This is a genomic window from Kitasatospora sp. NPDC059722, assembly GCF_042733235.1.
In the GTDB taxonomy this organism is placed as follows: domain Bacteria; phylum Actinomycetota; class Actinomycetes; order Streptomycetales; family Streptomycetaceae; genus Kitasatospora.
This window is the reverse complement of sequence record NZ_JBHWGD010000006.1, coordinates 156259-197362: the sequence shown is the minus strand read 5'-3', so window position 1 is coordinate 197362 and position 41104 is coordinate 156259. Positions and strand designations below refer to the sequence as shown.

The window sequence follows — 41104 nt, the reverse complement described above, 5'->3', positions numbered from 1 at the left end:
GTGGCGTTGGGTGGTCTTTCCCCCACCTGTTTTCCCATTCCTTTTGGGTTCTTTGTTGGTGTTCTTCGTGGGTGCCCGCGACGCGTTGTGGTGTCCCCCCAGCCCCGGACAGGTCGAGGTTGATCAGGCCTTCGGGCTGTGATCCTTGGGGACGTGCACGATCAGGGCGTCGCCCTGGCCGCCGCCGCCGCACAGGGCGGCCGCGCCGACGCCGCCGCCGCGCCGCTGGAGCTCCAGGGCCAGGTGCAGCACCACCCGGGCGCCGGACATGCCGATCGGGTGGCCGAGGGCGATCGCGCCGCCGTTGACGTTGACGATGTCCGCGGAGACGCCGAGGTCCTTCATCGACTGGTGGGCGACGGCCGCGAAGGCCTCGTTGATCTCGATCAGGTCGAGGTCGGCGACGGTCAGGCCGTCCTTGGCCAGCGCGTGCTTGATCGCGTTGGACGGCTGGGACTGCAGCGAGTTGTCCGGGCCGGCCACGTTGCCGTGGGCGCCGATCTCGGCGATCCAGGTCAGGCCCAGCTCCTCGGCCTTGGCCTTGCTCATCACGACCACGGCGGCGGCGCCGTCGGAGATCTGCGAGGCGGAGCCGGCGGTGATCGTGCCGTCCTTGGCGAAGGCCGGGCGCAGCTTGCCGAGGCCCTCGGCGGTGGTGTCCGCGCGGATGCCCTCGTCCTGGCCGAACAGGACCGGCTCGCCCTTGCGCTGCGGGATCGGCACCGGGACGATCTCGGCGTCGAAGAGGCCGTCGGCCTGGGCCTTGGCGGCGCGCTGGTGCGAGGCGGCGGCGATCTCGTCCTGGACCTCGCGGCCGATGCCGAGGCGGGTGTTGTGCTTCTCGGTGGACTCGCCCATCGGGATGTTCTCGTAGGCGTCGGTGAGGCCGTCGTACGCCATGGCGTCCAGCACCTCGACCGCGCCGTACTTGTAGCCCTCGCGGGACTTCGGCAGCAGGTGCGGGGCGTTGGTCATCGACTCCTGGCCGCCGGCCACGACGATGTCGAACTCGCCCGCGCGGATCAGCTGGTCGGCCAGGGCGATCGCGTCGAGGCCGGAGAGGCAGACCTTGTTGATGGTCAGCGCCGGGACGTTCATCGGGATGCCGGCCTTGACGGCGGCCTGGCGGGCCGGGATCTGGCCGGCGCCGGCCTGGAGCACCTGGCCCATGATGACGTACTGGACCTGCTCCCCCGTGATCCCGGCCCGCTCCAGCGCGCCCTTGATCGCGAAGCCGCCGAGGTCGGCTCCGGAGAAGCCCTTGAGCGAGCCGAGCAGGCGACCCATGGGGGTCCGCGCACCGGCAACGATCACAGAGGTGGTGTTGGTCATGGGACGAGCCCCTTCGCACGTCGTGGCCAGGTGAGGATGCCGCTCAATGTACTGACCTGTTACCCGCCCGTCACCGGAGCTACGGTGTGATCGAGCGCACTGGCACCGTCCAGTCAACACCGTGTCAACGCGGTCCGGGTGAACCCCGGGCGTGTGAGCAGACTCGCACGTCCGGCGCTGGCGCGCGTTAAGCGCGATGCGCTGCACTGGTGGCCACCCGTTTCGCGACCCGCTCACCGGAGGCCGCCGTGCTGACCCGTATCGACCACATCGGCATCGCCTGCCGAGACCTCGACAAGACGGTCGAGTTCTACCGCGCCACGTACGGCTTCGAGGTGTTCCACAGCGAGGTCAACGAGGAGCAGGGCGTCCGCGAGGCCATGCTCAAGATCAACGACACCGGCGACGGCGGCGCCTCCTACCTCCAGCTGCTGGAGCCCACCCGGCCCGACTCGACCGTCGCCAAGTGGCTGGAGAAGAACGGCGAGGGCGTCCACCACATCGCCTTCGGCACCGCCGACGTCGACGGCGACGCGGAGGCGATCCGGGGCAAGGGCGTCCGGGTCCTGTACGACCAGCCGCGGATCGGCTCGATGGGCTCGCGGATCACGTTCCTGCACCCCAAGGACTGCGGCGGCGTCCTGACCGAGCTGGTCACCTCGGCCGAACCGGCCGCCCACGACGAGCACTGAGAGCCCCGGGATGCCGCTCCCGCCCCGGGCGGCATCCCGTTCCCTCCCCCCGCTGACGCCCGGGAGGCGCCGGACGCGCATGCACCTTTCGACGGGGCCCTCGCTCCGCCCGGACCCGGGAACTCGTCAGTAACCTGGCCGGGTACGCCGAAAACCCCCACGCGGCCATTCCCCCGCAGTGCGCTCCCACTACAATGCCCAGGTGCGCGAAGACTCCGGGGGACGGAGGGGACGGGCACGGCCGATGACAGGCCCGTCCGCCCTCCGGCGGCGGCCCGTCGCAGGGGAGTCCACTACGCGGGCACGGCTGAACAGTCGCAAGTCGGATCTGTCACCATTCTCCACAAGGCAAGAGTTCGCCCAGGAGTCCACCCGGACGGGGGAACGCGGCATCACCGCGCTCCCGCACCGAGGGCTCCGACGACCGCGGCGGGCGGCCCCGGCTTGAACGTGGGGGCTCACCGGCCGCGGATGCAAGGACCAGTCGGAGCGGCACCCGGAACCACGGGGGCCTCGCACCGGCCGGGTCGAGGACGCGACCAGGAGATGGATGGGACCGCGGAGTGCGGGGCAACGACCGCTACGAGGCTGACGATCACCTCTCCCAGTTCGAGGCCGAGATGGGTCGGACTCGAAAGGAGCGGGACAAGGCAGTCGAGCACGCCGAGGACCTCGCCTACCAGGTGGAGGTGCTCCGGGCCAAGCTGCACGAATCCCGTCGCATGCTCGCCCAGCCGCGTGCCTTCGACGCCGTCTCCGGCCAGGCCGAGCAGATGCTCAGGACCGCCGAGATGCAGGCCCAGCAGATGCGCGCGGACGCCGAGCGCCAGCTGCGGGACTCCCAGGCCGCGACCCAGCGGATCATGGCCGAGGCCGCCGAGCGCACCGCCCGCCTGGAGGCCGAGCTCACCGCCCGCCGCCGCCAGCTGGAGGACGAGCTCACCGAGCTGCGCCGCAACGCCGAGCAGCACCTGAACGGCTGGGCCGAGCAGACCAGGTCCGGCAGCGAGCAGGAGGCCCACCGCCTGCTCCAGGAGGCCCGCGCCGAGGCCGAGCGGATGATGGCCGCCGCCCGCGCCGAGGCCGTCGCCCTCGCCGACCAGGCCCGCGCGCAGACCGCCGCCGACGTGGACGCCGCCCGCGGCGAGGCCCAGGCCGCCGCCGAGGCCGCCCTGCACAGGGCCCAGAACGACGCCGAGCGCCTCCTGCGCGCCGCCTCCGAGCAGGCCCAGCAGGCCGGCGCCCAGGCCGCCGCCGACGTCGACGCCGCCCGCGGCGAGGCCCAGCAGCAGCTGGCCGCCGCGCACGCGGCCGCCGAACAGCAGCTCGCCGCCGCGCAGGGCGAGATCGGCCGGCTCAAGGAGCACGCCGCCGCCGAGCAGGCCCGCGCCGAGCAGCAGCTGTCCCACGCCCAGGCCGAGATAGAGCGGCTGCGCGCCGAGGCGATCGCCGAGGCCGAGCGCACCCGCCGTGAGGCCGCCGAGCTGCGCGACCAGGCCGAGCGGGCCGCCGAGCAGCTCCAGGCCGACGCCGAGGCCGCCGTCGAGCGCCGGGTCGCCGACGGCGACGCCGCCAACGAGCAGCGCTCCCAGACCGCCCGGGCCGAGATCGCCCGCCTGGTCGCCAAGGCCACCAAGGAGTCCGAGGCCATCCGGGCCGAGGCCGAGGCGGTGCGGGCCGAGGCCGCCAACCGGCAGGCCGAGGCGGACGCCGCCAGGGCCGCCGCGGCCGAGGAGAGCGAGCGGCTGCGCGCCACCGCCGAGTCCGTCGCCGCCGAGCTGAAGGCCGAGGCCGAGGCGGCGATCGCCGACCTGCGCGCCCGCACCGAGCGCGACCTCGCCGACCTGCGGGCGCAGGCCGAGGCCGACGCGCTGCGCCTGCGCGGCGAGGCCGAGGAGGAGGGCCGCGCGGCGGGCGCCAAGGACGCCACCGTCCACCTCGCCAAGGCCGCCAAGACGGCCGAGGAGGTCCTCGACCGGGCCGACCGGGACGCCGAGGCGGCGCGGAGCGAGGCCGCCGCGGAGGCCGAGCGGATCCGCACCGAGGCCGCCGCCGAGGCCCAGCTCCTGCGCGAGCAGGCCCAGGCCGCCGTCGAGCAGGCCCAGAACGCCGCCCTGGACGACGCGGCCGCGATCCGCGAGCGGATCGAGCAGATGCAGGACGAGGCCGCCCGGCTGCGCGCCGAGGCCGAGGAGCTGCGCGCCCAGGCCGCCGCCGAGGCCGACCGGGTCCGCGGCGAGGCCCGCCGCCAGGCCGTGGTGCAGATCGAGGAGTCGGCGAAGAACGCCGAGGAACTGCTCACCAAGGCCAAGGCCGACGCGGACGAGCTGCGCGCCGGCGCCGCCGCCGAGATCGAGCGGCTGCGCGAGCAGGCCCAGGAGCAGGCCGCCGAGACCCAGGGCCGGGCCGAGCAGACCCTGTCCCGGGCCCGTGCCGAGGCCGGGAAGATCACCGCCGCCGCCGAGCAGCAGGGCCAGGACGCGCTCGCCGCCGCCCGCGCCGCGGCCGCCGAGAACCGCACCGCCGCCGAGCGCGAGACCGCCGAACTCCGGCGTGACGCGGCCGAGTTCGACCAGCGGGTGCGCGCCGAGGCGGGCACCGCCGCAGAGGCCCTGCGGGCCGACGCCGAGGCCGCGGCGAAGGCCGTACGGGACGCCGCGGTGGCCGACGCCGAGCGCGTGCGCACCGAGGCCGACACCGAGGCCGCCCGCACCCGGGGCGAGGCCGAGACGGTCGCCACCGCGCTGCGCGAGGAGAGCCGGCGCGAGCACGAGGAGGCCGCCGCCGGGCTCCAGCACGAGCGCGAGGAGACCGCGGAGCAGCTGGCCGCCGCCCGGGCCGCGCGTGAGCAGGCCGAGCAGGGCGCCGAGGAGCTGACGAAGCGGACGGCCGCCGAGACCGCCGCCGTCCGCGAGGCCGCCGAGACGTACGCCGAGCGCGTCCGCACCGAGGCCGAACAGACCGCCACCGACCTCACCGAGCGCACCGCCGCCGAAACGGCCGCCCAGCGCACCGATGCCGAGCAGGCCGCGGACGAGCTGACCAGGCGGACGGCCGCCGAGACGGCCGCCGTCCGCGAGGCCGCCGAGACGTACGCCGAGCGCGTCCGCACCGAGGCCGAACAGACCGCCACCGACCTCACCGAGCGCACCGCGGCCGAGACGACCGCCCAGCGCACCGATGCCGAGGCCTACGCCGAGCGCGTCCGCACGGAGGCCGAGCAGGCCGCCGCCGACCTCACCGAGCGCACCGCCGCCGAAACGGTCGCCCAGCGCACCGACGCCGAGGCCTACGCCGAGCGCGTCCGCGCCGAGGCCGAGCAGGCCGCGGACGAGCTCGCCGAGCACACCGCCACCGAGACCGCCGCCCAGCGCGCCGACGCCGAGGAGCTGCTGGAGGCCGCCCGCGTCTCCGCCGAGCAGCGCAAGGCCGAGGCCGCCCAGGCCGCCAAGGAGATCCGCGAGAAGGCCGCCGCCGACCTGGCGCTGGCCGCCGAGCAGGCCGAGACGGTCCGTGCCGAGGCCGGCCGCGAGCTGTCCGAGGCCCGCGCCACCGCCGACACCATCCGCGCCGAGGCCGGTGCCGTCCTGGACCGGGCCCGCGCCGACGGCGACGAGCTGGTCGCCGCCGCCAAGGCGGAGTGCGCCGCGCTGGTCGAGGTCGCCGAGGACGAGGCCGCCGAGGTCCGCCAGTCGGTGGCCGGCCTGCACGAGGCCGCCTCCCAGCAGATCGCCGAGCTGACGGCCACCGCCGAGCGCGAGGCCGCCGACGTCCGCGAGCAGGCCGAACAGGCCGCCGCCGACCTGCGCGCCGACGCCGAGCGGGAGACCGCCGAGCAGCGCGAGCTCGCCGACCGGGAAACCTCGGAGCAGCGCGAGCTCGCCGACCGCGAGACCGCCGACCTGCGCGCCCGCACCGAGGCCGAGACGGCCGCCCTGCGCGAGCAGACCGAGCTGGAGCTCGCCGCCGAGCGCGAGGCCGCCGAGGCCGAGATCGCCCGCCGGTACGCCGAGGCCCAGGCCTACGACGAGCAGCTGCGCGCCGAGGCCGACCACGAGCTGCGCACCGCCCAGGAGGCCGCCGACCAGCTGCGCGCCGACGCCGAGGCCCAGGCCGCCCGGACGGTCGCCGCCGCCGAGGAGCACGCGGCCGGCGTGGTCGCCGACGCCGAGGAGCTGGCCGCCGCGCTGCGCTCGGAGGCCGAGGAGTACGCGCTCGCGACCCGCACCCTGGCCGACGAGTACGACTCCGCGACCCACGCCCGCGCCGACGCCTACGACGCGGACACCCGGGAGGCCGCCGAGCAGTTCGACAAGGCCACCCGCGACCAGGCCAAGTCCGTCCTGGAGCGGGCCTTCGCGGACGCCGAGTCACTCGGCGAGGACGCCCAGACCACCGCGCTGGCCACCACCGCCGCCGCCGAGGAGCAGGCCGACGCGATGGTCGCCGCCGCCCGCAAGGAGGCCGACCGGCTGGTCGCCGCCGGCGAGGCGGCCGGCCAGGGCGAGGTGGAGAAGGGCCGCTCCGACGCCGACGCGCTGCTCGCCGAGGCCCGCCGGGACGCGACCGCGATCCGCGAGCGCGCCGAGGAGCTGCGCGAGCGCACGGACGCCGAGGTCGAGGCGCTGCACGAGCGCGCCCGCAAGGAGAACGCGGCGGCCATGAAGTCGGCCGGCGAGCGCGTCGACGCGCTGGTGACGGCCGCCCAGGAGCAGCTCACCGAGGCCGAGGAGCAGGCGGTCGCCACCGTCGCCGAGGCCGAGGACCGCGCGGCGGCCCTGGTCGCCGCCGCCGAGGAGCGGGCCGGGGAGCTCTCCTCGGAGGCGTCCGCCGAGGCGAGCAAGGTCCGGCTGTCGGCGGTCCGCAAGGCCGAGGGCCTGCTCAAGGAGGCGGAGACCAAGCTCTCCACCTCCACCGACCGGGCCGAGGCGCTGATCGAGAAGGCCGAGGCCAAGCTGCGGTCCTCCCAGGAGGAGGCCGAGGAGCGGCTGGAGAAGGCGTCCGCCGAGGCGGAGAAGCGGCTGCAGGCCGCCGACCGCGCGGCGGACGAGCAGGTCGAGCTGGCCAAGGCCGAGGCCGAGCGCCTGCTGGAGGAGGCGCGCGCCGAGGCGGAGCGCGTCACCACCGAGGGCCGGCGCGAGCTCGACGAACTGGTGCGCCGTCGCAAGGACATCAACACCGAGATCTCCAGGGTCCAGGACGTCCTGTCCGCCCTGGAGGCCTTTGAGGCACCGGCACCGGTCGCACAGACCAACGGGGGAAGCAGCAAGAAGGACGGGGGTGCCAAGGCCGGTGCCGGAGTTGGCTCCCCCCGGTCGGGTGGCAATCGCTCCAAGAACGCACCACCCGATTGAGCGGACATTGTCCGCGGGACAACGGCATTTCGCCGTCGACACTCCGGTACCGTGTCAGGATTCCCTCAACCACCTCAGCGGTTTGACGACAGGAAGCCCAGAACCCCATGAGCGACAGTCACTCCCCTCACGGCTTCGACCTGGTGCGCCGTGGGTACGAGCGTGCCCAGGTCGACGAGCGGATCACCAAGCTGGTGGCCGACCGTGACAGTGCCTTGACCCGGATCAGTGCGCTGGAGAAGCGCATCGAGGAGCTCCACCTGGAGACGCAGACCGCCCAGGCGGCGGTCGCCGAGCAGGAGCCGTCGTACGCCGGTCTCGGCGCCCGGGTCGAGAAGATCCTGCGCCTCGCCGAGGAGGAGGCCAAGGACCTGCGCGACGAGGCGCACCGCGCCGCCGAGCAGCACCGCGAGCTCGCCGAGGCCGCCGCCCAGCAGGTCCGCACCGAGGCCGAGAACTACGCCAAGGACCGCAAGGCCAAGGCGGAGGACGAGGGCATGCGGATCGTCGACAAGGCCAAGAGCGACGCGGCCCAGCTGCGCGCCGAGGCCAACAAGGACGCGCAGAACAAGCGCGAGGAGGCGGACGCCCTCTTCGAGGAGACCCGCACCAAGGCCGCCCAGGCCGCGCTGGAGTTCGAGACCAACCTGGCCAAGCGCCGCGAGCAGTCCGAGCGCGACCTGGCCGCCCGTCAGGCCAAGGCCGAGAAGCGCCTCGCCGAGATCGAGCACCGGGCCGAGCAGCTGCGCCTGGAGGCCGAGAAGCTGCGCACCGACGCCGAGCGCCGCGCCCGCCAGACCGTCGAGACGGCCCAGCGCCAGTCCGAGGACATCGTGGCCGACGCGAACGCCAAGGCCGACCGGATCCGCAGCGAGTCCGAGCGCGAGCTGGCGGCGCTCACCAACCGCCGCGACAGCATCAACGCCCAGCTGACCAACGTCCGCGAGATGCTGGCGACGCTGACCGGCGCGGCCGTGGCCGCCGCCTCGCTGCCGAACGACGACACCATCGGCGTGCCCGCCCAGCAGGGCCGCTGACGCAGCAGCACGGCGGGGGGGGGGGGGCCGCGGCGGGGGGGGGGCCGCCGGGGGGCGGCGGGGCGGCCGCGGGCGGGGCCGCGCGGCGGGCGGGGGCGCGCGCCGCGGCGGGGGGGGCGGCGCCGCCCCCCCGGCCCGCCCCCCCCCCCCCCCCGGGGGGCCCCCCCCCCCCCGGGGCCGCGCCCCCCCCCCCCGGGCGCCCCCCCCCCCCCGGGGGGGCCCCCCCCCGCCGTCGTTCAGGGCGTCATCATCTCGGGTAGGCCCCGTCCGGCCGCTGGTGGCCGCTGCTGAGCTGGTTGCCCTCGTCGTCCGAGACGGTGCCGAACCACGACGTGCACCACACCGAGACCGAGTCCGGCCAGTACTGCACCTCGAACGGGTGGCCCGAGCCGTGGTCGCCGTACGAGGTGACGATGAAGGTCTCCCCCGGGCGCATCCAGTAGTCCTCGCCGAGCGGCTCCAGGGTCAGCTCCAGCAGCCCCTCGCCGCGGTTCGTCAGCGGCATCCGGCCGGTCACCTCCAGGGCCGAGAAGTCCCAGCCGGCCTCCTCCTCGGTCATCCGGCGGCCACCCGGGCGAGCAGCTTGCGCACGGCGTCGTCGAACGCCTCCGGTGCCTCCAGGGCGCTCAGGTGGCCCACCCCGGGGATGACGGTCAGTTCGGCGTCCGGCCGCAGCCGCGCCATCAGCTCGGCCTCCTCGACGGCCACCAGGGCGTCCTCGGCGCCCGCGACGACCGCGGTCGGCACCCGCACCCCGGCGAGCACCTCCCGGGAGTCCGGCCGGGCCGCCATGGCCCGCTGCGCCCACGCGACGGCGGCCGGCGGCGCGGCGGCGACCAGCGCCTGCACCCGCTCGACCAGGTGCTGCGAGTCCGGACCGAGCTGGCCGGCCGCCACCTCCTCGTCGAGCAGCAGCTGGACGCTGTCCCGGGCGAGGACCGCGGCGGCGATGCGCTCCCGGTTGGCGCGGACGGCGTCGGAGTCGGCGGTGGCGCGGGTGTTGGCCAGCAGCAGCCCGGCCAGCCGGTCCGGGTGACGGCGGGCGAAGGCCAGCGCCACGTAGCCGCCCATGGAGAGCCCGCCGACCACCGCCCGGTCGATCCCGGCCGCGTCCAGCAGCAGCGCGAGGTCGTCCGCGACCAGGTCCAGCGAGGGTTCGTCGGTGCCCAGCACGGTGCCGCCGAACCCCCGCTGGTCGGGGGCGAGCACGCGGGCGTCGTCCCCGGTCAGTCCGGGCAACGCGTCCAGTTGGGCGGACCACATCGCGGCGTTCAGCGGGAAGGCGTGCAGGAGTACGAGGGGCGTTCCGGTGCCGCTCTCGCGCACCGACAATGCTGAGGGGAGCTGGGTCATGGGGCCACCGTATTCCGGTGCGCCCGGCGGGCCCACTCAGCGGGCCGCGATATCCGCTTTGTCCTAGCCTGACAGAGAGTAAGGGAGCGCGAATGATCGAGTTGCACGACCTGACGAAACGTTACGGCAAGACCCTCGCGGTGGACCGGCTCAGCTTCCGGGTGCCCCAGGGAGTCGTCACCGGCTTCCTCGGCCCCAACGGCGCGGGCAAGTCCACCACCATGCGCATGATCCTCGACCTCGACAGACCCACCTCCGGCCGGGTCACCATCGACGGCCGGAGGTACGGACAGCTCAGCGAGCCGCTCAAGTACATCGGCGCCCTGCTGGAGGCCAAGGCCGTCCACCCCGGGCGCACCGCCCGCGACCACCTGCTCTGGCTCGCCCAGAGCAATCGGATCCCCGAGCGCCGGGTCGACGAGGTGCTCGCCCTCGTCGGCCTCACCCCGGTCGCCCGCAAGCGCGCCCGCGGCTTCTCGCTCGGCATGGGCCAGCGCCTGGGCATCGCCTCCGCGCTGCTCGGCGACCCGGAGATCGTCATGTTCGACGAGCCGGTCAACGGCCTGGACCCGGAGGGCATCCTCTGGATCCGCAACCTCATGAAGCGGCTCGCCGCCGAGGGCCGCACCGTCTTCGTCTCCTCGCACCTGATGAGCGAGATGGCCGTCACCGCCGACCACCTCGTCGTCATCGGCCGGGGCCGGCTGCTCGCCGACCTGCCGATGCCCGAGTTCATCCGGCGCAACTCCCGCTCCGCCGTCCGGCTGCGCACCCCGAGCCCCGAGCGCCTGCTCGACGTCCTGGCCGGCGCCGGGATCCGCCACGAGACCGGGCCGGACGGCTCCTACGAGGTGGTCGACGGCGACCTCGCCGGCCTCGGCGACCTGGCCGCCGCGAACGGCGTCGTCCTGCACGAACTCAGCCCCCAGCAGGCCTCGTTGGAGGAGGCCTTCATGCAGATGACGGCCGACTCGGTGGAGTACCACGCCGGCGACGGACCGGGCCGGGACGCGGCCGGCGCGCCCGGCGTGTGGGGCGCCGGCTGGCAGCCCGGCGCCGAACAGGCGGCCGCCCCGGCCGGACAGGAGGAGAACTGAGATGGCGTCCTTCCCCGCGATCCTGCGCTCCGAGTGGACGAAGATCCGCAGCGTCCGCTCGACGGTCTGGACCCTCGCGCTGACCTTCGTCGTCACGGTCGGCATCGGCGCGCTGCTGTCCCTGCTGACCAACAACAACTTCACCGAGTTCCGGCGCAACGACCAGAGCCCGTTCGACGCCACCGGCACGGCCTTCTCCGGCATCATGCTCGGCGAGCTCGCCATCATCGTCTTCGGCGTGCTGGCCATCGGCAACGAGTACAGCACCGGCATGGTCCGGGTCAGCCTGGCCGCCGTCCCGCAGCGCGGCACCCTGCTCACCGGCAAGGCCGTCGTCCTCGGCTCGCTGGCCCTGGCCGTGTCGGTCGTGACGGCCTTCGTCACCTTCTTCATCGGCCAGTCGCTGCTCGGCTCGCACTCCACCACCCTCGGCGAACCGAACGTGCTGCGCGCAGTGTTCGGCGCCGCGCTCTACCTGACGATGCTCTGCCTGTTCTCGGCCGGCGTCACGGCGATGCTGCACAACCAGACGCTCGCGCTGGGCGTGCTGGTGCCGTTCTTCTTCCTGCTCTCGCCGATCCTCTCGGCGGTGCCGAAGGTCAAGACGCTCGCGCACTACTTCCCGGACTACGCGGGCTCGCGAATGCTGCTGGTGTACGAGCAGCACGGCCAGCCGTACGGACCGTGGGCCGGTTTCGCGATCTGCCTGGCCTGGACGCTGGCCGCCCTGGCCGGCGGCGCGCTCGTGCTCAAGAACCGCGACGCGTAAGGCGGTTGACCGCCGGCCGGAGCGACGGATCAGTACCGCGGAGCGCCGCGGCCCCGCAGCACGTTGGAGGCCCGGCGCTCCCGCGCTCCCCAGCACGCGCGGTGCCAGTGCCGCCGGTCGTCCACCCCGGCGCCGTGCATCGGCCAGGCGACCACGTGGCCGACCCCGGACGGGATCTCCTGGTCGCAGCCCGGGCAGCGGTAGCTGCGCCCGGACGTCCCGGCGACCGTCTGGACCACCCAGTCGTCGCCCTGGTAGCTCTCGGTGCGGCGCAGCGAACCGCCCAGCGGGGCGGCCGGTTCGTCCGCCCGGTGGGCGGCGCTCTTGATCCGGTTGTGGCGGGGCGACACGGCGACTACCTCTCTCCGGTGGCTCGGGACCGTTCCAGCCTACGGCCGGGCACGACCCCCGAGAGCCTCTATCACGGCATCACGCGCCGGTTCGGGGTTTCCGGCGAGATCCACCCGATCTTCCCCGAAATTCGTGGTTCGGCGTGCCATTGGCACATGACATCCGATACCCACAAGGGGAACAGGCGGGGCCCGCAGACCCTGCGCGCACCCGAGGAGGCCCACCGATGTCCAAGACCACCGCCCGCGCCGAGACCCGTCGGCCCGTCGGGGTCCGGCCGCCCGCCCCCGGGCCCGCGCTGACCACCGTCCCCCCGGTGACGGCCGCCGCCGGCGATCCGCTGCCCGCCGCGCAGCGGGCCGCCGCGTTCCCCGCGGACACCGCACCGATCCGGGTCGGCGCCTTCATGCTCTCCGCGCAGTTCCCCGGGCAGAGCCACGGGGAGGCGCTCGACCGCACCGTGCGCGCCGCCGTCGAGGCCGAACGCGCGGGCCTGGACAGCGTCTGGCTGGCCGAACACCACTTCGTCCCGTACGGGGTCTGCCCGAACGCCGCCACGCTCGCCGCCCTGCTGCTCGGCCGCACCCGCCGGATCGGCGTCGGCACCGCCGTCAGCGTGCTGTCCACCGCCCACCCGGTGGCGCTCGGCGAGCAGGCCGCGCTGCTGCACCTCACCTCCGGCGGGCGCTTCACGCTCGGGGTGGGCCGCGGCGGCCCGTGGATCGACCTGGACGTGTTCGGCAGCGGCGTGGACGCCTTCGAGAACGGCTTCCCGGAGCGGCTGGACCTGCTGCTGCGCTGGCTGCGCGGCTCCCGGGTCGGCGCGGACGGGCCGCAGTTCGCCTTCCCCGAGGTCGCCGTCGTCCCGCGGGCGACCGAGCCGCTGCGCCGGCCCGGGCTGGGCGCCTGGCTGGGCCTCGGCGACCCCGGCGGCCGGGTGCGCCTGCCGCGTCAGCGCCAGGACGTCGAGGGGGCGGGTGCGAGCCTCGGCGCGGGCGACGAACTCACCCCCGCCGGACGGCCGGTGGCCGGCCCGCCGGTGGTCGTCGCGTGCACGTCCCCGGCCGGGGTCAGACTCGCCGCCGAACGCGGCCTACCGATGCTGCTGGGCATGCACTCGGGCGACGACGACAAGCTGAACATGCTGGAGCTGTACCGCAGCGCCTGGCTGGCCGCCGGACGCGACGAGGAGCAGCTGCGCCGGATCAACCGCCGGCACGTCGCGGCCGGCGTGGCCCAGGTCGACGACCGCACCTCGACGGCGCGGGCCACGCTGCTGAGCGCGATGCCGGGCTGGTTCGAGTACGGGCTCGGCGCCCACCGCACCGTGGACGGCCGGGAGCGCAAGATGCGCGACCCGCACCAGTACACCGAGTTCCTGTGCGACCTGCACGCGGTGGGCACCCCGAAGCAGTGCGCCGACCGTCTGCTGGCCACCGCCGAGCGGACCGGCATCCGCCGCTTCGCGCTGCTCGCCGAGGGCAGCGGCGACCGCGAGGCGACCCTGCACAACATCGCCCGGCTCGGTTCGGAGGTGCTCCCGCAACTGAGCTGAGCCGCACCGCCCGGCCGGACCGAACCGCGCCGCCCCCTCCCCCCGCACCGGGGGAGGGGCCGACGGCGTTCCGGCGCCGCCGTGAGCGGGTCGATCAGCAGTCCCGCAGTTCCTCGGACTGGTTGAGCAGCTGCTCCCGGACGGACGTGAAGCGGTCGAACCGCGCCTCGTTGGCGTCGGACGGCAGGAACACCGCCACCCGGTGACAGTTCTGGAAGGCCAGCCGGACCCCGAAGTGCCGCTGCAGGGCACCCCGGATGGCGTCGCTGGCGAGCGCCCGCAGGAGCTGGCCGCGGGCCTGCTCGCTGGGCGGCGGTACCTGGTTGTCGGCGAAATCGGTGCCGTCGACCTTGGCCTGGGCGACCAGCGAGCTGATCAGGTTCCAGGCGTACGGCAGCGAGACGCGGACGCAGTCGACGAATTCCCGCTCGTCGACCTCGCCCCGCTCGGCCTTTTCGAGCAGGGCCGGTGAGACGTCGAGCGACATGGATTCTCCTCTCGCGGACCACCCGCGCGCGGCGCGCGGGTGGTGGTGCGTGGTCCGAAGCTCACAGTGAGGGTGGGCGAAATCGCACGGGATGTCCGGAACAGCGACGGAACGGCTGTTTCCGGCGCCGTGCGAAGGGTGCGGCGGCACCACTGGACGTAACGTCCCGGATACCGACCGCTTCAGAACAGCGTGTCAGTCAACGGCGGGCCAGGCCGGTGGTTCCTAGGGATTGCTCCGTAAATACGCCGTGGTGCACCAGAATGGCCGGATCCTGTCGGATCGTTCATCTGAAGTCTCCATCCCCGTTGACAGCGGCCCCGCACGCATGCCGTCACACACGGTAGCGACCCCAGCGTAGGGGCGCCAGACCGCGGGAGGCATCCCCGGAATCGCCGAACCTCCATGTTCGCGGGGTTCGCGCTTCCTTCACCCCGTCGTCGCGGAATCGCATCAACTGGCCCCGGTGGGCTAGCGTGGTCGACCGTGCGTCTCGTAATTGCCCGCTGCTCAGTCGACTATGCCGGTCGGCTCTCCGCCCATCTGCCCTCCGCCACCAGGCTCATCCTGGTCAAGGCCGACGGCAGCGTCAGCATCCACGCCGACGACCGCGCCTACAAGCCGCTCAACTGGATGTCCCCGCCGTGCGTCCTCAAGGAGGCCGACGGGGTCTGGACGGTGGAGAACAAGGCCGGCGAGAAGCTCATCATCACCCTGGAGGAGGTGCTGCACGACTCGTCCCACGAGCTCGGGGTCGACCCGGGCCTGATCAAGGACGGCGTCGAGGCACACCTCCAGGAGCTGCTGGCGGACCGCATGGAGGTGCTCGGCGCCGGCTGGTCGCTGATCCGCCGCGAGTACCCGACCGCGATCGGCCCGGTCGACATCCTGTGCCGCGACTCCGACGGGGCGACGGTCGCCGTCGAGATCAAGCGCCGCGGCGAGATCGACGGCGTCGAGCAGCTCACCCGCTACCTCGAACTCCTCAACCGGGACCCGCTGCTGGCCCCGGTCAAGGGCGTCTTCGCCGCCCAGGAGATCAAGCCCCAGGCCCGCGTGCTGGCCACCGACCGGGGCATCGGCTGCGTGGTCCTGGACTACGACGAGCTGCGCGGCATCGACGACGACAAGCTGAAGCTGTTCTGACGCCTCAGGTCGTCGGCTTCGCGGTCGGGGTGCCCGATCCGGTCGGTGCCGGCGTCGTCGGCTGAGGCGAGGACGTGGGACTCGGGGTCGAGGACGTCGGCGAACTGCTCGGCGCCGGCGGCTGGCTCGGGTGGGTCACGGGCGGCTGCTGCGGCCCGGGCCCCGGCTGCTGCGTCGGCGGCTGCGGGTCGCCCGGAGCGGGCGGCTGCGGCTGCTGCGGGGCGTCCGACCCCGTCGCGCCGGGCGAGCGGCTCGGCTTCTTCGACGCCGTCGCCGAGGCCGACGCCGACGCGGTCGGCGAGTGCGTCGCACTGCCGCTCGCCGAGGGCTCCGGGCTGGTCCCGTTCGCCGCCGGGCTGCTGCCCGGGGCGTCCGCGCCGGCCGTCGTGGCGGCGCCGGTGCTGGAGTGCGGCAGCGGGACCTGCCCGCCGGTGCCGGTGTCGTCCTGGTCGAGCCGGCTGTGCGGGTCGTTGGTCCGCTGCTCCCCCGGCCCGGTGACGCTCATCGCCACCGCCGTGCTGAGCACCCCGAGCGTGAGCACCGCCGCCGACGCGACGACCACCCGCCGGCGCCGGCTCGACCGCAACCCGGACGGCACCCTGGCCGCGATCTTGCGGATCACCGGACCGCGCGCAGGCGCCGCCACGGGCTGGGCGCCCGGCAGTTGGCGGCCCTCGGCCCGCAGCAGGTCGAGCATCCGGCGCGCCGCCGCGACCCCGCGCTGCTCGCCGACGACGGCCCGCAGCGTGAGCGCGGTCTCCAGCTCGGCGATCGCCTGGGACGGTTCCTGCGCACAGATCGCGTAGACGCCCAACTCGTGGTGGAACCAGGCCTCGTCGGCCTTGGAGGCGGTCCGCCTGGCGGCCTCCAGACCCAGCTGCAGCGCCCGCTCCCAGGCCCCCCAGCGCAGCGACAGGGCCAGCGCGGGGGCGGCGGCCCTGGCCAGCCGGACGACGGCCTCGTGGCGCCCGGCGGTGCGGTCGGCCAGCAGGACGCCGATCACCACCTCCGCCTCGGCCGCGATCTGCCCGAGCGACACCGAGCTGTGCCCGACCCACCAGGCGAAGTGCTGCGCCGCGCCGTCGACGCTGCCGCGCGCCGGCCAGTGCGGGAGGAGCAGTTCGAGCGCCCCGGCGGTCAGCCGGTGGTGGCCGCCGATGGACACCGCGAGCCCGGCGTCGGCGAGCTCGGCGAGCGCGCTCTCGCCCTGGCCGACGTCGATCAGCGCGGGCAGGTGCGGCGCGGTCGGGCACTCGCCGCCGAGTGCCACGGCGAGCCGCAGCACGGCCTGCGCGGGCTCGCTCAGCCCCTCGGCGAGCCGGACGGCGGGCGAGGCGGTCTCGGCGACGGACGGCAGCGGCACGGTCCGGCGCAGCGCACCCTCGCGGACGGCCGGGTCGGGGTCGTGGACGGGCCCGTCGACCGCGCCGAAGACGTCCAGGCGGTCCTCCTCGGCGGCGACCAGCGCGTCCACCGCCACGTCCCGCTGGCGCAGCAGCGCGGCGGCCTGGACGAAGCGCAGCGGCAGTCCCTCGGACTCGAACCAGAGGTCGACCGCCCAGGCCTTCTCGGCGACGTCCAGCGGCCGCCCGGCCAGCCGGGCGGCGAGCGCGAGGCAGGCGGCGCGCGAGAGTCCGGCGACGGGGTGGTCCTGGAGCCGGGAGCCGGCCGACAGCGGCGGGGCGGCGGGGTCGACCGAGATCAGGAAGGCGCAGCGGGGGGCGGCGGAGAGCAGCTCCTCCAGCTCGGCGCCGGAGGGTTCGGCGCCGTCGATCACGACGATCGCGCCGACGTCGGCGAGGTGCGCGGCCAGCTGGGCCGGGTCGGGGCGGTAGCCGGGGGCGTGGTGGGTGGCGGCGAACAGCTCCTGGAGCACGTCGGCGGTCGTGCGGCGGTGGCCGCAGAGCTGGACGACGCCGCCGGGGGCGAGGTCGGCGGCGGCCTCGGCGACGGCCGACAGCAGGGCGCTGCGACCGGAGCCGGCCTGGCCGACCAGGCGTATCGAGCGGCCCTCGGCGAGCAGGCCGAGGAGTTCGGCGACGTCCGCCTCGCGGTCGAGCAGCGGCAGGTCGGCGGGCCCGGCACCGAGGGCGAGCGGGCCGACCGCCCGCTCGACGCCGCCGACGGGTCCGCGGGCGGGCTCGCTGCGCAGCACCCGGCGGGGGCGCGGGCGCCACTCCTCGGGGCAGGGCCGGGCCTCGGAGCCGTCCGGCGCGCCGACGCCCACCAGCAGAGCGCCGGAGACCAGCTCGCCACTGCGGGCGCGGACGGCCTCCTGCCGGAACTCACCGGTTGGCTGTGCCACGTTCTGCTCCGCATCGTGCTCGGCCGCCGGCGTGCCGCGCCGGCCGGCTGACGTCTCGGTCGCGGCCGTGCGGGGACCGGGCGGGCATGGCCCGGCTGCGGCGGCCGTCTTCTGACGGGCAGACTCTCGCACATCCGGCCCCGCGTGTGCAGCGCCGTCCCGTCACGCGCGCCCCACGAGGGCCTCGTGCGCCCCCGGAGCGCTTTCCGGAGCGCGTTCGGAGCCCCTTCCGGAGCCCCTTCGGCGTGCTTCAGAGACCGACCCCGTGCGCCTCGGCGACGCCGCCGTCCACGGCGAGGATGCGGTGCAGCTTGGTGGCCACCAGCAGCCGCTGGAGCTGGGCCGGGACGGAGCGCAGCACGAGCCGGCGGCCGATCCGGCCGGCCCGGCGGTGGGTGCCCATGATGACGCCGAGGCCGGTGGCGTCCCAGAACTCCAGGCGGGCGAGGTCGAGCACGAGGTCGCCGAGGCCGGTGTCGACGGCCTGGTGGAGCCGGGCCCGCGCGTCGGCGGCGGTGCGCACGTCGAGGCGGCCCTCGATGGCCAGCGCCCTGTGGTCGCCGGTGATGCGCATGCTCTCCTCCTCCTTCGCCTGGCCGGTCCCGGTGTCGGGGGTGTGGGTCCGCCCCGGCCGTGCCGGGCCGGGGAGCGGGGTGGCCGCCCGGGCGGGCCGTGGCCCCTCGTCCGGAGGCCCGCCTGCTGCGCCGAACGGCGACGGGCCGCGCGCCCGGGCCGGCCGCCCGTCGTTCAAACCTGGGCCCCTCATCTGACGGCGAACCAGCACCGCAGGTTGCTGGTTGCGGTCAGATCTGAAGCAACTTCACTCGTCCGAGGGAATATACGCAGGTAGTCTCCACACCTACGCTCGATTACCGCCCAAATCACCCGTCTGCGGCACCCGGCGTGAGGAAACTCACCCGCCCCGGGCGGGGCGGGTCCTACGATGCTCGATCGCCCGGCCCGCCCGGCCCCGCGGCCCGTGGGTTACTTGCCCTCGTGCCCGTAGAAGCCGCGGCCGCTCTTGCGGCCGAGGTCGCCGGCGGTGACCATGCGGGCCATGACCTCCGGGGCGGCGAACTTCTCGTCCTGGGTCTCCTCGTAGATGTTGCGGGCGGCGTGCAGCAGGATGTCGACGCCGGTCAGGTCGGCGGTCTCCAGCGGGCCCATCGGGTGGCCGAAGCCGAGGCGGCAGGCCTTGTCGATGTCCTCGGCGGTCGCCACGCCCGTCTCGTACAGCTTGGCGGCCTCGACGACCAGGGCGGTGATCAGGCGGGTGGTGACGAAGCCGGCCACGTCGCGGTTGACCACCACAACCTCCTTGCCGACGCCCTCGGCGAAGGCGCGGGCGGTGGCCAGCGTCTCGTCGCTGGTCTTGTAGCCGCGCACCAGCTCGACCAGCTTCATCAGCGGCACCGGCGAGAAGAAGTGCACGCCGATGACGGACTCCGGGCGCCGGGTGGCGGCGGCGATCCGGGTGATCGGGATGGCGGAGGTGTTGGAGGCGAGCACGGCGCCGTCCTTGGCGAGCTTGTCGAGCTCGCGGAAGACGGCCTCCTTGACCTCCAGCTTCTCGAACACGGCCTCGACCACGATGTCGGCCCCGGCGACGGCGCCCAGGTCGGTGGTGGTGGTGATCCGGCCGAGGGCGGCCTCGGCGTCCTCCGCGCTCATCCGGCCCTTGGCGACGAACTTCTCGTACGAGGCGCGGATGCCGGCGAGACCGCGCTGCAGCGCCTCGTCGGTGACGTCCCGCAACACCACCGGGTGGCCGGCCTGGGCCGACACCTGGGCGATGCCGGCGCCCATCAGGCCGGCACCGATCACGGCGATCTGCTTGCTGGACGCATTGCTCATGGCGGGTCTCCCGATGCCGTCGCCGCCTCGCGGGCGGGCCCTGAAAGCGGCTCAGGGCAGGGGTCGCCGCCCGGTAGAGCCGCGTCGCTCTGGCGGGGACTCTAACGCCCATTTCGTCCGTGCAATAGCAATCGGGAGTGTGATCTGCAACCGACCTGGTCAGGTGAACCAATCAGCCCGGCCGATCGTCGGTGCGACGGTCAGATCATCAGCCCGAGGTCCTGCGCCAGGATCGCCGCCTGCACCCGGCTGCGCAGCCGCAGCTTCGCGAGGATCCGGCTGACGTGCGTCTTCGTGGTCGCCTCCGCCATCGCGAGCCGGGCGGCGATCTCCCCGTTCGACAGCCCGGCGCCGATGCAGGCCAGCACCTCGCGCTCGCGCGGGGTGAGCCCGGCCACCGCCTCCCGGGTGTCCGGCCCCACCGCCCGGTCCGGCCGGGCGAAGGTGCCGATCAGCCGCCTGGTCACCGAGGGCGCCAGCATGCCGTCCCCGCGCGCCACCGTCCGGATGCCCTCGACGAGGGTGTCCGCCTCCAGGTCCTTGAGCAGGAAGCCGGCCGCGCCGGCCCGCAGCGCGCCGTACACGTACTCGTCCAGGTCGAAGGTGGTCAGCACGAGCACCTGGGCCGCGCCGGCGGCCACCACCTCGCGGGTCGCCGAGACGCCGTCCAGGCGCGGCATCTGCACGTCCATCAGCACCACGTCCGGCCGCAGCTCCAGGGCCAGCCGGACGGCCTCCTCGCCGTCGGCGGCCTGTCCGACCACCTCGACGTCCGGCTCGGCCCGCAGGATCATCACCAGCGCCGCCCGCACCGCGGCCTGGTCCTCGGCCACCAGCACCCGAATCGTCACGCGCGTCCCTCGTTCCCTTCGCTCCCCCGGCCGTGCGGCAGCACCGCGCGCACGCTCCAGTTCCCGTCCCGCGGCCCCGCCTCGAAACTGCCGCCAAGCAGCCCGGCCCGCTCCGACATGCCCACCAGCCCGGCCCGCGCCCCCGGCAGCCCGCGGCCTTCCTCGGCGCGGTACGGGCTGTCGACGGCGATCCGCAGCTCCCCCGCCCCGAAGTCCAGCCGCAGCCGCACCAGGCCGGGCCCGGCGTGCTTGAGCGCGTTGGTCAGCGACTCCTGCACGATCCGGTACGCGGCCAGGCCCACCGGCACCGGCAGCTCGCCGCGCTCGCCGTGCTCGCTCAGCTCGAACTCCAGCCCGACGTCCCGGCCGGCCGCGCGGGCCTTCGTCAGCAGCGCGTCCACCGCGGCGAGGTCGGGCGCCGCGTAGGACTCGTCGGCCTCGCCCCCGCCGCTGTGCCGGAGCAGTCCGATCATGCGACGCATTTCGGCCAATCCTTGGACGCTGTTCTCCCGGATCACGGCGAGCACCTCGACCAGCGGGTCGTCCTCGGCCCGCCGCTGGCGCCGGGCGACGGACTGCGCGCCGGTCGCGTGGATCGCGATCGCCGACAGGTGGTTGGCCACCACGTCGTGCAACTCCCGTGCCATCCGGGCCCGTTCGGTGACGATGGCCTCGCGGCGGTCCATCTCCGAGAGCAGCGCGGTCTGTTCGGCGCGCAGCCGCTCGGTCTCCGCCTCCTGCCGGTGCTTGCGCACCACGTCCCCGGTCCACACCGGCGCCAGGAAGACCAGCGAGGTGACCACCACGACGAGCAGCCCGGCCGGCGTCCCGCTGTAGATCAGCGCCAGCGTGGAGAGCACCAGCACGGTGGCGCCGCCGGTCAGGTGCAGGATCCGCGACATCCGCGCGGACCCGTAGATCACCGCCGCGTACAGCAGGTCGGTGTACATGATGGTCGTCGCCAGCAGGCTGCCCGCGAGGATGCTGCCCGCGAAGGCGAGCCCGCCGAGGGAGACCGCCAGCACCGGCCTGCGCCGCCGCACCAGCTCCAGCGCGGCCATCACGAGCAGCGGCGCCACGACGGCCCACAGCGGGAGGTCGTCGGGCCGGTCGTACACCTTGAAGGCGATCAGCACCGCACCGCCGAGCAGCCCGCAGAGGGCGATCAGCCGGTCCAGCGCGCGTGGTGAGAGGGACGGACGGAGCACCCTCCCATCTCACCATCCCCGGCGGACCGCGCCGCTCCGGTCCACGGAGGATCCGGCTACATCGAAAGATGCACGCGGGGACGGCACTCCACGACGACGACGCGAGCGCGCCCGCACACGAGGCTGGTACCACCGCCGACCAGTCCGGGAGCAGAACGTGATCGTCACCCTCATCGTCGCGGCCGAGATCTCCTGGTGGATCGTGCTCGGCCTCGGCCTCAGCGCCCGCTACCTGCTGCGGTGGCGCCGCACCAGCACCGCGCTGCTGATCGGCCTCCCGGTGGTGGACCTCGCGCTGTACGCGCTCACCGTCCTGAACCTGCGGGGCGGCGCCGAGGCGGGCTGGATGCACGCACTGGCGGCGAGCTACGCCGGTTTCTCGGTCGGCTACGGGCCCTCGCTGGTCGCCTGGGCCGACCGGCACTTCCTGCACCGCTTCGCCGGCGGCCCCAAGCCGCTGCCCGCCCCCAAGTACGGCCCGGAGCGGACCACGCACGAGTGGCGGATCGCCTGGCGCACGGTCGTCTCGGCCGCGATCACCCTGAGCCTGATCAGCCTCCTCGTCCCGCTCTCCGCGGGCAGCGCCCACTTCAGCACCTTCGCCCAGTGGTACTGGAAGCTGGGCATCGCGGCCGTCGTCAACGTCGTCGTGGCCGGCTGCTACTCGAAGTGGCCCAAGGAGGCCCCGGCCGGCGTGACGGTCGTCGACGGCCGGCCGGTCGAGCAGCCCGCCCCGGAGAAGGCCCCGCTGCCCTAGGACGCTAGCGGTTCTCCCCCGGCACCCACAGGACGTCGCCGCGCTCCTTGTTGGCCGCCCTGGCCAGGATGAACAGCAGGTCCGAGAGCCGGTTGAGGTACTTGGCGGTCAGCGGGTTGACGGTGTCCCCGTGCGTCTCGATCGCCGTCCAGGTGGCCCGCTCGGCCCGCCGCACCACCGTGCAGGCCAGGTGCAGGTAGGCCGCGCCGGCCGTGCCGCCGGGGAGGATGAAGCTGCGCAGCTTCTCCAGCTGCTCCAGGTAGTGGTCGCAGTCGCCTTCGAGCCGGTCGATGTAGGACTGCAGGACCCGCAGCGGCGGGTACTCCGGGTTCTCGACCACGGGCGTCGCGAGGTCCGCGCCGACGTCGAACAGGTCGTTCTGGATCCGGGTGAGCACCGCGACGACGTCCGGCGCCAGCGCCCCGGCGGCGATGGCCACGCCGATCGCCGCGTTCGCCTCGTTGGCGTCGGCGTACGCGACCAGCCGCGGGTCGGTCTTGGTGGTCCGGCTCATGTCACCGAGCGCGGTGGTGCCGTCGTCGCCGGTACGGGTGTAGATGCGCGTCAGATTGACCATGCGGCCAGACTAGCCGGGCCGGTTAAGCGCCGTTAACCCCAGGCGCCCGTCGACCCTAGGCGACGTTGACCCTCTGTCCGGGCGGCGCCGCCTCCAGCCAGGCGAGGAAGCCGGTGAGCGCGTCCTCGCTCATCGCGAGCTCCAGCGGGGCGCCGTTGTGCAGGCAGCGCAGCACCACCGAGCCGGAGAGCAGGGCGAGCTCCTCCTGGCCCTCCGGGTAGCGCCGGCCGAGCACCTCGATCTCCCGGCGCGGGAGCACCTTGCGCGGGCGCGGGGCGTACGAGAAGACCCGGAACCACTCGATCGAGTCGCCGCTGTACCGGCCGATACCAAAAACCCACCCCTTGCCGTCGGTCTGTGGGACCGGGGCCGAGGTGGGTTTGCCGTTCTCGTCGAGGTCGGGCTGCGTCGAGGCGTCGGCGGGCATTTTGAGCCGGTAGCTGCAGTCGAACGTGCCGCCCACCCGCTGGATGAGGCGGCGCCGTACCGCGAACGCGACCAGGCCGATCACACCGAGTGCCACGACCGCCGCACACACCACGAGGGCGAGGACCATGCTCACCTACCTCCTCGCTACCCGCGTTCCCCGTATCGGTCGTACAAGGCGACCGCGTTGACCTACCAACTGAGACGACAGTCCCGGGGTCACGCTCGCGCGTCCCCGGGACCGTCGGTCGACCCCGCCGAGGCGGGGTCAGGCGTACTCAGACGTGCGCCTTGAGGCCGCGCGCCGCGAACAGGCGGACCTCGGCGCGACGCTCGGCGTGCGCGTCCAGGTCGGACTTGGCCTGCTCCAGCGCGCGCTCGGCGCGAGCGACGTCGATCTCGTCCGCCAGCTCGGCGATCTCCGCGAGCAGAGACAGCTTGTTGTCGGCGAAGGAGATGAAGCCGCCGTGCACCGCGGCGACGACGGTGCCGCCGTCCACCGTGCGGATGGTGACCGGGCCGGTCTCCAGCACGCTCAGCACCGGGGTGTGACCCGGCATGATGCCGGTGTCACCGGAGGCCGTACGGGCGACGACGATGGTGGCCGCACCGGACCACACCTTGCGGTCGGCTGCGACCAGCTCGACGTGCAGCTCAGCCAACGTGGGCTCCTAGGCTCATGCAATCCCCGATTACTCGGGAGTTTCGGTAAGAATAACGGCCCCGCGCCTCCGGCATGAAACCGGCGGCACGGATTTGACCGGAATCACAGCCGATGCGACGCGAGGGGTGGGTCCCAGGGTTGGGGCCCACCCCTCACGGTCACTCGGCTGCTACCGGCCGCGATTACTTCTTCGCCAGCTCGGCGGCGTTCTTCTCGAGGTCCTCGATGCCACCGCACATGAAGAAGGCCTGCTCCGGGACGGTGTCGTACTTGCCGTCCGCGATCGCGTTGAACGCCTCGATGGTCTCCGACAGCGGAACGGTCGAGCCGTCGACGCCGGTGAACTGCTTGGCCACGTAGGTGTTCTGCGAGAGGAAGCGCTCGATGCGACGGGCGCGGTGCACCGTGATCTTGTCTTCCTCGGACAGCTCGTCCATACCGAGGATGGCGATGATGTCCTGCAGGTCCTTGTACTTCTGCAGGATCCCCTTGACACGGATGGCCGTCTCGTAGTGGTTCTGCGCGATGTACCGCGGGTCGAGGATGCGGGACGTGGAGTCCAGCGGGTCGACGGCCGGGTAGATGCCCTTCTCCGAGATCGGGCGCGACAGAACGGTCGTCGCGTCCAGGTGGGCGAAGGTGGTGGCCGGGGCCGGGTCGGTCAGGTCGTCCGCGGGGACGTAGATCGCCTGCATCGAGGTGATCGAGTGACCGCGGGTCGAGGTGATGCGCTCCTGCAGGAGGCCCATCTCGTCGGCCAGGTTCGGCTGGTAGCCCACCGCGGAGGGCATGCGGCCGAGCAGGGTCGACACCTCGGAACCGGCCTGGGTGAACCGGAAGATGTTGTCGATGAAGAGGAGCACGTCCTGCTTCTCGACGTCACGGAAGTACTCCGCCATGGTCAGCGCGGAGAGCGCGACGCGCAGACGGGTGCCCGGCGGCTCGTCCATCTGGCCGAAGACCAGCGCGGTCTTGTCCAGAACGCCCGAGTCGACCATCTCGTGGATGAGGTCGTTGCCCTCACGGGTGCGCTCGCCGACGCCGGCGAACACCGACACACCACCGAAGTTCTCGGCGACGCGGTAGATCATCTCCTGGATCAGAACGGTCTTGCCGACACCGGCACCACCGAACAGACCGATCTTGCCACCCTGGACGTACGGGGTGAGGAGGTCGATGACCTTGATGCCGGTCTCGAACATCTCGGTCTTCGACTCGAGCTCGGAGAAGTTCGGGGCCTTGCGGTGGATGGGCCACCGGACCTCGACCTGCGACTCGAACTCGGCCTTGTCGACGTTCAGCACCTCACCGAGGGCGTTGAAGACCTTGCCCTTGGTGATCTGGCCGACCGGCACGGAGATGGCGGCACCGGTGTCGGTGACCTGCGCGCCACGGACCAGGCCGTCGGTCGGCTGCATCGAGATGCCGCGGACCAGGCCGTCGCCGAGGTGCTGGGCGACCTCGAGGGTGAGGATCTTCTTGCCCGAGCCGTCGGGGTTGTCCACCTCGACGTGCAGGGCGTTGAACATGTTCGGAATGGCGTCGACGGGGAACTCCACGTCGACGACCGGGCCGATGACCCGCGCGACGCGGCCCGTCGCCGTGGTCGGCTCAACAGTGGTGGTCATACTCATTCGCTCCCGCGGCTAGCGTCGGCGAGGGCGTTGGCGCCACCGACGATCTCGCTGATTTCCTGGGTGATCTCGGCCTGACGGGCCGAGTTGGCAAGCCGCGTGAGCGACTTGATGAGCTCGCCGGCGTTGTCCGTCGCGCTCTTCATCGCGCGCCGGCGTGCGGCGTGCTCGGAGGCGGCGGACTGAAGCAGCGCGCTGTAGATCCGGCTCTCGACGTACCGCGGCAGCAGGGCGTCGAGGACGCCCTCGGCCGACGGCTCGAAGTCGTACAGCGGGAAGATCTCCGCCTTGGCCGGCTGCTCGCCCTGCTGGACCTCGTCCAGCTTCAGCGGCAGCAGCCGCGCCTCGACCGCGTTCTGCGTCAGCATCGACACGAACTCGGTGGAGACGATGTGGATCTCGTCCACGCCGCCGGTCTCGGCCGTGAAGGCCTCGATCAGCTCGGCCGCCACGACCTTCGCGTCGCCGTAGCCCGGCTTGTCCGAGAAGCCCGTCCACGACTGGCCCACCGCGAGGTTGCGGAAGGTGTAGTAGGACAGACCCTTGCGGCCCACGATGTAGGTCACGACGTCCTTGCCCTCGCCGCGCAGGCGCTCGGAGAGCACCATCGAGGCCTTGATGGCGTTGGACGAGTAACCGCCGGCCAGGCCGCGGTCCGCCGTGATCAGCAGGACGGCGGCGCGGGTGGCGTTCGGGTTCTCGGTGGTGAGCGGGTGCTTGGCGTTGGACCGGGTGGCCACCGCCGTCACCGCCCGGGTGAGCTCATCGGCGTACGGGGTGGAGGCGGCCACCGCGCGCTGCGCCTTGCCGATGCGCGCCGCGGAGATCATCTCCATCGCCTTGGTGATCTTCTTCGTCGCGGTGACAGAGCGGATCCGGCGCTTGTAGACCCGAAGCTGTGCTCCCATGGGTCGTTACGTCCTTTCCCTCGCTACCGGACTCAGGCCTGCTCGCCGAGGAGCTTGCCGTCGGCGGTGGTGAAGCCCTGCTTGAAGGCGGCGATCGCGCTGGTGAGAGCGTCGATGGTGCCGTCCTCCAGCTTGCTGGTCTCGACGATGCCGGCCAGCAGGTCCTTGTGCTGCAGGCGCAGGTGGTCCAGGAACTCGCGCTCGAAGCGGCGGATGTCCGCGACCGGGACGTCGTCCAGCTTGCCGGTGGTGCCGGCCCAGATGGAGACGACCTGCTCCTCGACCGGGAACGGCTGGTACTGGCCCTGCTTCAGCAGCTCGACCATGCGCGCACCGCGCTCCAGCTGGGCCTTGGAGGCCGCGTCCAGGTCGGAGCCGAAGCCGGCGAAGGCCTCCAGCTCGCGGTACTGGGCGAGGTCCAGGCGCAGACGGCCGGCGACCGACTTCATCGCCTTGATCTGGGCCGAGCCACCGACGCGGGAGACCGAGATGCCGACGTTCACGGCCGGGCGGATGCCGGCGTTGAACAGGTCGGACTCCAGGAAGCACTGGCCGTCGGTGATGGAGATGACGTTGGTCGGGATGTACGCCGAGACGTCGTTGGCCTTGGTCTCGATGATCGGCAGACCGGTCATCGAGCCCGCGCCCAGCTCGTCGGAGAGCTTCGCGCAGCGCTCCAGCAGGCGGGAGTGCAGGTAGAAGACGTCACCCGGGTAGGCCTCGCGGCCCGGCGGGCGGCGCAGCAGCAGGGAGACGGAGCGGTAGGCCTCGGCCTGCTTCGACAGGTCGTCGAAGATGATGAGGACGTGCTTGCCGTCGTACATCCACTCCTGGCCGATGGCCGAACCGGTGTACGGGGCGAGGTACTTGAAGCCGGCCGGGTCGGAGGCGGGAGCGGCCACGATCGTGGTGTACTCCAGCGCGCCGGCCTCCTCCAGGGCGCCGCGGACGGACGCGATGGTGGAGCCCTTCTGGCCCACGGCGACGTAGATGCAGCGGACCTGCTTCTTCGGGTCGCCCGAGCGCCAGTTGTCACGCTGGTTGATGATCGTATCGATCGCCACGGCGGTCTTGCCGGTCTGGCGGTCGCCGATGATCAGCTGACGCTGGCCGCGGCCGATCGGGGTCATCGCGTCGATGGCCTTGATACCGGTCTGCATCGGCTCGTGGACCGACTTGCGGACCATGACGCCGGGGGCCTGCAGCTCCAGGGCGCGGCGGCCGGTGGCGGCGATCTCGCCCAGGCCGTCGATCGGGTTGCCCAGCGGGTCCACGACGCGGCCGAGGTAGCCGTCGCCGACCGGGACCGACAGGACCTCGCCCGTGCGGCGCACGGTCTGGCCCTCTTCGATGCCGCCGAACTCGCCGAGGATGACGACACCGATCTCGCGGGTGTCGAGGTTCAGCGCGAGGCCGAGCGTGCCGTCCTCGAACTTCAGCAGCTCGTTCGCCATGACCGAGGGGAGACCCTCGACATGGGCGATGCCGTCCGCCGCGTCAGTGACCGTGCCGACCTCTTCCACAGAAGCGGCGTCCGGCTGGTACGACTGGACAAAGTCGGCCAGCGCGTCCCGGATCTCCTCCGGACGGATCGTAAGCTCCGCCATCAGGCTTCCCTGCTCTCCTAGTTTGCGATCCTCGGCCCGCCATTGAGGGCCGCAAGTATTCGACTCTCGGCCGGGTCTGCCGAACCGGCCGTACGATGTGCCGGCTCCGTTGGGAGCCGGTTTCCCGACCGAGGGTCGGATGTGCTGCTTCGGTACTCAGCCTTCGAGCGACTGGCGAGCGCCTTCGAGGCGGCTCGACACGGTGCCCTCGATGATCTCGGCGCCGATCTGCACCCGGACCCCGCCGACGACCTCCGGGTCGACGTCGATGTTCAGGTGGACCTGGCGGCCGTACATCCGGCCCAGAGCACCGGACAGGCGCTCCTTCTGTGCGTCCGACAGCGGCACCGCGGTGGTGACCAGGGCCACCACCCGGCCGCGACGCGCGGCGGCGAGCTTCGAGTAGGACTCCAGGCCCTGCTCCAGGCTACGGCCACGCGGCGCGTTCACGAGGGCGGTGACCAGCCGGACGGTGCCCGCGTTGGCGCGGCCGCCGAGCAGCTTCTCGATCAGCTCCGCCTTGGCGGCGGTGCCGGCCTTCGGCTCGGTCAGCGCGGCGCGCAGCTCGTGCGAGCCGGCCACGACGCGGCCGAAGCGGAACAGCTCGTCCTCGACGTCGTCCAGCGCGCCCGCCTTGTCGGCGGCGATGACCTCGGCGTACGCGGCGAGCTGCTCGGTCGCGTCGACCAGGTCGCGCGAACCGGACCAGCGCGAGCGGACCAGGCCGGCCACCAGGTCGGCGGTCTCGCCGGAGACCTGACCAGTCAGCAGCGAGGAGACCAGCTGGGCCTTGTCCTGGCCCGACCGGGACGGGTCGGTCAGGACGCGGCGCAGCGACACCTCACGGTCCAGCAGGACCGTGACGGCGGTGAGCTCCTCGGCGAGCTTGACCGCGTCCACCGAGGTGGAGTCGGTCAGGCTCTCCAGGTTCTGCCGCCCGGCGGCGAGGGCCTCACGGCTTGCGCCGATCACTTGGCCGCACCCTGAGCAACGGCGGCCTTGGCCTCCAGCTCGTCCAGGAAGCGGTCGATGACGCCGCTCTGCCGGGCGTGGTCCTCGAGGGACTCACCCACGATGCGGGAGGCCAGCTGGGAGGCCAGCGAACCCACGTCCTGGCGCAGGGCGGCAGTCGCCTGCTTCTTGTCGGCCTCGATCTGCGCGTGACCGGCGGCGACGATGGCCTCGCGCTGACGCTGGCCCTCCTCGCGCATCTCGGCGAGCTGGGCAGCGCCCTGCTCGCGAGCCTGCTCGACGATGCGGGCAGCCTCGTGACGCGCCTCGGCGAGCTCGGCGCGGTACTGCTCAAGCAGGGCCTGGGCCTCGGCCTGAGCGGCCTCGGCGCGCTCCATGCCGCCCTCGATGGCGTCCCGGCGCTCCGACAGCACCTTCTCGATGCTGGGGAGGAGCTTCTTGCCGAGCAGACCGAAGACGATGAAGAAGCAGAGCAGGCCGATGATCACCTCGGGCCACGCGGGGAGGAGAGGGTTCATCTTCTCCTCGGCCGCGAGCGAAAGCACGGGGCTCATATCTGGACCTTCCTCAGAAAGGGTCTACGGCGGATTACTTGTTGCCGAAGACGAACGGCATGACGATGCCGATGAGGGCGAGCGCCTCGGTCAGCGCGAAGCCGATGAACATGTTGGAACGGATGAGACCGGCAGCCTCGGGCTGACGGGCCATGGCCTGGACACCGTTGCCGAAGATCAGACCGACGCCGATGCCGGGGCCGATCGCGGCGAGGCCGTAGCCGATGGAGGCGACGGAACCGTAGACGTTGCCCTCAGCGAGGATGCTCATTGACGTTGTCCTTTGCAGGGGTGGTGATCCGGTGGTGATTGGCCACCGGGCGATCCGGGAGGTGTGGTTCGGGGCGGGGCCGGAGCCCCGGGGCTCAGTGCGCCTCTTCCAGGGCACCGGCGATGTAGCTGCTGGCCAGCATCACGAAGATGTAGGCCTGCAGGAACTGGACCAGCAGCTCGAAGGCGGTCAGCGCGACGGCCACGATGAAGGAGGCCGAGCCGTACAGCGCGCCCAGGGTCGGGCTGAGCAGGTACCAGGAGGCGATGGAGAACATCACGATCAGCAGGTGGCCGGCGAACATGTTCGCGAAGGCTCGGACCGCGAGCGTGAAGGGGCGCACGAAGATGTTCGAGAAGAACTCGATCGGCACCAGGATGAACATGACCCAGCCGGGGATGCCCGACGGCCAGCAGAGGTTCTTCAGACCGCCGACGAAGCCGTGCTTCTTGAAGGTCAGCGTCATGTAGGTGATCCACACGACCGCCGCGAGGCCGGCCGGGAACGCGATCGCCGCCGAGACGGGGAACTGCGCGAAGGGGATGATCGACATGATGTTCATCAGCCAGATGAAGAAGAACATCGAGACGAGCATCGGGACGTACTTCTCGCCCTTCTTGCCGATCGTCTCCAGCACGATGGAGCGCTTGACGAAGTCGTAGCCGATCTCACCGACCAGCTGCAGCTTGCCCGGGACGAGGCGCGGCTTGGCGAAGGCGGCCCAGAAGAAGACGACCACCAGCACGGCGACGATCATCGACAGCAGCATCGGCTTGTTGAAGTCGACGCCGCCGATCGTGAAGATCGGCTTGAACGAGAACTCGTTCAGACCCGGCGCCGGGAAGCCACAGCCAGCGTCCCCGAAGTGGCAACTGCTGGCGAGGGGGAGTTCAGCACTCACCACGGACTCCTTCGTCGTGACGCATGGTTACGGCAACCTCGGTGTGTCGGCGCGGCCTGCGGCCACGGAGCGGCACTGGAACTTGATGGGTTTCTCGCGGATCCTGCGCGGCGGTGCGCTGCACCACTGCGGGATCATCGAAGACTGCGCGGATCCGGGGGGCGATCCGTCCAATGTCCGGACAGACCTGGCCTCTTCCCGTACTCCGTTGTTGCGACGGACGATAGCAGCCCGTCAGTGGCGCATAAACACCGCCCCCCTCGTTGGGGGGACAGTCGGGCCTCGTCACTGTTGACGTCCCGAGCCGGAGGACTTGTCGTCCTTCTTTTCGGAGGCGTCGGGGACGACGTAGAAGGTCTTGGCCTTGAGTGCGCCGCGCACCTGGAAGCCCGTCCAGACGAGGGCGCAGCCCAGCAGGGTGAAGGCGAACGCCTGCCGGTTGAAGAGCTCGGTGTTCTTGAAGACCGCGAGCACGATGCCGACCAGCAGGATCTGCGTGGTGTACACGAGCAGCGCGGCGGCCATCATGATGTGCGGGTTCGACCTGGTCAGCCGGTCGAGCGCGACCTGGCCGAAGCTGAAGAAGGCCATCACGAGCAGCGCGCCGAAGAGGGCGCCGAGCAGAGCCTTCCCACCGGCGACGGGGAACGAGATCGCCATGGCGATGATCCCGGCGACCGCAGTGGGAATCGCGGCGCCTCGGAGGATCCGGGCGTCGTTGGACGGCATGTCGGCAGCTCCGGCGGCATGTCGGTGTTACGGGGACGGGGCAGAACACTCGGTGGGGTGGCACCGGACCGAGGGGCCGCCGCCGGGCCGCCCGCTGGAGCGGCGGGCCCGTCGAGGGAGACCGACCAGGGACGGAAGTCCTCCACCTGTCAGGTCTTTCGGCGTGTTCTCGGTACTCGTGAACGGTATCACAAACTATTTGATGAGAGCTTTACCATGAATGTGTGGCTCCTGTCACACTGGCGGAGCAAGAGTGCCGCCGATCGGGTGAACCCATCTGGCGGAGCGTCAAATTCCTTGCTAGCGCCGCCCGGTGGTCCGACCGTGGGGTTCGGAGGACGCCGAGGAGCCCTCGCCGGCTTCACCCAGAAGTTGCTTGTCCTTGGCCGACAGTTCAGCCATCGGCCCCGAGGGCTGCCGGCGGTAGCGCGGCGGCACGAAGGCCTGCACCGCGCGCGGGGCGCGCGGCCGGAACCGCGGCGTCAGCAGCACGACCAGGCCGACCAGGCAGAGCCCGGCGAGCGTCAGCACCACCGTGCGGCCGGTGTTGGTGACCGAGAAGGCCACCGTGCCGAAGGCGATCAGCGCCGCCCAGAAGTACATGATCAGCACGGCCCGGCTGTGCGAGTGCCCGACCTGGAGCAGCCGGTGGTGCAGGTGGCGCTTGTCCGCGGCGAACGGCGACTGGCCCGCCCAGGTGCGGCGGACGACGGCGAGCAGCAGGTCGGCCAGCGGCAGCGCGATGACGGTCAGCGGCAGCAGCAGCGGGATGTAGATCGGCACGAGGGCGTGGACCGTGGCGGTCTGCGACCCGGTCTCGTTGTTGATCAGGTCCGGGTCGACCCGGCCGGTGATCGAGATCGCGGCGACGGCCAGCATCAGGCCCAGCATCATCGAGCCGGAGTCGCCCATGAAGATCCGCGCGGGGTGCATGTTGTGCGCCAGGAAGCCCAGGCACATGCCGATCAGCAGCACGCTGAACAGCACGGCGGGGGCGGCGTCGGTGATCGCGTAGCCGTACCAGAGCCGGTAGGAGTACAGGAAGAACGCCATCGCGGCGATGCAGACCATGCCGCCGGCCAGGCCGTCCAGGCCGTCGATGAAGTTCACCGCGTTGACCATGACGACGACCAGCGTCACCGAGATGACCATGCCCTGGGTGGGACTGACGGCGACCGCGCCGACACCGGGCACCGGCAGGGTGATCACCGTGACCCCCTGCCAGACCATCACACCGGCGGCGATCATCTGGCCGCCGAGCTTGACCAGCGCGTCCACGCCCCACTTGTCGTCGAGCACGCCGAGCAGCCACATGATCCCGGCGCCGGAGAGCAGCGCGCGGATGTCGGTGCCCTGGGTGAACACCTTGCTCAGGTTGTCGAGTTGGGAGGCGACCAGGATGCCCGCGCACAGACCGCCGAACATCGCGATGCCGCCGAGCCGCGGGGTGGGCTCGCGGTGCACGTCCCGGGCCCGGACCGGCGGCATGGCGCCGGCCGCGATCGCGAACTTCCGGACCGGGCCGGTCAGCAGGTAGGTGACGGCCGCGGTGGTGAACAGGACCAGCAGATACTCACGCACCACTGGCCTCCTGCGTCACTGTCCTGCGGGAAGGTACCCAAGGTACTCCCGCGCCTGTCCGGGGTTCGAGGTGCGTCGCCACGGCACACACCTTATTGAGTCGGACGCCGGGGACGCGCATCGCGGTTCGCCCTACCGGGTAGGAGAACCGGATACGCCGCCGCACTCGTTCACCCGCGGTCCGCGAAGGACAGGGCCAGTTCCCGCACCCGCGCGCCGACCGCCGCGACCTCGTCCCCGGCGAGCAGCCGGCCGATCAGCCCGGCGATCTCCGCGAGCTCCCGCTCCCCCATCCCCTGCGTGGTCACCGTGCCGGTGCCGAGCCGGATCCCGGAGGCCTCGGAGGGCGGCGCGGGGTCGTACGGCAGGGCGCTCTTGCCGAGCAGCAGCCCGGCCGCCGCGCAGCGCCGCTCCGCCTCGGCCCCGGTGACGCCGAGCGGGCGCACGTCGGCCGTCACGAGGTGGGTGTCGGTCCCACCGGTCAACGGGCGCATACCGGCCTGCGCGAGCCCCTCGGCGAGTACGCGCGCCCCGGCGACCGCCCGCCGCGCGTACTCCCGGTAGGCGGGCGTCGCGGCCTCCGCGAGCGCCACGGCCTTGCCGGCCACCTCGTTCATCGCCGCACCGCCCTGGCTGAACGGGAACACCGCCCGGTCGATCCGCTCGGCCAGCTCCGCGGTGGACAGCAGCAGGCCGCCGCGCGGGCCGCGCAGCAGCTTGTGGGTGGCCGCCACCGTGACGTCCGCGTACGGCACCGGGGAGGGCGCCGCACCGGCCGCGATCAGGCCGGTGGTCTGCGCGGCGGAGGCGATGAGGTACGCGTCCACCTCGTCGGCGATCTCCCGGAACCCGGCCCAGTCCGGGTGTCTGGGGTGGGAGATCGAGCCCGCCACGATGGCCTTCGGCCGCACCCGGCGGGCGAGTTCGCGCACCTGGTCGAGGTCGATCAGCCCGTCGTCCTCGCGCACGCCGTAGCCGGTGAAGGTGAACCACCGGCCGGAGAAGTTCGCCCGCGAGCCGCAGCTGAGGTGCCCGCCGTGCTCCAGCGACATCGCCAGGACGCCGTCGCCGGGCCGCAGCAGCGCCGCGTACGCCGCCAGCATCGCCGAAGTCGCCGAGCGGGGCTGGACGTTGGCGTGGGGCGCGGCGAACAGCTCGCGCGCCCGGTCGATCGCGAGGAGCTCCGCGGCGTCCGCGAGGGCGCAGCCGGTGTGGTGGCGGCGTCCGGGGTACCCCTCGGCGTACTTGTCGATCAGCGGGCCGCCCAGGGCCGCCAGGACGGCCGGTGAGGTCAGGTTCTCCCCCGCCAGCAGCTGGACCGTCTCGGCCCGCCGCTCGGCCTCCGCGGCCAGCAGGTCGGCCAGCTGGGGATCGGCCCGGTGCAGCGCCTCGGACGCCCAGGGGCGCCCCGTCGTCGTGGTGGTGCCGGACACGGCGTCGGTGACGGTCATGGCGGTGCTCCCGGGCGCTACGGGGGTCGGTCCCTCCAGCGTAGGACCGGGCCCCCCGGGCGGCTCGCCGACGCGGGCCGGGTGCACCCGGGCGGGCGCGCGCGGGGCCCTGCGGGACGCGGGCGCTCAGGGGTGCGCGGGCACTCCGGTGAGCGCGGTGACCACCGGGTCGACCGCGTGGAATATCTCCTCGCCGCAGTTGCGGAACATGCCGATCGGCGCCCCGTACGGGTCGTCCACCTCGTCGGACTCCGGAGTGGCGGCCAGCAGCCAGCCGCGCAGCGCGGCGGCGGCCCGGACCAGCGCGCGGGCACGCTCGGTGACGTCCGCGCCGCGGCGCGGGTCCGGCAGGGTGCCCGGGTCTATCGTCCGCACCAGCCGGGTGAACTCCTTCAGCGTGAAGGTCCGCAGCCCCGCCTCGTGGCCCATCGAGATGACCTGGGCGCGGTGGTCCAGGGTCGCGGTGAGCACCAGGTCGGCCTCGACCACGTGCTCGTCCAGCAGCTCCCGGCCGGTGAAGCCGCCGCTGTCGGCGCCGTACTCGTCGAGCACGGTCGCGGCGTGGTCCTCCATCGGCGCGCCCACGTGGCCCCAGGTGCCGGCGCTCTCCACCAGGATCCGCCCGGCCACTCGGGGGCTGAGCCGGGTGTCGAGCTCACGCCGGGTCAGCCGCTCGGCGATCGGCGAACGGCAGATGTTGCCGGTGCAGACGTACAGGATCCGGAAGTGGTCCAGCGGCCTGGGTCCCACGCTCAGGTACGGCGCTATGCCCGGACCGGCGTGGAGCGAGGCGGTGGGTGTCAACTTCCGGCCTCCAGGTCGGGAACGACCTCCCTCAGCTGCTCGACGCTGATCGCGCCCGCCCGCAGCAGGACCGGGACCTTGCCCGTGACGTCGACGATGGACGAGGCGGTCGCGTGGTCGGCCTGGCCGCCGTCCAGGTAGACCGAGATGGCGTCGCCGAGCTGCGCCTGCGCCTCGTCGCAGGTGGCCGGGGACGGGCCGCCGGTCTTGTTGGCGCTGGAGACGGCCAGCGGTCCGGTGGCGTTCAGCAGCTCGATGGCGACCGGGTGCAGCGGCATCCGGACGGCGACGGTGCCGCGGGTCTCGCCGAGGTCCCAGCGCAGCGAGGGCTGGTGCTTGGCGACCAGGGTGAGGCCACCGGGCCAGAAGGCGTCGACGAGCTCCCAGGCCTGCTCGGAGAAGTCGGTGACCAGGCCGTGCAGGGTGGTCGGGGAGCCGACCAGGACGGGCGAGGGCATGTTGCGGCCCCGGCCCTTGGCGGCCAGCAGGGCGGCCACGGCCTCCGGCGAGAACGCGTCGGCGCCGACGCCGTACAGGGTGTCGGTGGGCAGCACGACGAGTTCGCCGCGGCGGATCGCGGAGGCGGCCTCCCGCAGACCGGTGGTGCGGTCCCCGGCATCGGCACAGTCGTAGCGGCGGCTCATCGGTGCGGTCCCCTTCCGGAGTGGCTCATGACGTTCACGGCGCGGCGCTGCGCGCGGCGGGTCACGACGACGCCCTTCGGGCTGTCGTGCTGTGCTCGCCGATTCACAACGACACCCTTCGGGCGGTCGTACTGTGCTCGATCGTTCACAACGACACCCTTCGGGCGGTTGTGAAGCGCGGCCGGTTGTTCAGGTCGCGGTGGTCGGCGGTGTCCGTCCAGCCGCGTTCCTCGTTGAAGATCCACGGCACCTGGCCGCCCTGCTGGTCGGCGTGCTCGATCACCACCGCGCCGCCCGGGCGCAGCAGCCGGGCGGCCACCCGCTCGATGCCGCGGATGGTGTCCAGGCCGTCCTCGCCCGAGAACAGCGACATCTGCGGGTCGTGGTCGCGGGCCTCGGGGGCGACGTACTCCCACTCGGTGAGCGGGATGTACGGCGGGTTGGAGATGACCAGGTCGAAGCGGCCGTCCCAGGAGCGGTCGTCGGCGAAGGCCTTGGTGGCGTCGCCGGCGTGCAGGGTGATGCGGGCCCGGTCCGGGCTGGCGTCGATGTTGCGCCGGGTGTACTCCAGCGCGCCCTCGTCGAGCTCGAAGGCGTGCACGGTCGAGCGCGGCAGCTCCTGGGCGAGCGCGAGCGCGATGGCGCCCGAGCCGGAGCACAGGTCGACGACCAGCGGCTCGGCGACGTCCATGTCGCGGACGGCGTCTATGGCCCACTCGACGACGCTCTCGGTCTCCGGCCGGGGCACGAACACCCCGGGGCCGACCTCCAGCTCCAGGTAGCGGAAGAACGCCCGCCCGGTGATGTGCTGGAGCGGCTCGCGCGCCTCGCGGCGGGAGACGGCCTCCCAGTAGCGGGCGTCGAAGTCGGCGTCCTTCACCGTGTGCAGCTGGCTGCGCTTGACGTTGTGGACGTAGGCGGCGAGTTCCTCCGCGTCGAAGCGCGGCGAGGGCACGCCGGCCGCGGCCAACCGCTGGGTGGCCTGAGCCACCTCGGCGAGCAGCAGGTTCATCCGTACGACCTCTTGTTTCTGCGCTCCGGCTGCGGGGTTGTCCGGCGCTGGCGCGCCGGTCTCAGTTCTGTTGGGCCGCGGCGAGCTTGGCCGCCGCGTCCGCGTCGACGCAGGACTGGATCACCGCGGTCAGCTCGCCGTCCAGGACCTGGTCCAGGTTGTACGACTTGAAGCCCGTGCGGTGGTCCGAGATGCGGTTCTCGGGGTAGTTGTACGTGCGGATCCGCTCGGAGCGGTCCACCGTGCGGACCTGGCTGCGGCGCGCGTCCGAGGCCTCCCGCTCGGCCTCCTCCTGCGCGGCGGCGAGCAGGCGCGAACGCAGGATGCGCATCGCCTGCTCCTTGTTCTGCAGCTGGCTCTTCTCGTTCTGGCAGGACGCCACGATACCGGTCGGCAGGTGGGTGATCCGGACCGCGGAGTCGGTGGTGTTGACCGACTGGCCGCCGGGGCCGGACGAGCGGTAGACGTCGATCCGCAGGTCGTTGGCGAAGATCTCGACCTCGACCTCCTCCGCCTCGGGGGTGACCAGCACGCCCGCCGCGGAGGTGTGGATGCGGCCCTGCGACTCGGTGGCCGGCACGCGCTGCACGCGGTGCACGCCGCCCTCGTACTTCAGCCGGGCCCAGACGCCCTGGCCGGGCTCGGCGTTGCCCTTGGTCTTGACCGCGACCGAGACGTCCTTGTAGCCGCCGAGGTCCGACTCGTTGGAGTCGATGATCTCGGTCTTCCAGCCGGTCCGCTCGGCGAAGCGCAGGTACATCCGGAGCAGGTCGCCGGCGAACAGCGCGGACTCCTCGCCGCCCTCGCCCGCCTTGATCTCCAGGATGACGTCCTTGTCGTCGCTCGGGTCGCGCGGGACGAGCAGCAGCCGCAGCTCCTCCGTGAGCTCCTCGCGGCGCGCCTCGGAGTCCTTCACCTCGGCGATGAACTCCGGGTCCTCGGCGGCGAGTTCACGCGCCGCCTCGATGTCCTCGCCGGCCTGCCGCCACTCCCGGTAGACCCGGGTGATCGGGGTCAGCTCGGCGTACCGCTTGGCCAGCTTGCGGGCGTTGGCCTGGTCGGCGTGGACGGACGGGTCGGCCAGCCTCTTCTCGAGGTCGGCGTGCTCGACGAGGAGCTCTTCGACTGCCTCGAACATGGGGGTGGCCTTCTTCCCGGGGATCGGATGGGGTGGTGGGACGCGAACGGCGCCGGTCCCCAGCGCCCCCGGAACGAGTACGGGGGCACCGGGAACCGGCGCCGAGGGAGCGCTAGGCCTTCGCGCTGTGCTGCTTGCCGAAGCGGGCCTCGAAGCGGGCCACGCGGCCACCGGTGTCGAGGATCTTCTGCTTGCCGGTGTAGAACGGGTGGCACTGCGAGCAGACCTCGGCGCGGATCTCGCCGCTGGTCTCGGTCGAGCGGGTCGTGAACTCGGCGCCGCAGGTGCAGGTCACACGGGTGACCACGTACTCGGGGTGAACGTTGGACTTCAAGGGGTTCTCCTAGGTATCGGGAGGGCACCGGGTCGGCGGCTGGAATGCCGCACGTGAACCGGGACCGACGGTCCAGTCTGCCAGGACGGGCCGCATCTTCCCAAACCGGGTCGTGTCCCGGGTTATTCCGGACGCCCTCAGCGCCGCGCCGCGGCCGCCGGGGAGGCCGTCGGAGCCGCCTGGGCGGGGTTCTCGGGCTGGGCCGCGACGACCGCCTGCGGGATCGGCTGGTCGGCCTTGAGCGCCGCCCAGACCTGGTTCGCCTGGGGCTGCTGCTCGACCACCCGGTTGGGGTCGCTGGGGGCGGCGACCACCGGCAGGGTCACCATGCTCAGCTGGTCCGGGCCGATGCCCTTGAGCTCCTGGGCGAGGCCCACCAGCGCGTTCACCGACCCGAGCGCCGAGTCGGTGGTGATGCTCTTCGTGACGGTGTCGCCGATCGACCACAGCTTGACCGGGTCGGTGAGCAGGCCCGCCCCGCCGGTCTGCCGGAGCAGCGACTTCACCATCTGCTTCTGCAGCTCGATCCGGCCGAGGTCGCTGCCGTCGCCGACGCCGTGCCGGGTGCGGACGAAGGCGAGCGCCTGCCGGCCGTCGAGGTGGTGCTCGCCGGCCGGGAGGTCGAGCCCGCTGTCCTTGTCGTGGATGGCCACCGTGGTGGTCACGGTGGCCCCGCCTATCGCGTCCACGACCCGGGCGAACCCGGCGAAGTCGACCTGCACGTAGTGGTCCATCCGCAGCCCGGTCAGCTGCTCGGTGGTCTTGACCGCGCAGGCGGCGCCGCCGGCCTCGAAGGCGCTGTTGTACATGGCGCGCTTGAGGGCCGGCACGGGCTTGCCGCTCGCGTCGGTGCAGTCGGGGCGGTCGACGAGGGTGTCGCGCGGGATCGAGACGACCTCGGCGCGCGAGTGGTCCTGGCTGACGTGCACGACCATCGCGGTGTCGGAGCGCGCGGTGTCACCGGTGTCCCCGCCCGCCAGGCCGCCGTTCGCGCCGGCCCGCGAGTCGGAGCCCAGCACGAGGATGTTGAACGAGCCGTCGGTGGCGGCCGGCGGCCGGGCGTCGCCCAGCCGGGCGTTGATGTCGACGCTCTTGATGTTGCCGTCGAGCGTGAAGTAGGCCCACGCGGCGGCCCCGGCGCCGAGGACGGCGATCGCGGCGGACGCGCAGGCGACCACCCGCAGGACTCTGCGGCGGTTGCTCGGGACGCTCTTGTGCTCGGCCATACGCTCCAGGGTAAATCGGACAAGAGCCACCAATGTGGTCGAGATGTACCGACTCTGGAACAACCGGCCCGGATCCTGGGCCGGAGCCGGGCCCGGGAACGCCGGAACCCCGGACCGCTCGCGCGATCCGGGGTTCCGTGACGGCCGAGCCGTGCGACTGCGGTCAGTCGCCGGACCCGGGGGTCGTCTTGGCGATCTGCATCAGGAACTCGGCGTTGCTCTTGGTCTGCTTCATCTTGTCCAGCAGGAGCTCGATCGCCTGCTGCGAGTCGAGCGCGTGCAGCACCCGGCGCAGCTTCCAGACGATGGCCAACTCCTCGCTGCCGAGCAGGATCTCCTCCTTGCGGGTGCTGGAGGCGTCCACGTCGACGGCCGGGAAGATGCGCTTGTCCGAGAGCTTGCGGTCGAGCTTGAGCTCCATGTTGCCGGTGCCCTTGAACTCCTCGAAGATCACCTCGTCCATGCGCGAGCCGGTCTCGACCAGCGCGGTGGCCAGGATGGTCAGCGAGCCGCCGTTCTCGATGTTGCGCGCGGCACCGAAGAACTTCTTCGGCGGGTACAGCGCGGTCGAGTCGACACCACCGGACAGGATGCGGCCGGAGGCCGGCGCCGCCAGGTTGTAGGCGCGGCCGAGGCGGGTGATCGAGTCCAGCAGGATCACCACGTCGTGGCCGAGCTCCACCAGTCGCTTGGCGCGCTCGATCGCGAGCTCGGCGACGGTGGTGTGGTCCTCCGCCGGGCGGTCGAAGGTCGAGGAGATGACCTCGCCCTTCACCGACCGCTGCATGTCGGTGACCTCTTCCGGACGCTCGTCGACCAGGACGACCATCAGGTGGCACTCGGGGTTGTTGTGGGTGATCGCGTTGGCGACCGCCTGCAGCACCATCGTCTTGCCGGTCTTCGGCGGCGCGACGATCAGACCGCGCTGGCCCTTGCCGATCGGCGACACGAGGTCGATGATCCGGGTGGTCAGCACGCCCGGGTCGGTCTCCAGGCGCAGCCGCTCCTGCGGGTACAGCGGGGTGAGCTTGTTGAACTCGGGACGGCCGCGGCCGCTCTCCGGGTCCATGCCGTTGACGGAGTCCAGGCGCACCATGGCGTTGAACTTCTCGCGGCGCTCGCCCTCGCGCGGCTGGCGCACGGCGCCGGTGATGGCGTCGCCCTTGCGCAGGCCGTTCTTGCGGACCTGCGCCAGCGAGACGTAGACGTCGTTCTGGCCCGGCAGGTAGCCGGAGGTGCGCACGAACGCGTAGTTGTCGAGGATGTCCAGGATGCCCGCGACCGGGATCAGGACGTCGTCCTCGCCGATCTGCGGCTCGGGGGCGCCGGTCTCGAAGCCCTCGCGGCGGCTGCCGCGGCCACGGCGGTCGCGGTAGCGGCCGCGGCGGGCCCCGCCGCCCGCCCCCGACCCCTCCGCGGCGTATCCCCCCCGCGGCGCCCGCGCGGGGGGGGGGGGTGAGCCCGCGGGCGCGGCCCCCCCCCCCCCCCGGGTCCGGAGCCGCCGCCGGGGAGCGGTCCTGGTC

37 protein-coding genes and 1 pseudogene are annotated in these 41104 nt (G+C 72.7%); 8 read left to right on the top strand and 30 right to left on the bottom strand.

What is annotated here, in order from left to right; genetic code table 11:
- Positions 1-123: 123 nt before the first annotated feature.
- Positions 124-1332, bottom strand: a complete 1209-nt coding sequence (locus ACFV4F_RS06055) for an acetyl-CoA C-acetyltransferase (RefSeq protein WP_380440151.1) — start codon at positions 1330-1332, stop codon at positions 124-126.
- 248 nt (positions 1333-1580) lie between these two features.
- On the opposite strand from ACFV4F_RS06055, the gene mce reads away from it, so the two are divergent.
- From mce to ACFV4F_RS06040, 3 genes are all read left to right on the top strand, one after another.
- Positions 1581-2024, top strand: coding sequence for a methylmalonyl-CoA epimerase (gene mce, locus ACFV4F_RS06050; RefSeq protein ID WP_329928148.1), 444 nt, complete (start codon positions 1581-1583; stop codon positions 2022-2024).
- A gap of 563 nt (positions 2025-2587) precedes the next feature.
- A complete protein-coding gene (locus ACFV4F_RS06045) occupies positions 2588-7378 on the top strand; it encodes a hypothetical protein (protein WP_380500583.1) in 4791 nt (1596 codons plus the stop codon).
- A 107-nt stretch (positions 7379-7485) separates the two neighbouring features.
- The gene (locus ACFV4F_RS06040) at positions 7486-8415 is read left to right on the top strand and encodes a cellulose-binding protein (protein ID WP_329927955.1); all 930 of its coding nucleotides are present in this window, start codon (positions 7486-7488) and stop codon (positions 8413-8415) included.
- A gap of 247 nt (positions 8416-8662) precedes the next feature.
- On the opposite strand, the gene ACFV4F_RS06035 is transcribed toward ACFV4F_RS06040, so the two are convergent.
- Positions 8663-8974, bottom strand: a complete 312-nt coding sequence (locus ACFV4F_RS06035) for a hypothetical protein (RefSeq protein WP_329927956.1) — start codon at positions 8972-8974, stop codon at positions 8663-8665.
- On the bottom strand, positions 8971-9768 hold the full coding sequence (locus ACFV4F_RS06030) for an alpha/beta fold hydrolase (RefSeq protein WP_380440146.1): 798 nt from the start codon (positions 9766-9768) through the stop codon (positions 8971-8973). Before ACFV4F_RS06030 ends, ACFV4F_RS06035 begins: the two co-directional genes overlap by 4 nt.
- Before the next feature lie 92 nt (positions 9769-9860).
- On the opposite strand from ACFV4F_RS06030, the gene ACFV4F_RS06025 reads away from it, so the two are divergent.
- Positions 9861-10865, top strand: a complete 1005-nt coding sequence (locus ACFV4F_RS06025; RefSeq protein ID WP_380496783.1) for an ABC transporter ATP-binding protein — start codon at positions 9861-9863, stop codon at positions 10863-10865.
- A 1-nt stretch (position 10866) separates the two neighbouring features.
- Positions 10867-11634 (top strand): ABC transporter permease subunit, encoded by a 768-nt coding sequence (locus ACFV4F_RS06020; RefSeq protein WP_380440142.1) that lies wholly within the window; start codon positions 10867-10869, stop codon positions 11632-11634.
- Between the two features lie 29 nt (positions 11635-11663).
- Here the strand turns inward: ACFV4F_RS06020 and ACFV4F_RS06015 are convergent, their stop codons facing one another.
- Entirely contained in the window at positions 11664-11984 is a 321-nt protein-coding gene (locus ACFV4F_RS06015) for an ATP/GTP-binding protein (protein WP_380440140.1), read from the bottom strand.
- A 389-nt stretch (positions 11985-12373) separates the two neighbouring features.
- Here ACFV4F_RS06015 and ACFV4F_RS06010 point away from each other — a divergent pair, with 389 nt between their 5' ends.
- Positions 12374-13540: an LLM class flavin-dependent oxidoreductase gene (locus tag ACFV4F_RS06010; RefSeq protein ID WP_380440189.1), complete on the top strand. Its 1167-nt coding sequence runs from the start codon at positions 12374-12376 to the stop codon at positions 13538-13540.
- 94 nt (positions 13541-13634) lie between these two features.
- On the opposite strand, the gene ACFV4F_RS06005 is transcribed toward ACFV4F_RS06010, so the two are convergent.
- On the bottom strand, positions 13635-14027 hold the full coding sequence (locus ACFV4F_RS06005; protein WP_329927961.1) for an SCO5389 family protein: 393 nt from the start codon (positions 14025-14027) through the stop codon (positions 13635-13637).
- A 486-nt stretch (positions 14028-14513) separates the two neighbouring features.
- On the opposite strand from ACFV4F_RS06005, the gene nucS reads away from it, so the two are divergent.
- On the top strand, positions 14514-15173 hold the full coding sequence (nucS, locus tag ACFV4F_RS06000) for an endonuclease NucS (RefSeq protein ID WP_355252708.1): 660 nt from the start codon (positions 14514-14516) through the stop codon (positions 15171-15173).
- A gap of 4 nt (positions 15174-15177) precedes the next feature.
- On the opposite strand, the gene ACFV4F_RS05995 is transcribed toward nucS, so the two are convergent.
- The 5 genes from ACFV4F_RS05995 to ACFV4F_RS05975 all read right to left on the bottom strand — a co-directional run bounded on the left by ACFV4F_RS05995 (position 15178) and on the right by ACFV4F_RS05975 (position 21391).
- Positions 15178-17478, bottom strand: coding sequence for an ATP-binding protein (locus tag ACFV4F_RS05995; protein WP_380500582.1), 2301 nt, complete (start codon positions 17476-17478; stop codon positions 15178-15180).
- A gap of 250 nt (positions 17479-17728) precedes the next feature.
- Positions 17729-18052, bottom strand: coding sequence for an STAS domain-containing protein (locus ACFV4F_RS05990; protein ID WP_380440136.1), 324 nt, complete (start codon positions 18050-18052; stop codon positions 17729-17731).
- 410 nt (positions 18053-18462) lie between these two features.
- Entirely contained in the window at positions 18463-19332 is an 870-nt protein-coding gene (locus ACFV4F_RS05985; RefSeq protein WP_380496778.1) for a 3-hydroxyacyl-CoA dehydrogenase family protein, read from the bottom strand.
- 200 nt (positions 19333-19532) lie between these two features.
- Complete coding sequence (locus ACFV4F_RS05980) at positions 19533-20183, bottom strand: response regulator (protein WP_380496777.1); 651 nt, start codon at positions 20181-20183, stop codon at positions 19533-19535.
- Positions 20180-21391: a sensor histidine kinase gene (locus ACFV4F_RS05975; protein WP_380500581.1), complete on the bottom strand. Its 1212-nt coding sequence runs from the start codon at positions 21389-21391 to the stop codon at positions 20180-20182. Before ACFV4F_RS05975 ends, ACFV4F_RS05980 begins: the two co-directional genes overlap by 4 nt.
- Positions 21392-21548: 157 nt before the next feature.
- Between ACFV4F_RS05975 and ACFV4F_RS05970 the strand changes: the two genes are divergently transcribed.
- A complete protein-coding gene (locus ACFV4F_RS05970) occupies positions 21549-22148 on the top strand; it encodes a hypothetical protein (RefSeq protein WP_380500580.1) in 600 nt (199 codons plus the stop codon).
- 4 nt (positions 22149-22152) lie between these two features.
- Here the strand turns inward: ACFV4F_RS05970 and ACFV4F_RS05965 are convergent, their stop codons facing one another.
- From ACFV4F_RS05965 to rho, 20 genes and pseudogenes are all read right to left on the bottom strand, one after another.
- Entirely contained in the window at positions 22153-22725 is a 573-nt protein-coding gene (locus ACFV4F_RS05965) for a cob(I)yrinic acid a,c-diamide adenosyltransferase (protein ID WP_380496773.1), read from the bottom strand.
- A gap of 55 nt (positions 22726-22780) precedes the next feature.
- On the bottom strand, positions 22781-23281 hold the full coding sequence (locus ACFV4F_RS05960; RefSeq protein ID WP_218201846.1) for a DUF2550 domain-containing protein: 501 nt from the start codon (positions 23279-23281) through the stop codon (positions 22781-22783).
- Between the two features lie 148 nt (positions 23282-23429).
- Positions 23430-23813, bottom strand: a complete 384-nt coding sequence (locus ACFV4F_RS05955; RefSeq protein WP_329927969.1) for a F0F1 ATP synthase subunit epsilon — start codon at positions 23811-23813, stop codon at positions 23430-23432.
- A gap of 184 nt (positions 23814-23997) precedes the next feature.
- On the bottom strand, positions 23998-25443 hold the full coding sequence (atpD, locus tag ACFV4F_RS05950; protein ID WP_380440125.1) for a F0F1 ATP synthase subunit beta: 1446 nt from the start codon (positions 25441-25443) through the stop codon (positions 23998-24000).
- 2 nt (positions 25444-25445) lie between these two features.
- Positions 25446-26357: a F0F1 ATP synthase subunit gamma gene (locus ACFV4F_RS05945; RefSeq protein WP_380440123.1), complete on the bottom strand. Its 912-nt coding sequence runs from the start codon at positions 26355-26357 to the stop codon at positions 25446-25448.
- A gap of 32 nt (positions 26358-26389) precedes the next feature.
- Positions 26390-27964, bottom strand: a complete 1575-nt coding sequence (gene atpA / locus ACFV4F_RS05940) for a F0F1 ATP synthase subunit alpha (RefSeq protein WP_380440121.1) — start codon at positions 27962-27964, stop codon at positions 26390-26392.
- A 156-nt stretch (positions 27965-28120) separates the two neighbouring features.
- A complete protein-coding gene (locus ACFV4F_RS05935) occupies positions 28121-28936 on the bottom strand; it encodes a F0F1 ATP synthase subunit delta (RefSeq protein ID WP_380440118.1) in 816 nt (271 codons plus the stop codon).
- The gene (locus tag ACFV4F_RS05930) at positions 28933-29490 is read right to left on the bottom strand and encodes a F0F1 ATP synthase subunit B (protein ID WP_380440116.1); all 558 of its coding nucleotides are present in this window, start codon (positions 29488-29490) and stop codon (positions 28933-28935) included. The genes ACFV4F_RS05935 and ACFV4F_RS05930 overlap by 4 nt, the downstream gene beginning before the upstream one ends.
- 34 nt (positions 29491-29524) lie before the next feature.
- Positions 29525-29761, bottom strand: coding sequence for an ATP synthase F0 subunit C (gene atpE, locus ACFV4F_RS05925; RefSeq protein ID WP_350879602.1), 237 nt, complete (start codon positions 29759-29761; stop codon positions 29525-29527).
- A gap of 94 nt (positions 29762-29855) precedes the next feature.
- Complete coding sequence (atpB, locus tag ACFV4F_RS05920) at positions 29856-30662, bottom strand: F0F1 ATP synthase subunit A (protein ID WP_380440114.1); 807 nt, start codon at positions 30660-30662, stop codon at positions 29856-29858.
- A 285-nt stretch (positions 30663-30947) separates the two neighbouring features.
- The gene (locus ACFV4F_RS05915) at positions 30948-31391 is read right to left on the bottom strand and encodes a hypothetical protein (RefSeq protein WP_380440112.1); all 444 of its coding nucleotides are present in this window, start codon (positions 31389-31391) and stop codon (positions 30948-30950) included.
- 300 nt (positions 31392-31691) lie between these two features.
- Positions 31692-32972, bottom strand: coding sequence for an MraY family glycosyltransferase (locus ACFV4F_RS05910; protein ID WP_380440110.1), 1281 nt, complete (start codon positions 32970-32972; stop codon positions 31692-31694).
- 170 nt (positions 32973-33142) lie between these two features.
- Complete coding sequence (glyA, locus tag ACFV4F_RS05905; RefSeq protein WP_380440108.1) at positions 33143-34423, bottom strand: serine hydroxymethyltransferase; 1281 nt, start codon at positions 34421-34423, stop codon at positions 33143-33145.
- 126 nt (positions 34424-34549) lie between these two features.
- Positions 34550-35191: a protein-tyrosine-phosphatase gene (locus ACFV4F_RS05900; protein ID WP_359971718.1), complete on the bottom strand. Its 642-nt coding sequence runs from the start codon at positions 35189-35191 to the stop codon at positions 34550-34552.
- A gap of 32 nt (positions 35192-35223) precedes the next feature.
- Positions 35224-35871, bottom strand: coding sequence for an L-threonylcarbamoyladenylate synthase (locus ACFV4F_RS05895; RefSeq protein ID WP_380440106.1), 648 nt, complete (start codon positions 35869-35871; stop codon positions 35224-35226).
- 145 nt (positions 35872-36016) lie between these two features.
- Positions 36017-36883, bottom strand: a complete 867-nt coding sequence (gene prmC / locus ACFV4F_RS05890) for a peptide chain release factor N(5)-glutamine methyltransferase (RefSeq protein ID WP_380440104.1) — start codon at positions 36881-36883, stop codon at positions 36017-36019.
- A gap of 61 nt (positions 36884-36944) precedes the next feature.
- Positions 36945-38021 carry a peptide chain release factor 1 gene (gene prfA / locus ACFV4F_RS05885; RefSeq protein WP_380500579.1) on the bottom strand — a complete coding sequence of 359 codons (1077 nt, stop codon included), beginning with the start codon at positions 38019-38021 and terminating at the stop codon, positions 36945-36947.
- Between the two features lie 112 nt (positions 38022-38133).
- The gene (gene rpmE, locus ACFV4F_RS05880; protein WP_030235761.1) at positions 38134-38355 is read right to left on the bottom strand and encodes a 50S ribosomal protein L31; all 222 of its coding nucleotides are present in this window, start codon (positions 38353-38355) and stop codon (positions 38134-38136) included.
- A gap of 137 nt (positions 38356-38492) precedes the next feature.
- A complete protein-coding gene (locus ACFV4F_RS05875) occupies positions 38493-39581 on the bottom strand; it encodes an LCP family protein (RefSeq protein ID WP_380440100.1) in 1089 nt (362 codons plus the stop codon).
- A gap of 163 nt (positions 39582-39744) precedes the next feature.
- Positions 39745-41104: pseudogene (gene rho / locus ACFV4F_RS05870) on the bottom strand (transcription termination factor Rho); the annotation flags it as partial.

Excerpts from the sequence above, each read along its gene's own strand:
- atpA (WP_380440121.1), bottom strand. The coding sequence starts at position 27,964 with ATGGCGGAGCTTACGATCCGTCCGGAGGAGATCCGGGACGCGCTGGCC.
- ACFV4F_RS05930 (WP_380440116.1), bottom strand. The coding sequence starts at position 29,490 with ATGAGCCCCGTGCTTTCGCTCGCGGCCGAGGAGAAGATGAACCCTCTC.
- ACFV4F_RS05985 (WP_380496778.1), bottom strand. The coding sequence starts at position 19,332 with ATGAGCAATGCGTCCAGCAAGCAGATCGCCGTGATCGGTGCCGGCCTG.
- ACFV4F_RS06040 (WP_329927955.1), top strand. The coding sequence starts at position 7,486 with ATGAGCGACAGTCACTCCCCTCACGGCTTCGACCTGGTGCGCCGTGGG.
- ACFV4F_RS06035 (WP_329927956.1), bottom strand. The coding sequence starts at position 8,974 with ATGACCGAGGAGGAGGCCGGCTGGGACTTCTCGGCCCTGGAGGTGACC.
- ACFV4F_RS06005 (WP_329927961.1), bottom strand. The coding sequence starts at position 14,027 with ATGTCGCTCGACGTCTCACCGGCCCTGCTCGAAAAGGCCGAGCGGGGC.
- ACFV4F_RS05965 (WP_380496773.1), bottom strand. The coding sequence starts at position 22,725 with ATGGTCAATCTGACGCGCATCTACACCCGTACCGGCGACGACGGCACC.
- ACFV4F_RS06020 (WP_380440142.1), top strand. The coding sequence starts at position 10,867 with ATGGCGTCCTTCCCCGCGATCCTGCGCTCCGAGTGGACGAAGATCCGC.
- atpD (WP_380440125.1), bottom strand. The coding sequence starts at position 25,443 with ATGACCACCACTGTTGAGCCGACCACGGCGACGGGCCGCGTCGCGCGG.
- ACFV4F_RS05960 (WP_218201846.1), bottom strand. The coding sequence starts at position 23,281 with ATGGTCCTCGCCCTCGTGGTGTGTGCGGCGGTCGTGGCACTCGGTGTG.
- ACFV4F_RS05875 (WP_380440100.1), bottom strand. The coding sequence starts at position 39,581 with ATGGCCGAGCACAAGAGCGTCCCGAGCAACCGCCGCAGAGTCCTGCGG.
- ACFV4F_RS06030 (WP_380440146.1), bottom strand. The coding sequence starts at position 9,768 with ATGACCCAGCTCCCCTCAGCATTGTCGGTGCGCGAGAGCGGCACCGGA.
- prmC (WP_380440104.1), bottom strand. The coding sequence starts at position 36,883 with ATGAACCTGCTGCTCGCCGAGGTGGCTCAGGCCACCCAGCGGTTGGCC.
- ACFV4F_RS05915 (WP_380440112.1), bottom strand. The coding sequence starts at position 31,391 with ATGCCGTCCAACGACGCCCGGATCCTCCGAGGCGCCGCGATTCCCACT.
- ACFV4F_RS06025 (WP_380496783.1), top strand. The coding sequence starts at position 9,861 with ATGATCGAGTTGCACGACCTGACGAAACGTTACGGCAAGACCCTCGCG.
- ACFV4F_RS05895 (WP_380440106.1), bottom strand. The coding sequence starts at position 35,871 with ATGAGCCGCCGCTACGACTGTGCCGATGCCGGGGACCGCACCACCGGT.
- ACFV4F_RS06055 (WP_380440151.1), bottom strand. The coding sequence starts at position 1,332 with ATGACCAACACCACCTCTGTGATCGTTGCCGGTGCGCGGACCCCCATG.
- prfA (WP_380500579.1), bottom strand. The coding sequence starts at position 38,021 with ATGTTCGAGGCAGTCGAAGAGCTCCTCGTCGAGCACGCCGACCTCGAG.
- ACFV4F_RS05945 (WP_380440123.1), bottom strand. The coding sequence starts at position 26,357 with ATGGGAGCACAGCTTCGGGTCTACAAGCGCCGGATCCGCTCTGTCACC.
- glyA (WP_380440108.1), bottom strand. The coding sequence starts at position 34,423 with ATGACCGTCACCGACGCCGTGTCCGGCACCACCACGACGACGGGGCGC.
- ACFV4F_RS05990 (WP_380440136.1), bottom strand. The coding sequence starts at position 18,052 with ATGCGCATCACCGGCGACCACAGGGCGCTGGCCATCGAGGGCCGCCTC.
- atpE (WP_350879602.1), bottom strand. The coding sequence starts at position 29,761 with ATGAGCATCCTCGCTGAGGGCAACGTCTACGGTTCCGTCGCCTCCATC.